The 57,671-nt window shown below is 37.0% G+C and carries 57 protein-coding genes, 1 riboswitch and 3 other annotated features (1 of these 61 running past the window's edge); of the genes, 42 read left to right on the top strand and 15 right to left on the bottom strand.

Annotated features, from left to right (window positions below; genetic code table 11):
• From FG383_RS10885 to FG383_RS10855, 8 genes are all read left to right on the top strand, one after another.
• Positions 1-276 carry the 3' portion of a Dps family protein gene (locus FG383_RS10885; RefSeq protein ID WP_142607432.1) on the top strand. It extends 183 nt beyond the left edge of the window, so 276 of the gene's 459 nt are visible here — the last part of the coding sequence; its start codon lies beyond the left edge, outside the window; the stop codon is at positions 274-276.
• A gap of 58 nt (positions 277-334) precedes the next feature.
• Positions 335-514, top strand: a complete 180-nt coding sequence (locus FG383_RS10880; RefSeq protein WP_142607431.1) for a putative motility protein — start codon at positions 335-337, stop codon at positions 512-514.
• Positions 515-592: 78 nt separating this feature from the next.
• Positions 593-934 carry a transposase gene (locus FG383_RS10875; protein WP_142607430.1) on the top strand — a complete coding sequence of 114 codons (342 nt, stop codon included), beginning with the start codon at positions 593-595 and terminating at the stop codon, positions 932-934.
• Positions 918-1,079 (top strand): hypothetical protein, encoded by a 162-nt coding sequence (locus tag FG383_RS20905; RefSeq protein ID WP_185907911.1) that lies wholly within the window; start codon positions 918-920, stop codon positions 1,077-1,079. The genes FG383_RS10875 and FG383_RS20905 overlap by 17 nt, the downstream gene beginning before the upstream one ends.
• A gap of 89 nt (positions 1,080-1,168) precedes the next feature.
• Complete coding sequence (locus FG383_RS10870; RefSeq protein WP_246096966.1) at positions 1,169-1,819, top strand: CPBP family intramembrane glutamic endopeptidase; 651 nt, start codon at positions 1,169-1,171, stop codon at positions 1,817-1,819.
• Positions 1,820-1,869: 50 nt separating this feature from the next.
• Entirely contained in the window at positions 1,870-2,343 is a 474-nt protein-coding gene (locus FG383_RS10865) for an NUDIX domain-containing protein (protein ID WP_142607429.1), read from the top strand.
• Complete coding sequence (locus FG383_RS10860; protein WP_142607428.1) at positions 2,321-3,109, top strand: alpha/beta hydrolase family protein; 789 nt, start codon at positions 2,321-2,323, stop codon at positions 3,107-3,109. The genes FG383_RS10865 and FG383_RS10860 overlap by 23 nt, the downstream gene beginning before the upstream one ends.
• 2 nt (positions 3,110-3,111) lie before the next feature.
• Positions 3,112-3,561: a hypothetical protein gene (locus tag FG383_RS10855; RefSeq protein ID WP_425467640.1), complete on the top strand. Its 450-nt coding sequence runs from the start codon at positions 3,112-3,114 to the stop codon at positions 3,559-3,561.
• Between the two features lie 47 nt (positions 3,562-3,608).
• Here the strand turns inward: FG383_RS10855 and pckA are convergent, their stop codons facing one another.
• Positions 3,609-5,195 (bottom strand): phosphoenolpyruvate carboxykinase (ATP), encoded by a 1,587-nt coding sequence (gene pckA / locus FG383_RS10850; protein ID WP_142607427.1) that lies wholly within the window; start codon positions 5,193-5,195, stop codon positions 3,609-3,611.
• Between the two features lie 341 nt (positions 5,196-5,536).
• Positions 5,537-5,650: riboswitch (SAM riboswitch) on the top strand.
• Positions 5,651-5,849: 199 nt separating this feature from the next.
• On the opposite strand from pckA, the gene metK reads away from it, so the two are divergent.
• Both metK and FG383_RS10840 read left to right on the top strand, forming a co-directional pair.
• Positions 5,850-7,046 (top strand): methionine adenosyltransferase, encoded by a 1,197-nt coding sequence (gene metK / locus FG383_RS10845; protein ID WP_142607426.1) that lies wholly within the window; start codon positions 5,850-5,852, stop codon positions 7,044-7,046.
• A 634-nt stretch (positions 7,047-7,680) separates the two neighbouring features.
• On the top strand, positions 7,681-8,838 hold the full coding sequence (locus tag FG383_RS10840) for a glycerate kinase (RefSeq protein WP_342782138.1): 1,158 nt from the start codon (positions 7,681-7,683) through the stop codon (positions 8,836-8,838).
• Between the two features lie 226 nt (positions 8,839-9,064).
• Here FG383_RS10840 and FG383_RS10835 read toward each other — a convergent pair whose 3' ends face one another.
• The gene (locus tag FG383_RS10835; protein WP_142607425.1) at positions 9,065-9,577 is read right to left on the bottom strand and encodes a gamma carbonic anhydrase; all 513 of its coding nucleotides are present in this window, start codon (positions 9,575-9,577) and stop codon (positions 9,065-9,067) included.
• Between the two features lie 88 nt (positions 9,578-9,665).
• On the opposite strand from FG383_RS10835, the gene FG383_RS10830 reads away from it, so the two are divergent.
• The 3 genes from FG383_RS10830 (at position 9,666) to FG383_RS10820 (ending at position 12,600) form a co-directional block, all read left to right on the top strand.
• The gene (locus FG383_RS10830; RefSeq protein WP_142607424.1) at positions 9,666-10,457 is read left to right on the top strand and encodes an alpha/beta hydrolase; all 792 of its coding nucleotides are present in this window, start codon (positions 9,666-9,668) and stop codon (positions 10,455-10,457) included.
• A gap of 54 nt (positions 10,458-10,511) precedes the next feature.
• Positions 10,512-11,195 carry a phosphoribosylaminoimidazolesuccinocarboxamide synthase gene (locus FG383_RS10825; protein WP_142607423.1) on the top strand — a complete coding sequence of 228 codons (684 nt, stop codon included), beginning with the start codon at positions 10,512-10,514 and terminating at the stop codon, positions 11,193-11,195.
• Positions 11,196-11,286: 91 nt separating this feature from the next.
• Complete coding sequence (locus FG383_RS10820; RefSeq protein ID WP_142607422.1) at positions 11,287-12,600, top strand: NAD-dependent malic enzyme; 1,314 nt, start codon at positions 11,287-11,289, stop codon at positions 12,598-12,600.
• A 16-nt stretch (positions 12,601-12,616) separates the two neighbouring features.
• On the opposite strand, the gene FG383_RS10815 is transcribed toward FG383_RS10820, so the two are convergent.
• From FG383_RS10815 to mnmL, 4 genes are all read right to left on the bottom strand, one after another.
• A complete protein-coding gene (locus FG383_RS10815; protein ID WP_142607421.1) occupies positions 12,617-13,159 on the bottom strand; it encodes an isoprenylcysteine carboxyl methyltransferase family protein in 543 nt (180 codons plus the stop codon).
• Position 13,160: 1 nt separating this feature from the next.
• Positions 13,161-14,243, bottom strand: coding sequence for a type III polyketide synthase (locus tag FG383_RS10810; RefSeq protein WP_142607420.1), 1,083 nt, complete (start codon positions 14,241-14,243; stop codon positions 13,161-13,163).
• A gap of 68 nt (positions 14,244-14,311) precedes the next feature.
• The gene (mnmM, locus tag FG383_RS10805) at positions 14,312-14,881 is read right to left on the bottom strand and encodes a tRNA 5-(aminomethyl)-2-thiouridylate-methyltransferase MnmM (protein WP_142607419.1); all 570 of its coding nucleotides are present in this window, start codon (positions 14,879-14,881) and stop codon (positions 14,312-14,314) included.
• Entirely contained in the window at positions 14,878-15,837 is a 960-nt protein-coding gene (gene mnmL / locus FG383_RS10800; protein WP_142607418.1) for a tRNA modification radical SAM protein MnmL/YtqA, read from the bottom strand. Before mnmL ends, mnmM begins: the two co-directional genes overlap by 4 nt.
• Before the next feature lie 122 nt (positions 15,838-15,959).
• Here mnmL and FG383_RS10795 point away from each other — a divergent pair, with 122 nt between their 5' ends.
• The 7 genes from FG383_RS10795 (at position 15,960) to leuS (ending at position 25,390) form a co-directional block, all read left to right on the top strand.
• Positions 15,960-17,129: an MDR family MFS transporter gene (locus FG383_RS10795; protein WP_142607417.1), complete on the top strand. Its 1,170-nt coding sequence runs from the start codon at positions 15,960-15,962 to the stop codon at positions 17,127-17,129.
• 95 nt (positions 17,130-17,224) lie between these two features.
• Positions 17,225-18,568: a sigma-54 interaction domain-containing protein gene (locus FG383_RS10790; RefSeq protein WP_142607416.1), complete on the top strand. Its 1,344-nt coding sequence runs from the start codon at positions 17,225-17,227 to the stop codon at positions 18,566-18,568.
• 442 nt (positions 18,569-19,010) lie between these two features.
• Positions 19,011-20,339 (top strand): GntP family permease, encoded by a 1,329-nt coding sequence (locus FG383_RS10785; protein WP_142607415.1) that lies wholly within the window; start codon positions 19,011-19,013, stop codon positions 20,337-20,339.
• Positions 20,340-20,378: 39 nt separating this feature from the next.
• A complete protein-coding gene (locus FG383_RS10780) occupies positions 20,379-21,179 on the top strand; it encodes a 3-hydroxybutyrate dehydrogenase (RefSeq protein WP_142607414.1) in 801 nt (266 codons plus the stop codon).
• A gap of 143 nt (positions 21,180-21,322) precedes the next feature.
• The gene (locus FG383_RS10775; protein WP_142607413.1) at positions 21,323-22,012 is read left to right on the top strand and encodes a CoA transferase subunit A; all 690 of its coding nucleotides are present in this window, start codon (positions 21,323-21,325) and stop codon (positions 22,010-22,012) included.
• Positions 22,013-22,025: 13 nt separating this feature from the next.
• Positions 22,026-22,679: a 3-oxoacid CoA-transferase subunit B gene (locus tag FG383_RS10770; RefSeq protein ID WP_142607412.1), complete on the top strand. Its 654-nt coding sequence runs from the start codon at positions 22,026-22,028 to the stop codon at positions 22,677-22,679.
• 47 nt (positions 22,680-22,726) lie between these two features.
• Positions 22,727-22,936 (top strand) — a binding site (T-box leader).
• 42 nt (positions 22,937-22,978) lie between these two features.
• Positions 22,979-25,390 (top strand): leucine--tRNA ligase, encoded by a 2,412-nt coding sequence (leuS, locus tag FG383_RS10765; RefSeq protein WP_142607411.1) that lies wholly within the window; start codon positions 22,979-22,981, stop codon positions 25,388-25,390.
• Positions 25,391-25,606: 216 nt separating this feature from the next.
• Here leuS and FG383_RS10760 read toward each other — a convergent pair whose 3' ends face one another.
• Entirely contained in the window at positions 25,607-26,188 is a 582-nt protein-coding gene (locus FG383_RS10760; RefSeq protein ID WP_142607410.1) for an anthranilate synthase component II, read from the bottom strand.
• Complete coding sequence (trpE, locus tag FG383_RS10755) at positions 26,185-27,573, bottom strand: anthranilate synthase component I (protein ID WP_142607409.1); 1,389 nt, start codon at positions 27,571-27,573, stop codon at positions 26,185-26,187. Before trpE ends, FG383_RS10760 begins: the two co-directional genes overlap by 4 nt.
• 52 nt (positions 27,574-27,625) lie before the next feature.
• Positions 27,626-27,853 (bottom strand) — a binding site (T-box leader).
• Positions 27,854-28,031: 178 nt separating this feature from the next.
• Between trpE and FG383_RS10750 the strand changes: the two genes are divergently transcribed.
• Genes FG383_RS10750 through FG383_RS10740 form a run of 3 tightly spaced genes read left to right on the top strand, consistent with a single transcriptional unit; the run spans position 28,032 to position 29,424 of the window.
• Entirely contained in the window at positions 28,032-28,508 is a 477-nt protein-coding gene (locus FG383_RS10750) for a DUF2975 domain-containing protein (RefSeq protein WP_142607408.1), read from the top strand.
• A 10-nt stretch (positions 28,509-28,518) separates the two neighbouring features.
• A complete protein-coding gene (locus tag FG383_RS10745) occupies positions 28,519-28,734 on the top strand; it encodes a helix-turn-helix domain-containing protein (RefSeq protein WP_142607407.1) in 216 nt (71 codons plus the stop codon).
• A gap of 60 nt (positions 28,735-28,794) precedes the next feature.
• Positions 28,795-29,424: a hypothetical protein gene (locus FG383_RS10740; RefSeq protein ID WP_342782137.1), complete on the top strand. Its 630-nt coding sequence runs from the start codon at positions 28,795-28,797 to the stop codon at positions 29,422-29,424.
• Positions 29,425-29,610: 186 nt separating this feature from the next.
• Here the strand turns inward: FG383_RS10740 and FG383_RS10735 are convergent, their stop codons facing one another.
• On the bottom strand, positions 29,611-30,870 hold the full coding sequence (locus FG383_RS10735) for a BaiN/RdsA family NAD(P)/FAD-dependent oxidoreductase (protein WP_142607406.1): 1,260 nt from the start codon (positions 30,868-30,870) through the stop codon (positions 29,611-29,613).
• Between the two features lie 234 nt (positions 30,871-31,104).
• On the opposite strand from FG383_RS10735, the gene FG383_RS10730 reads away from it, so the two are divergent.
• Both FG383_RS10730 and FG383_RS10725 read left to right on the top strand, forming a co-directional pair.
• The gene (locus FG383_RS10730; protein WP_142607405.1) at positions 31,105-32,721 is read left to right on the top strand and encodes a putative polysaccharide biosynthesis protein; all 1,617 of its coding nucleotides are present in this window, start codon (positions 31,105-31,107) and stop codon (positions 32,719-32,721) included.
• A 9-nt stretch (positions 32,722-32,730) separates the two neighbouring features.
• Positions 32,731-33,453 (top strand): pseudouridine synthase, encoded by a 723-nt coding sequence (locus tag FG383_RS10725; RefSeq protein WP_142607404.1) that lies wholly within the window; start codon positions 32,731-32,733, stop codon positions 33,451-33,453.
• 37 nt (positions 33,454-33,490) lie between these two features.
• Here FG383_RS10725 and FG383_RS10720 read toward each other — a convergent pair whose 3' ends face one another.
• On the bottom strand, positions 33,491-33,712 hold the full coding sequence (locus FG383_RS10720; RefSeq protein ID WP_142538837.1) for a DeoR family transcriptional regulator: 222 nt from the start codon (positions 33,710-33,712) through the stop codon (positions 33,491-33,493).
• A gap of 301 nt (positions 33,713-34,013) precedes the next feature.
• On the opposite strand from FG383_RS10720, the gene pepV reads away from it, so the two are divergent.
• The 14 genes from pepV (at position 34,014) to FG383_RS10645 (ending at position 49,036) form a co-directional block, all read left to right on the top strand.
• Entirely contained in the window at positions 34,014-35,423 is a 1,410-nt protein-coding gene (gene pepV, locus FG383_RS10715; protein WP_142607403.1) for a dipeptidase PepV, read from the top strand.
• Positions 35,423-36,274, top strand: a complete 852-nt coding sequence (gene dat, locus FG383_RS10710; RefSeq protein WP_142607402.1) for a D-amino-acid transaminase — start codon at positions 35,423-35,425, stop codon at positions 36,272-36,274. The genes pepV and dat overlap by 1 nt, the downstream gene beginning before the upstream one ends.
• Positions 36,271-36,813 (top strand): RNA 2',3'-cyclic phosphodiesterase, encoded by a 543-nt coding sequence (thpR, locus tag FG383_RS10705; RefSeq protein ID WP_142607401.1) that lies wholly within the window; start codon positions 36,271-36,273, stop codon positions 36,811-36,813. Before dat ends, thpR begins: the two co-directional genes overlap by 4 nt.
• Before the next feature lies 1 nt (position 36,814).
• On the top strand, positions 36,815-37,798 hold the full coding sequence (locus FG383_RS10700; protein ID WP_142607400.1) for a nuclease-related domain-containing protein: 984 nt from the start codon (positions 36,815-36,817) through the stop codon (positions 37,796-37,798).
• Entirely contained in the window at positions 37,791-38,729 is a 939-nt protein-coding gene (locus FG383_RS10695; RefSeq protein WP_142607399.1) for a diacylglycerol/lipid kinase family protein, read from the top strand. Before FG383_RS10700 ends, FG383_RS10695 begins: the two co-directional genes overlap by 8 nt.
• Positions 38,730-38,733: 4 nt before the next feature.
• On the top strand, positions 38,734-39,375 hold the full coding sequence (gene trmB / locus FG383_RS10690; RefSeq protein WP_142607398.1) for a tRNA (guanosine(46)-N7)-methyltransferase TrmB: 642 nt from the start codon (positions 38,734-38,736) through the stop codon (positions 39,373-39,375).
• Positions 39,376-39,391: 16 nt separating this feature from the next.
• Positions 39,392-40,243, top strand: coding sequence for a YtnP family quorum-quenching lactonase (locus tag FG383_RS10685; RefSeq protein WP_142607397.1), 852 nt, complete (start codon positions 39,392-39,394; stop codon positions 40,241-40,243).
• A gap of 573 nt (positions 40,244-40,816) precedes the next feature.
• A complete protein-coding gene (locus tag FG383_RS10680; protein WP_142607396.1) occupies positions 40,817-41,257 on the top strand; it encodes a cell wall hydrolase in 441 nt (146 codons plus the stop codon).
• Between the two features lie 946 nt (positions 41,258-42,203).
• Entirely contained in the window at positions 42,204-43,391 is a 1,188-nt protein-coding gene (locus tag FG383_RS10670; protein ID WP_246096962.1) for a M20 family metallopeptidase, read from the top strand.
• Positions 43,392-43,419: 28 nt separating this feature from the next.
• Positions 43,420-44,970: an ABC transporter substrate-binding protein gene (locus FG383_RS10665; protein WP_142607395.1), complete on the top strand. Its 1,551-nt coding sequence runs from the start codon at positions 43,420-43,422 to the stop codon at positions 44,968-44,970.
• A 199-nt stretch (positions 44,971-45,169) separates the two neighbouring features.
• The gene (locus FG383_RS10660) at positions 45,170-46,069 is read left to right on the top strand and encodes an ABC transporter permease (RefSeq protein WP_425467642.1); all 900 of its coding nucleotides are present in this window, start codon (positions 45,170-45,172) and stop codon (positions 46,067-46,069) included.
• An 81-nt stretch (positions 46,070-46,150) separates the two neighbouring features.
• A complete protein-coding gene (locus FG383_RS10655; protein WP_425467641.1) occupies positions 46,151-47,020 on the top strand; it encodes an ABC transporter permease in 870 nt (289 codons plus the stop codon).
• 17 nt (positions 47,021-47,037) lie between these two features.
• Positions 47,038-48,042 (top strand): ABC transporter ATP-binding protein, encoded by a 1,005-nt coding sequence (locus tag FG383_RS10650; RefSeq protein WP_142607392.1) that lies wholly within the window; start codon positions 47,038-47,040, stop codon positions 48,040-48,042.
• Positions 48,020-49,036 carry an ABC transporter ATP-binding protein gene (locus FG383_RS10645; RefSeq protein ID WP_142607391.1) on the top strand — a complete coding sequence of 339 codons (1,017 nt, stop codon included), beginning with the start codon at positions 48,020-48,022 and terminating at the stop codon, positions 49,034-49,036. Before FG383_RS10650 ends, FG383_RS10645 begins: the two co-directional genes overlap by 23 nt.
• Positions 49,037-49,052: 16 nt before the next feature.
• Here FG383_RS10645 and FG383_RS10640 read toward each other — a convergent pair whose 3' ends face one another.
• Positions 49,053-49,943, bottom strand: coding sequence for a LysR family transcriptional regulator (locus tag FG383_RS10640; RefSeq protein WP_142607390.1), 891 nt, complete (start codon positions 49,941-49,943; stop codon positions 49,053-49,055).
• Positions 49,944-50,302: 359 nt separating this feature from the next.
• Here FG383_RS10640 and FG383_RS10635 point away from each other — a divergent pair, with 359 nt between their 5' ends.
• The gene (locus FG383_RS10635; protein WP_142607389.1) at positions 50,303-50,587 is read left to right on the top strand and encodes a hypothetical protein; all 285 of its coding nucleotides are present in this window, start codon (positions 50,303-50,305) and stop codon (positions 50,585-50,587) included.
• A 243-nt stretch (positions 50,588-50,830) separates the two neighbouring features.
• On the opposite strand, the gene FG383_RS10630 is transcribed toward FG383_RS10635, so the two are convergent.
• On the bottom strand, positions 50,831-51,571 hold the full coding sequence (locus tag FG383_RS10630; RefSeq protein WP_142607388.1) for a metal-binding protein ZinT: 741 nt from the start codon (positions 51,569-51,571) through the stop codon (positions 50,831-50,833).
• Positions 51,572-52,077: 506 nt separating this feature from the next.
• Between FG383_RS10630 and FG383_RS10625 the strand changes: the two genes are divergently transcribed.
• Positions 52,078-53,295 (top strand): transglycosylase SLT domain-containing protein, encoded by a 1,218-nt coding sequence (locus FG383_RS10625; protein WP_142607387.1) that lies wholly within the window; start codon positions 52,078-52,080, stop codon positions 53,293-53,295.
• Positions 53,296-53,435: 140 nt separating this feature from the next.
• Here FG383_RS10625 and FG383_RS10620 read toward each other — a convergent pair whose 3' ends face one another.
• The 3 genes from FG383_RS10620 to FG383_RS10610 all read right to left on the bottom strand — a co-directional run bounded on the left by FG383_RS10620 (position 53,436) and on the right by FG383_RS10610 (position 56,319).
• Positions 53,436-53,894 (bottom strand): NUDIX hydrolase, encoded by a 459-nt coding sequence (locus FG383_RS10620; RefSeq protein WP_142607386.1) that lies wholly within the window; start codon positions 53,892-53,894, stop codon positions 53,436-53,438.
• Positions 53,887-55,113: an MFS transporter gene (locus FG383_RS10615; RefSeq protein ID WP_142607385.1), complete on the bottom strand. Its 1,227-nt coding sequence runs from the start codon at positions 55,111-55,113 to the stop codon at positions 53,887-53,889. Before FG383_RS10615 ends, FG383_RS10620 begins: the two co-directional genes overlap by 8 nt.
• Before the next feature lie 65 nt (positions 55,114-55,178).
• Positions 55,179-55,455, bottom strand: a binding site (T-box leader).
• A 234-nt stretch (positions 55,456-55,689) separates the two neighbouring features.
• Positions 55,690-56,319 carry a homoserine/threonine efflux transporter gene (locus tag FG383_RS10610; RefSeq protein WP_142607384.1) on the bottom strand — a complete coding sequence of 210 codons (630 nt, stop codon included), beginning with the start codon at positions 56,317-56,319 and terminating at the stop codon, positions 55,690-55,692.
• Positions 56,320-56,457: 138 nt separating this feature from the next.
• Between FG383_RS10610 and FG383_RS10605 the strand changes: the two genes are divergently transcribed.
• Complete coding sequence (locus tag FG383_RS10605) at positions 56,458-57,285, top strand: TrmB family transcriptional regulator (RefSeq protein ID WP_142607383.1); 828 nt, start codon at positions 56,458-56,460, stop codon at positions 57,283-57,285.
• Positions 57,286-57,671 lie beyond the last annotated feature (386 nt).

Raw genomic sequence — 57,671 nt, 5'->3', positions numbered from 1 at the left:
ACTTTAGGTGAGGCACCTGTTGCAACGTTAAAAGAGCATTTAGAGCTTTCCGATATTAAAGAAGCGAAAAATAAAGAAAGCGCGGATGAAATGGTACAAGCAGTCGTAAAAGACTTTGATAAGATAATGAAATCACTCAAAAAAGGAATGGAAGAAGCCGCGAAAGAAGAAGATGATATGACCGAAGATATCCTCAATGCTATTTATCAAAAAACAGAAAAACATCAATGGATGCTGAATGCATTTTTAGGGGACACGAACGAAACTAAGAAATAAAACCTATGCAAAGTATATCTCGGTTATCCGATAATAAGGGTATGAAGGAGGGATTTTGATGGATATTAACTCCATAATGTCTTCACAACTTATGCAACTACAGCAAACAGTCCAAATGAGCGTTTTACAAAATGCCATGAATATGGATACCGTAGCTGCCGTGCAGATGCTTGAAGATATGCCTCAAACTGCTGCTCCTCATCCTTATAAAGGATCAGTAGTAGATATTCAAGCGTAAGAGAAAAGCATGTACCAATTATTTTTGGTGCATGTTTTTTTAGTTTGCACACATACTACTTGAAAAGGATGTGTGTAGATGACTTTAAGCAAAGTGTATATTTCAGTCAAAAGCCAAAAGCTATATTTGTACCCTGACGAGTCTCCTTGGGAATTCGAAGTTGTAGTAAACCGTGAAATTATCCCTGTTTTTCAAAAGCTTTTCGATCAATTAGATAGTGTAGAAATCAGCAACTTTTGGAGGGCGCATATACCGATAAGGAAATATCATTTCGATAAAGAAAATGATCAATACGACAAAAGAATGAAAAAGCTATATGCGCTCATTCATGAATTTGGAGATGAAGAATCCAAAAACTTTGTTGAACAGCTTCCCTATTTTAATCCAAGAAGGAGAGAGACAATTGAGCAAAACTATTAAACGAAAAGGAAACGAAAATTCTACAAATTATCGTAATGTAAGTTCACTGTTAAACCAAAACCCCCAAATAAAAGCGAAGCAGAACATTGCTCAAAACAGGGAAGAAGGAAACGAGCATTATATACGGGATGAGACAAAAGAATGATCCTCCTGAAGACTTAGCGCAGTTGCTAAGTCTTTTTTCATACATATATGCTACGATAGAATGTAAATAGAGACACAGTAGGAGGATGTATGATAAAACAAATTTTATTACTAATAGCGCCAACTATTTTAATATTTATCGGGCTTTCTTTCATGCAAAATGTTTTAATAACTTTTATTCTTTTTTATGGATGGCTACTGTTTATACCGTTAATTATCCGCTTTTGGAAAAGGAAGAATAGAACACACATAAAGTCACCTTTGACAAAGAAATCCATTATGGTAGGAGTTATAAGTGGGGTGATTTGTTTGGTTTCTATTTATAGCTTCGTTCTTTTTTTCCAATCATCCGTTTTGGATATCCCACAGTTACGTCAGCTACTGAAAGAATGGGATTTTAACGGGGCGAAGGTGATATTGCTCGTATTAGTTTTAGCTTTTATTAATCCTATTTTAGAGGAACTTTACTGGAGAGAATTTATGTATAGTAGGTTATTTATAAAAATAGGGAATGTTTTGGCTGTTATGATAACCGCTATTTTTTACAGTTTGTATCATTTGATTGTAGTGATGGAGATTTTCAGTTTTCCTTTTAACGTGCTGTCCGTTATTCCTGTTTTTTTAGCGGGTATTATGTGGGGAATTTTTCGTATCAAACTAAATTCGATTGTAGCGCCAATTATTAGTCATTGTTTAGCGGATATTGGGATTATGCTTGTATATTGGAATATTATTCTTTAAATTCATCCTATGATAGAATTTTTATAAGTGAAAAAAGGGAGGGATAGAGCATGATTACTTTCCAAGACCTGAATGGTATACGAGTAGAACTATCCTTTGAAAAAGGATTATTTCCGATAAAGGCAATGCATGTGTTAGTTATAGCAAAATATAAAGGAAAATGGTTATTAACGAAGCATCCTATACGTGGCATTGAATTTCCAGGGGGAAAAGTAGAAGACAATGAAACGTTAGAAGAAGCAGCGATACGTGAAGTTTTAGAGGAAACGAATGTAGAGATAACCGATATGGAGTGGTTTGCCGAATATATAGTGTATGAAGAAAATCCATTTTGTAAGGCGGTTTTTATCGCGAATGTTGGGTATATACATGACAAGAGCACTACATTTGAAACAGAAGGTGCTCGGTGGTTATCGACGAATGAATTGCAAAACTACGAAAATTTAAGCTTTCATATGCAAGATCAAGGTATGCAAGCAATGTTAAAGAAGGTGAATACATATGAAGGAAAATGGAACAATTGAAAGGATGCAAGTATATCCTTCGCCTAATCCAAATATAGCATTAACTGAAATCACTTATTGGTCTTGTGGTTTACGGGTGAAAGGAATGCTCGCAACACCGAAAAAAGAAGGAATATATGAAGGGATATTGTATTTGCGAGGTGGTATGCAGAGTATTGGGATGGTAAGACCTGCTCGTATTGCCCAAATTGCGTCGGAAGGATTTACTGTTTTTGCCCCTTACTATCGCGGAAATCGTGGAGGGGAAGGGAGAGACGAATTTGCAGGAGAAGATAGACTAGATGCTGTTTATGCAGTTGATATTTTAAAGCAATTTTGTATCTCGACAAGAATTCATCTTTTTGCTTTCTCTCGTGGCGGTATTATGGCATTATGGACGGCTATTTTACGAAAAGATATTGCTTCGATTGTGACATGGGCCGGAGTGTCGGATATATATTTAACATATGAAGAACGCTTGGATATGCGACGAATGATGAAACGCGTAATAGGTGGTACTCCGACGAATAAAACAGAAGCATATGAAGAACGGAACGTCTTACCCAAAATTGCTGAAATAAACGCCCCTACCTTGATCATTCATGGGAAGTTGGACGTTAATGTTTCCTTTGTGCATGCAGAAATGTTAGAAAAAGAATTACTAGGGAACAATAAAATAGTGGAAACATGGTATTATCCTGAATTTACACATTTTTTTCCTAGTCTTGTAAATCGACAAGTAGTAAAAGATGCGTGTAGGTGGATGAAGATGCAGAGGGGAGTTTGAAATTGGGAAATGTGATTGTCACAACGGAGTCAATGAGTATAGATGGGAAATCATCTTTCGCTTCTGATACAAGCTTTTGGACGAATCTTTGGGATTTGTATACAAATGAGATTGATGATGTCATTATCCAAAGCTGGAAAGAGGAAGTGGAGGTAATTGGTGAACTGAAACCACGAGCGATTTCTACTATCAATGAAGGACTTATAAAAGTATTAACGGTTAATTTGAATGAGGAAAACCGTACCTTTTTTCGAAATAACTCCATTGATCCGAAAGGCGGATTAAAATGGTTCAAAATGTTTTTGAATAAGGCAGGGGACGAGCGATTAGAAATTGGTCATTATGGCTCGGAAATTATTTTATATAAAGTGGATGAAGAGGAAGCGGTAAAATTCAGATCCATATTCACTTCATCTGCTACATCGAGCTTTTATGATGAAAATGCAGATTAATCAAAAGAGGATGTCACCAAATGAATGGGACATCCTCTTTTATTATGTTATGCTAATGGTCCGCCTTTAAGCGAAATATCTTGGGAAACTGTCCCAAATTTTTGGAAGTTCTTGCGGAAAGCATGTGCTAGTTCAGTAGCTTTTGCATCATATGCTGCTTGATCTTCCCATGCATTACGTGGGATTAACACTTCTGCTGGTACTCCGTCAATTTGTGTAGGAATTTCAAGACCGAATACTGCATCTGTCGTCGTTTCTACATTTCTTAACTTCCCGTCAATTGCTGCACGAACCATCGTACGTGTATAAGCAAGTTTCATACGGCTACCAACACCGTATTCTCCACCAGTCCATCCAGTGTTCACAAGGAACACTTGTGCACCGTGTTCATCAATTTTCTTCCCAAGCATTTCTGCGTAAACAGTCGCATGCAATGGTAAGAAAGGTGAGCCGAAGCAAGTAGAAAATGCTGGTTGTGGTGATGTGATTCCACGCTCTGTTCCTGCAAGTTTTGATGTAAAACCACTTAAAAAGTGATACATTGCTTGTTCTTTCGTTAATTTACTAATTGGAGGCAATACGCCAAACGCATCAGCCGTTAAGAAAACAATTGTATTTGGATGACCGGCAACAGAAGGATCTACAATGTTTTCGATATTTTGAATTTGATACGCTGCACGTGTATTTTCTGTTAATGAATCATCTGCATAGTTCGCAACGCGCGTTTCTGGATCTACTACTACATTCTCTAAAACTGTACCGAATGTAATAGCGTCAAAGATTTGTGGTTCGTTTTCACGAGTTAAGTCGATACATTTAGCGTAACAGCCACCTTCAATATTAAATACGCCATTATCAGACCAACCGTGCTCATCATCACCGATTAATTTACGCCCTGCATCTGCAGAAAGTGTAGTTTTACCTGTTCCAGACAATCCGAAGAATAATGCAACATCGCCTGATTCGCCAACGTTAGCGGAGCAATGCATTGGTAAAATGTTTTGTTCTGGTAACAAATAGTTCATAATAGAGAAGATTGATTTTTTCATTTCTCCTGCGTATTCCGTACCACCGATTAAAACGACACGTTTTTCCATAGAAACGATGATAAACGTTTCTGATTTTGTTCCATCAATCATTGGATTTGCTTTGAAATTAGGTGCACTTACGATAGTGAAATCAGCTTGATGAGCTATCAATTCTTCTTCTGTAGGACGGATAAATAATTGGTGGGCAAATAAATTATGCCACGCAAATTCATTTACAACTTGAATGCCAAGGCGGGATTCTTTATCTGCTCCAGCAAATCCTTTAAATACAAATATTTCTTCTTGTTCTTTTAAATAGTTCGTTACTTTTTTATATAGTGCGTCAAAAATTTCGGAAGAGATAGGTTGGTTTACTGAACCCCAATCGATTTTGTCTTTAGAGATAGGCTCTTCTACGATATATTTATCTTGTGGGGAACGGCCTGTGTATTTACCAGTCTCTGCTTTTACAGCACCTGTAGAAGTCAAAATAGCTTCCCCTCTAGATGTTGCTTTTTCCACAAGTTGCGGCACTGATAATTGTACGCTAATATTGTTTCCAGCTAGCAATTCGTTCAGTTCACTCACCGTATCGATTGAATTCATATTGTATTTACCATCCTTTTTTTCTTTTTACCCTCAATCATGGAGGATTTTTTTTACTTGATATGTGAATTAGTATAACACATTTAACTCAATAGTCTACACTATTTAAATGTTTATTTTACAAATTAAATTTTTTCAGCAGAGGTTCAAGCCCTAATGGAATATCGAGAAACTCCGGCTAAGATAGCCGCATCCATGCGATAACCGCTAACTGATTTGCATCACGCTGAACGAAGCTCCATCGACAATCTGATGCAATTGCTACAAGACGTAATTGATAAAACGGAATTTTTTATTGACTTTTGTATGTAGTTTCCGTATGATGTTAAATTGAACGGATACTCTTATCCCGAGCTGGTGGAGGGGTCAGGCCCTATGAAACCCGGCAACCTGTAATTTTTTTTTTACAAAGGTGCCCAACCTGAGACAAGGTGTGATTCCTTGATTGATAAGAGTGAAAGGTGCTTATGAAATTGATACCTTTCCTCATGTATAATTACGTGAGTGAGAGGTTTTTTATATAACATCGCCCTTTATCCTTGTGTGCCAAGTCCGAAACGGCTTCAAGTTAAACTATTTGAAATGGCTTGACATGGGAATGAGTACCGTATCAATTCTTGAGAGAAATCTCGCAGGATATAGGAGGAATATTCTATGACACAACGCCGATTATTTACGTCGGAATCAGTTACAGAAGGGCATCCAGACAAAATTTGTGATCAAATTTCGGATGCTATTTTAGATGCAATTTTAACGGAAGATCCAAATGCTCGTGTTGCTTGTGAAACAAGCGTGACGACAGGTCTTGTTTTAGTTGCAGGAGAAATTACGACGTCTACTTATGTAGATATCCCAAAAGTAGTACGTTCTACTATTAAAGAAATAGGTTATACTCGTGCAAAATACGGATTTGACTCGGAAACTTCTGCAGTATTGACTGCAATTGATGAGCAATCTGTTGATATTGCAATGGGTGTTGACCAAGCGTTGGAAGCTCGTGAAGGATCTATGACAGATTCAGACATCGAAGCAATTGGTGCAGGGGACCAAGGTCTAATGTTCGGTTATGCATGTAATGAAACACCTGAACTTATGCCACTTCCAATTAGTTTAGCGCATAAGCTGTCACGTCGTTTAGCAGAAGTGCGTAAAGACGAAACATTAAATTACTTACGCCCAGATGGTAAAACGCAAGTAACTGTGGAATATGATGAAAATAATAATCCAGTTCGTATTGACACGATTGTTATTTCGACACAACATCATCCAGAAGTTACATTAGAACAAATTCAAAAAGATTTAAAAGAAGTAGTGATCAAACCTATTGTTCCTGCTCATTTAATTGATGAAAATACAAAGTACTTTATCAACCCAACTGGACGTTTTGTTATTGGTGGACCTCAAGGGGATGCTGGTTTAACAGGACGTAAAATTATTGTTGATACGTACGGTGGATACGCTCGTCACGGAGGCGGTGCTTTCTCTGGTAAAGATCCAACGAAAGTAGACCGTTCTGCTGCATATGCTGCTCGCTATGTTGCAAAAAATATTGTCGCTGCAGGACTTGCAGACCGTTGTGAAGTTCAATTAGCATATGCAATTGGTGTAGCACAACCTGTATCAATCGCGGTTGATACATTTGGAACTGGTAAAATAGAAGAGGCACAATTGGTATCACATATTCGTGACCTATTCGACCTACGCCCAGCAGGTATTATCAAAATGCTAGATCTTCGTCGCCCAATCTACAAACCAACTGCAGCTTATGGTCATTTCGGTCGTACAGACATCGATGCACCATGGGAAAAAACCGATAAAGCAGAAGCTTTAAAAGAAAAAGCAGGATTATAATTAAAAACGCCGCCACCTTTTGTAAAAAGTGGCGGCGTTTTTGTTTTGCTTAGGAAACTAAAAAATTTAGACATGTAGATAATTTTTCAGGTAGCACAATGTATGGCATTCTTTATATTGTAGGTGCTATAGGGATAATGAGACTTAAACAATGTCCGCTAAGATTTTCGCTTCAGTCGGACGCTTTGCGCCGGGTGAGCGATGAGCCACCCCCGCTGCTTAGGCGTACGCCTGAGATGTCTCATTAGCCCACTCATCGGGCAGGAGTCGCCGGCTGCAGCGAAAATCAACGGAGATCGCTTACTTATTCAGTATCAACTCGCTAAAAATAAAATTTCCTCCGTTTTTCGACTGTGTGAATCCAATAAATGGTTTAGGGCAATCGATTAGTCATGGAAAGCAATCAATTCTATTCCGAAAGCAACCAAACCAGCACGAGAGCAACCAATTTGCCGATGAAAGCAACCAATTCTGATATTACGCAATCTAATATTTGTCGGAAGCTTGGAAAAAAATAAATTTATAGAGCTAGTTTTTGTTATGAAAAACAAGTATATTATTAATTCTTTGTTACTTAGACTATTACCATTGTCAGTTTATTCACTTATAATCAATGTAGGTGAAGGAGGTGCTAATGATGAAAGTTTTGATTGCAATTGATTCATTTAAAGGAAGTATTTCTTCTGTAGAAGGCAGCGAAGCTATTTCTTTAGGTATAAAAGATATTTATCCTGAAGCGGAGATCGTAACACTTCCTTTAGCAGATGGTGGAGAAGGAACAGTGGAGGCATTGGTACAGGCAACGGGTGGAAAACTAGTCAAAAAAGTAGTACTAGGTCCTTTAAAAGAAAAAGTAGAGGCTATGTACGGAATTTTGGGCGACGGTAAAACAGCGGTTATTGAAGTAGCGGAAGCTTGTGGTTTACCTCTAGTTCCTTCCAATCAACGTAATCCGTTCTTGACAACTACATATGGTGTTGGAGAACTCATTTCCGATGCTATAGAAAAAGGATGCCGTGAGTTTGTTATTGGGCTTGGTGGAAGCGCTACAAATGACGCTGGGGTTGGCATGCTTCAAGCATTAGGTTTTCGATTTTTAAATTTACACGATGAAGAGGTTGGATTAGGTGCGGAGTCATTACTTAGTATTCGGAAAATAGATCTAAGTCATGTGCATGCGAAATTGAAGGAATGCTCTTTCAAAGTTGCATGTGATGTAAACAATCCTCTTTACGGGCCGGATGGTGCTGCATTTATTTTCGGACCTCAAAAAGGTGCTACGCCTGATATGGTTAAACAACTTGATAAAGGGCTGGAACATTTTGCTGAAATAGTGCTCGATGAACTGGGTACCGACATTCATAATATTGAGGGAGCAGGAGCTGCCGGGGGATTGGGAGCTGCTTTTTCAGGTTTCTTACATGCCGATCTTCAGTCTGGAATCGAACTAGTGTTAAAGATTATTGAAATGGAAAAGAACATGCAAGGTGTCGATTTTGTTGTTACAGGTGAGGGGAAGTTAGACGGACAAACATCTATGGGAAAAGCGCCACTTGGAGTAGCACATCTTGCCCAAAAATATGAAATTCCTGTCGTTGCACTCGCGGGCGGCGTTACGGAAGAAACAGCGGCATTAAACGAACTTGGTATCACTTCGTATTTTTCCATTATGAATGCGCCGATGACGCTGGAAGAAGCTATGGATTCAAAGGTGACGTACAACAATTTACGATCAACAACAAATCAATTATTCCGGTTGCTTCAAGCTGTTCGAACAGGCGTAAAAAAGTAACTGAAAGCTTACCTCAAGAAGATCTTTTGAAAATAAAAGTGAAATAACCGGTACTTCTTAACTTCGGAGTAACCGGTAATTTTTTAGTTAAAATGACTTAAGTATGAAATCTGCGTTTTGTCTGTTGGCCCCATAGTGGGGGGCTTATAGACAATGCATATTTGATTTGTATTAATGGTTTTAAGTTAGTTCTCTATCTATTTACAATTATAAGTGGAAGCTTTTTTTATTTCTGCAAGGATTTATAATACTCTCCTTTTTCCACATACTCTCGAATAATCCGTTCTACATCTTCTTTATCTGCATCAGTTAATTCTCGAACAACTTTTGCTGGACTTCCCATAGCAAGTGAATTAGGGGGAATTTTCTTTCCTGGAGGTACAAGACTTCCTGCCCCAATAAATGCACCTTCTCCTATTTCGGCACCGTCTAATATGATGGAGCCCATACCGACTAATGCACCTTTACGAACCGTACAACCATGTAGTGTTACTTGATGACCAATCGTTACTTCGTCTTCAATGATGAGTGGGTTATTAGGACTTTGATGAAGGCAACTTAAATCTTGAATACTTACTTTACGTCCAATAATCGTAGGAGCAACGTCCCCTCTAATTACCGTATTGAACCAAATTGTAGACTCCGGTCCGATTGTCACATCACCTGTTATTGTGACATAATCAGCTATAAAAGCAGTTTCATCAATCGATGGAATTTTGTCTTTATATGGATAAATCAATATATACACGCCCCTTATAAAAATAGAATATAATTAATCGTATCAAACAAACAAGAATAAGGGAATAGATTAGAAAGGTGTGCTGTTCATGTGGAAATGGGAAGCAGAAGAAAAACCAAAAGCAGTAATTGTCATCGTGCATAGTGCATATGAACACCATCGAAGATATGCTTGGTTGATAGAAAAATTGAGAAGTTCCAATTGCCATATCGTTATGGGAGATCTACCTGGTCATGGTGAGCTAAAAAAAGGGAATAGACCGCATGATGAATCATTCGATTTGTATAAAGACTATATAAAACAAGCACATCAAGTAGCAAAAACATATGATCTACCGATATTTCTATTAGGACATGGTTTAGGTGCCACCTTGTTAGTAAAAGTTTTACGCAAATTAGATATGGAATATGCAGGAATTATTTTAACATCTCCATGGCTCCAATTAAAAAAAATGCCGTCTAAATGGACAAATGCATTAGCTAAACTATCTGTCCCTCAAAAGATTAATCATGACATACACTTAAATGAATTAACGAGAAATTATGAGGTGTTCCGCCAATTTGCAGAGGATCCAACCTATCGTACGACTGTTACAAACGATTGGTATAAAGAAATGCAAGCATTAATGAAATCGGTCGTGCAGTCTGTTGAGTCTATTGTGAATGCCCCGGTTTTATTAATGACGGGAGAGCGTGATATTATTACAGATACAAAAATAACCGCGAACTGGTTTAGAAGACAAGAGCTTTCTGAATACCAATTTAAGGAATGGAAAAATTGTTTTCATGATTTATATCAAGAACCTGAACGAGAAGAAATTTTTGCTTATTCCGATTCTTTCATAAATAATGTCTTAAGATCCATCGGGTATATTGTTTGATCGGCTACTTTAGGTGTAAAATGAAGCATACATAATTGAAGGAGGAAATGGTAGATGAATCTGACGTATCAAGGAAAAACAAAAGATGTATATAAATTAGATAATGGGGATGTCCTATTAAAGTTTAAAGATGATGTGACTGGAGAGAATGGTGTTTTTGATCCAGGTGCAAATACAGTAGGACTTACAATAGAAGGTGCTGGACAAGCAGGCCTTCGTATGACAACGTATTTCTTTCAAAAGTTAATGGAAAAAGAAATACCAACGCATTTTATTGATTCTAATATCGATGAATCTACAATGACTGTAAAAGAAGCGAAAGTTTTTGGTAAAGGACTTGAAGTCATTTGTCGCTTCAAAGCTGTCGGAAGCTTTCTACGTAGATATGGTGCATATTGTGAAGAAGGACAACCTCTAGATGCATTTGTGGAAGTAACGATTAAAGACGACGATCGTCAAGACCCACCAATTTCTAAACAAGCGCTTTCGATGCTTTCTCTTCTGTCGGAAGAGGAATATGAGACATTGCAAACTTTAACGAAACAAATTTCTCAATTCGTGAAAGAAGATTTAGCAACAAAAGGGTTGGAATTATACGATATTAAACTTGAATTCGGTCGAGATGCAAAAACAAATGAAATTATTCTAATCGACGAGATCTCTGGTGGGAATATGCGTGTATACAAAAACGGTCAATATATTGAACCATTAGCATTAGAGAGACTTTTATTCGCTTAATTAAGAAAGAAATCCTTCATTCCTTATGATTGAGGGATTTCTTTATGTTATAATCGATTGGTAGAAATAGAGAGTTTAAAGGAGAAATTACATGCAAAACCAACATATTATTCGAAATATTATTGTGGAAACTCCATCAAAGCCAGGTAATTTTGCGAAAGTTGCGACTGCGATTGGACTAGGTGAAGGAGATATTGGCGATATTACAACGTTAAAAAGTGGTGCATTGATAACGGTCCGTGATATTACTATTACTTGTAAATCTATCGAGCAATTAGATAAAGTGATTGCGAATATTGAAGCGATAGGAAACGGTGTGAAAGTTCATGCGGTAACAGATGATGTCTTGAATGCGCATGAAGGTGGAAAAATTGCGATGAAGAGTAGATTAGATGTACGCTCCCTTGGAGATTTACAACGAATCTATACGCCTGGTGTAGCAAGTGTATGTATGGAAATTCTCCATCATCCAGAAAAAGCTAATTACTTCACATCGATTGGTAACTCCGTTGCGATTGTAACAGACGGTACAGCAATATTAGGTTTAGGAAATATCGGTCCAGTTGCTGGAATGCCAGTAATGGAAGGAAAAGCTGTATTACTAGATCAATTCGTCGGATTAAGTGGAATTCCGATATTATTAAACACTAGTGATCCAGACGAAATAGTAGAAACGATCAAACATATACATAAAGGATTTGGAGCTATCTTGTTAGAAGATATTGGCTCACCACATTGCTTTGAAATAGAAGAAAGACTGAAAGAAGAGCTACCTATTCCGGTTATGCATGATGATCAGCACGGAACGGCAGTAGTTGCATTGGCAGCTATACTATCTGCATGCAAGGCTACGAATGTAGATGTGAAAAAAGCAAAAATCGGTCAAATTGGTCTTGGTGCGGCAGGTCTTGCGATATGCCGTATGTTAATGGCTTATGGCGTAGAAGACGTTTATGGACTCGATCGCCAAGAAGAAGCGCAAGATCGTTTGATCAACTATGGTGGAAAAACAATTGGATCTCTAGAAGAAATGATGGAAACATGTGATATTATTGTTGCGACAACTGGTGTATCTGGGTTGATCAAACCTGAAATGGTTCGACAAGGACAAATTATTTTAGCTCTTTCCAATCCAAACCCAGAAATACTTCCATCCGAAGCAATTGCAGCAGGAGCGGCTTTTGCAGCAGATGGACGTTCTGTAAACAACGTAATCGGTTTCCCAGGCATATTCAAAGGGGCATTAGATGCTGGAGCATCTGCTATTACATATCCAATGCTAATAGCGGCAGCACAAGCAATTGTCAGTCATACGAAACCTGGCGAGTTAATACCAAACCCACTAGATCCAACTGTACATCATCTAGTAGCAAGAGCAGTGGAAGAAGCTGCAAATCAACAATAAACAAAGAAGATTTCGGTTAAGATGCCGAAATCTTCTTTTTAAATTCCTCCGTATAATCGGTTGCTTCCATCAATGCTTTTTCCTCGAGTGGAATACGAACTGAAAGCATCGCTAGATTTAATAGAGTAAAGCAAATCGCTGTAAAGTAGGCTTGGAACATTAAAGGTAGTAGGGCGATTTCAATACAAACGACCACATAGTTCGGATGTTTTATATATAAATAAGGACCTGTTTTTACAACATGGGCACCAGGTAAGATCATAATCTTCGTATTCCAAAATGTCCCTAAAGAAGTTAAACACCAAATACGAAGTGCCTGAACAAATAAAAAGATCACTAAAAATAGTGGAAACAGAGGCGAAATACGCGGTTCGAAAAATAGTACTTCTGCGATCAAACAAACAAAAAAACTAACATGAAGTGCAACCATATAAGGATAATGAGATGCACCTACTTCATAGGCACCACGTGCGAGCATCTTTTTTTCATTTCGTTTCGCGATAAAAACTTCCGTAATTCTTTGCGCGATAACTAGGAATATAAGGATGAAAAATAACATGTTAATCCCCCCAATTTAGTAAAACTGCTTCTCCGCAAAATCCAGGTCCTAGTGCTACGAGTAAACCAACATCTGCTTTATTATTTTCCTGTAACATGAATTGCTCCAGTACATAAAGGACAGTAGGCGAAGACATATTTCCGTGGTTTCTTAATACTTCCCGAGAAATCGACGTTTTACCTTCTGGTAAGTTGAGCGTATTTTCGTATGCTTCCAGTACTTTTTTGCCTCCGGGATGCGCAACAAAATGGTCAAGCTTTTCTTTTGTCATTTGTTGTTCCGTTAAAAATTCATCGATGAAAGGACCTAACCAGCTAGTAATAATAGAAGGTATGCTTTTCGAGAATACAACATGCAATCCACTGTTTTTAATATCCCATCCCATCACATCTTCGGAGTCTGGCATCCATTTAGATGCTGTACTCATAATGTGAGGAACAGGTCTTTTTGTTGGAACGTTTGCTTCATCCCCACATACTAAAACACAAGCCGCCCCGTCAGCGAAAAGAGAAGCTCCAATTAAATTACTTTTCGAAAAATCATTTGGTTGGAATGTAAGGCTACAAAGCTCTACACAAACAACGAGTACTTTTTCCTTAGGATGTGCTTTACAATAGTCAAATGCTCTACTAACTCCAGCCGCGCCTCCAGCACAACCTAGCCCCCATAACGGGATTCGTTTCATACGATCGGAAAAAGGGAGATGGTTCATTACACGAGCGTCGATACTTGGCGTCGAGATTCCGGTCGTACTGACGAATATGATTGCATCGATTTCTTCTGGATCAATCGTATTTTGTAAAAAAGTCGTGTTTTGAAGGCATGTTTGAATTACTTCTACGCTATATTTCGTAGCTAGCTCTATATAAATAGTATTACGTTCTTCAAATGTATGGTCTGTTTGATGCCATTCTAAAGGCACGCAAAACTGACGAGTTTCGATATCGCCATTTTCAAACACTTTTAATAATCGATCAAGCTGGGCGATTTTATCTTTGAATAGTTCTTTCGTTAGTTGTTCAATATTTGTTTGGTTTAATGTATAGGGAGGTTTATATGTACTGATGGATGCAATTTTAGGCATGGAGATTCTCCTTTTTACAGGTAGTCTCTCCATGTATTCTCTGAATATGCAAAGAAGTGGTTGAAGAGTTAATTGGTCTTCATTTTTTCGATTGCAATAATAAAAGGTGGATCATTTTGTTGATTGACGAATTGATAGGATAGCACATGAGCGTACGACTGGGGTAATTGTTGTACGAACGATAGTAATACGTCTTTTTCTTCTTTACCACCTTCATGTCCGTGATAAACTACTAAAACGATTAACCCTCCAACTTTTAGTAAATGCAAGAGAGATTCAATTGCTTGAACAGTAGAAGTTCCTCTTGTCACGATTTCATGATTACTACCTGGCAAATAACCTAAATTAAATATGGCTGCGGATACTTCTGCATGCACATACTTCGCTACATTTTCATGCCCATCATGAATTAATGAAACTTGTCCGATCAAATTCGCTTGCTCCAGCTTTTCTGCTGTTGCTTGAATAGCTTCTTTTTGCACATCGAAGGCATACACATGCCCATTTTCTCCTACTAAATCTGCAAGAAATAATGTATCGTGTCCATTTCCAGCCGTTGCGTCTACTACTGAATCACCTTTTTCAATGACACTTGCTAGTAATTCCTTGGTAAATGGTAAAACCCTTTTTAAAATCATGTTAAAACACCAGTCTTTTCATATAATTTTCCTTGATAACTATTTCGTTTTGAGAGTTCCGCATCAATCCCATTTAATACATCCCATTTATTGACACTCCACATTGGGCCAATCATTAAATCAATTGGTCCATCACCTGTAATACGTTGGACAACCATTTCGGGCGGAAGTACTTCTAATTGGTCGGCAACTAGCTGAATATACGCATCTCGTTCCATAAATTCTAGTTTCCCTTTTTCGTATTGTTTCACCATAGGAGTTCCTTTTAATAAATGAAGTAAATGGATTTTAATCCCTTGTACATCAAGTTTGGCAACTTCGCGGGCAGTTTCCATCATCATATCTCGGTCTTCTAAAGGGAGACCGTTAATAATATGTGTGCAAATTCGAATGCCATGTTTACGTAATTTGTTTACACCTTCTATATAAGTAGGGTAATCATGTGCACGATTTACTAAATTTGCCGTTCTTTCATGCACCGTTTGAAGTCCTAGCTCTATCCATAAATAAGTCCTTTCGTTTAACTCGGCTAAATACTCGACTACATCATCAGGTAAGCAGTCGGGTCTAGTTGCAATGGAAATGCCAACGACACCTTCTAGTGCTATAGCTGCTTCAAATTTTTCTTTCAGTATTGGAAGAGGGGCGTGTGTATTTGTATACGCTTGAAAATAGGCGATGTATTTTCCTGTTTTCCACTTTTCGTGCATTTTGGATTTTATTTTTTCAAATTGTACTGGAATTGGATCCACTTTATCTCCCGCGAAATCACCACTACCAGCAACGCTGCAAAATGTGCAGCCACCAAAAGCGACTGTACCGTCTCTATTCGGACAGTCAAAGCCAGCGTCTAGCGCGATTTTGAAAATTTTCTGTTCAAATCTGTCTCGCAAATATCGATTCCATGTATAGTACCTTTTTCCATCTGATGGAAAAGGGAAATTGTTTTCATTCATGCGAATTCACTCCTTAACATGCCTATTTTATCATGTCTGGAAGAAGTTTGTTGTATCCATCTTGAAGTACTCTATAAAAAAGCATACAATAGTTTAACGTACGAGGAAATGAGGTGTTTTGTATGCCAAAAGCTGTATGGCTTTTAATCATCGGAATGTTTATCAATACGATGGGAAATTCCTTCTTATGGCCTTTACATACCATTTATATGCATGATTATTTGGGGCAGTCACTTTCGATGGCTGGATTTGTACTGATGATTAATGCTGGGACAGGTGTTATTGGTAACTTACTGGGGGGGTATTTGTTCGATCGTATTGGCGGGTATAAATCGATTATGCTAGGAATTATTTTGTCCCTAATAGCTTTAGGGTTATTAACAATATGGCATGGATGGCCTGAATATATATGGTTTGTTGCGATTTTAGGATTTAGTGGGGGAATTATTTTCCCTAGTATGTATGCGATGGTCGGCAGTGTTTGGCCAGAAGGTGGAAGAAAGGCGTTTAATGCGATTTATTTGGCACAAAATGTTGGAGTTGCCATTGGTCCTGCGATTGCAGGAGTAGTAGCGGATAATAATATTAATCACATATTTATGGCGAATCTACTGACTTATATTTTATTTTTAGTTATTGTATGGATTTTTTATCGGAAATTAGTTGTTACAACGAATAGACATAGCTCGGTGTTGAATGAGAAAAAGAAAATAAAACAAAAAGCACCTTTTTATGCCATGATGATTGTAACGGTTGGGTATATGTTGACGTGGATCGTATACGTGCAGTGGACATCGACTATTTCAACTCATCTGTTGGATCTAGGCATATCATTAAAGCAATATAGTCTACTATGGACGATCAATGGTGCACTTATTATTGCGGCTCAACCGCTGATCAAACCGATTATTAGTCGATTAGAACATAAAATAAAAGCGCAGCTTATCATTGGGATTGTTATTTTCATGGGATCTTTTGTAGTAGTTGCTTTTGCTGAGAGTTATACGATGTTTATCACGGCAATGGTCATCCTGACGATTGGTGAAATGTTCGTTTGGCCAGCGGTGCCAACGCTTGCTGATAAGTTAGCTCCAAAAGGGAGAGAAGGATTTTATCAAGGCATTGTGAATAGCATGGCGACTATTGGACGAATGATCGGACCGTTTATAGGTGGTTTACTGGTAGAAGCTTACGGGACACCGATGATGATATTAATACTTACGAGTTTTATGATTTTTGCGATTGTAACGAGTTTGCTATATGATTTACCACTTAAAAAACGCACCGTTTGATGAAAATCAAACGGTTTTTTTCTGAAATGAAATTGATTAATATGCCAATCTTTGAGAATATGAAAGAGAAGCTGTTTCAAAAGGGGGGAATGGGTATGGGAACTTTTTTGAAAAACTTATCTACATCCGTGCTTGCGGAAATACTAGAAAATGCGTTCCAATGGTTTGTAGTTGTGGACGAGCATTCGAATATTCTTTACATTAATGAAGAATATTGCCACTTCTTAGAAGTAAAAAGGGATGATGCGATTGGAAAGCCAGTTGCTGAAATTATTGAAAATACAAAAATGCATGAAGTTATTAAGTCGGGGATAGCGGATATTGCCTCGCCTCACTATATTAAAGGGACATATATGCTTGCGAATAGAGTACCACTTGTTGTCGAAGGAAAAATTGTTGGTGCTTTTGGAAGCGTTATATTTAGAGACATGTCTGATTGGAAAAAGCTAAGTTCTCATGTTCGAACAACGATGGAACGTATTCAATTGAATATGGAAGATAATAGTTATAAGGAGTACCATCTTGGGGATATTAAAGGAACTTCATCAGCAGTGCGAAAGATAAAAGAAACAATCGAAATAATTGCTCCGAGTGATATACCCGTTTTAATAGAAGGGGAAAGTGGGACTGGAAAAGAAATTTTTGCACACAGTATACATCAGCTTTCTGAACGTTCAAATGAGCCGTTTGTTAAAGTAAATTGTGCAGAAGTTCCACCTGAAATGCTGGAGGAAGAATTATTTGGAAAGCTTGACTTGGCAACTGGGAAATTTAGTAGAGGTAGATATAAGCAAGCTGATAAAGGGACACTATTCATAGATGAAATTAGTGCGCTCCCTCTGACGCTACAGGCGAAGCTTCTACGTACTTTGCAAGATGGAGCGGTTTTTACTATGCAAGCAGAGAAAGAGGAACAAGTAAATGTTCGAATACTAGCATCTTCGAATATATCTTTAGCAAATCTTGTGGAAGAAAAGAAGTTTAGGGAAGATCTATTCTATCGAATCCAAGCTATAACCTTACGTATTCCCCCTCTTAGGGATCGTATGGAGGACTTAGATGAGCTGTTAAACTATTTCTTGCAAAAGTTTGTTGTGCGGGCTGGCCGCCGGAAAATTGTATTAGCAACAAAAACGAGAGAGATACTTCAATCTTATCATTGGCCAGGGAATGTCCGTGAATTGCAAAATGTGTTGCAAGCAGCGGTATATTTAGCTGAAAATGACGTCATCGTACCTTCTGCACTACCAATACAAGTAAAGAAACGAAATGCTTTGTCGTTTCCAACGAATGGAAAGCTGGAGGATATTTTAATTGAAGTAGAAAAACGCGTCATTCAAGATTTACTTGAAAATCAATCCAATAAAGCGCTAATTGCAAAACAACTAGGGATAAGTAGATCTACCCTTTATGAAAAAATTAAAAAATATAACTTTTGACCTAAATCCGATTTTTTGGACATCAATCCAGAAATTCGGATTTTATATTCTGAACTAATCCTTCAAATAATTTATTTCAGTACGATATTAATCCGAAAAATCGGATTAATAACAAGTATAGCGTTAATAATATTGTCATAAATGCTGTTGATTGAAAATTTAGATTATGTTTTAATGGCATATGAAAGCGCTTTTATTTACCTGGGTATTCCAAAATAATCTTAGAAAAGAAATCTATTCTTCTGCAGAGAATTAGATTATAGGATGATTAAATACTCAAAAACTTGTTTTGTAACTAAAATTTATTAAAGAGGATGATTTCTGACTTATTTATATTTATAACGAGACTCTGTTTTTATATTTCTATCACTTTGATAAAATATTTCCACCAAAAGACAGCTTGCTATTCTAAAACGACTTTAAATAATAGGGGGATTTATAAATGGAAGTATTAAGTATGATTGGACTTATTGGGGGCTTAGTTCTTCTTATTATCTTAACTATGAAGGGCGTAAATATTTTAATGGCTGGTCCAATATCGGCATTGTTAGTTGCATTGACGAGCGGAATGCCATTATTTGCACAATTGGCAGATGAAGGGGAAGCCAATTTTGTAACTAGTTATATGACTGGATTTACTGGGTTTATTATGTCTTGGTATTTAATGTTCTTACTTGGTGCCGTATTCGGTAAAGTAATGGAGGATAGTGGCGCAGCAGATTCCGTGTCCAAATGGATTGTCGATAGATTAGGAATGAAATATGCTGTACTTGCTATTGTTATCGCCTGTGCAATACTTACATATGGAGGCGTAAGTTTGTTCGTTGTTGCGTTCTCTGTATATCCAATGGCAATTTCATTGTTTAAGCAAGCGGATTTACCTCGTCGTTTTATTCCAGCAACGTTAGCATTAGGTTCCGTAACATTTACAATGACATCTGCAGGATCTCCTGAAATCCAAAACTGGATTCCAATTGAGTTTTTAGGAACGAATGCTTATGCAGGTTGGGAAGTAAGTATTATCGTAGCAGCGTTTATGGCGATTTTTGGATATTGGTGGTTGAGCCGTATTATTAAGAAGGCGGTAAATAAGGGAGAAAGATTTGTAGACCGTGAATCCGATCCAACATTCGATACAAAAAGAAATTTACCTAATCCATTCTTAGCTATGATTCCTTTAGTAGTTGTATTAATTATCTCATTTATTTTCCATGATAAACTAGCACAATCTGCATTAATAATCGCGTTACTTGGTGGAGTAATTGCAACTTATATCGTTGGAAGAAAGTATTCAAAAAATTTCTGGGAAGCATTTTCAGCTGGTACTGTCGGTGCTCTTATTGCAATCGGTAATACTGCTGCGGTTGTTGGTTTTGGGGGGGTTGCAAAGAATGTACCTGCATTTACAACCGCCGTGGAAGCTATGACGAACATTCCAGGTTCGCCTTTAATAGGGGCTGCTATTGCGGTATCCGTAATTGCCGGTATGACTGGTTCTTCATCTGGTGGTCAATCAATCGCTTTACCATTATTAGCACCACATTATATGGATATGGGTGTAAACACAGAAGCGTTGCACAGAGTAGTCGCTATTTCATCTGGTGCACTGGATTCATTGCCACATAATGGATATGTAGTCACTACTATTCAATCAATCTGTGGAGAAAAACATAGTGCCGCATATTGGTCTGTAGGAGCGACAACTGTAGTAGTGCCATTACTAGGTGTTGTATTAGCAATTATTCTTTTCTCTTTAGGATTAGGAATCTAATAGCCGCTCCAGGGCGTCTATTTTTTAGGAGGAGCTAACATGGTTAAAGAAAAGGTGCTTCTTATTACAGGAGCAGCACAAGGAATAGGACTTGAAATAGCACGCGAATTTTATGAAGCAGGTGCGAAGGTAGTTTTAACAGATATCAATGAAGAAAAGGTAAAGGAAGCTGCATTATCGCTTGGTGAAGATGTTCTTAGTATTAGATGTGATGTCACAAATGAAGAAGACATTAAACACTCTATTAATAGAACGATAGAAGAGTTTGGTCGTATTGATATTTTAATCAATAATGCCGGAATGCAGCATGTTGCGATGCTAGAAGAGTTCCCAACAGAGCGATTTGAACTATTGGTGAAAATTATGCTTACAGCTCCATTTGTAGCGATTAAGCATGTTCTCCCACATATGCGTAAGGAAGGCTTTGGTAGAATTATTAATATGGCTTCTATTAATGGTTTAGTTGGTTTTGCTGGTAAAGCAGCCTATAACTCAGCTAAACATGGCGTAATTGGACTTACAAAAGTTGCAGCTCTTGAGACAGCTACAGATGGGATTACAGTGAATGCTGTTTGCCCAGGATATGCGGACACACTGCTTGTTCGAAACCAATTTAGCGATTTAGCGAAAGTATGTAATGTTCCGGTTGAATCTGTTTTAGAAGAAGTGCTATACCCTTTAGTTCCACAGAAACGATTGTTAGATGTAAAAGAAATTGCAGATTTGACTTTGTTTTTAGCTAGTGATGCTGCAAAAGGAATGACGGGGCAAGCAGTTATTTTGGACGGTGGTTACACGGAGTCAATAAATTTTCATCACTTATATAAACGCCCGATTTAATAATCGGGGCGTTTTATTAATATTCTTGAATATGTCTAAAGAATCTAGCTTGGGAACAGATCTAAGAAAATAGATTGCTAATTTATCGGATATTTGAGAATATTAGATGGTAGTATCTTTACATAAGAAAGGGGAATGGCATCATGAAACCAATTTACAGTTCAGCAAGTGAAGCTGTAGCAAATATTGAAGATGGAATGACGTTAATGGTAGGGGGCTTTGGCCTTGTTGGAATACCAGAACAGCTCATTTTAGCTTTAGTTGAAAAAGGGGTAAAAGATTTAACGGTTATTTCGAATAACTGTGGAGTAGATGAGTGGGGTCTTGGACTTCTATTAAAAAATAAACAAATTAAAAAAATGATTGGTTCATATGTAGGGGAAAATAAAGAATTTGAACGTCAAGTGCTTTCTGGAGAAATAGAAGTAGAGCTGACACCTCAAGGGACGTTAGCAGAAAAAATTCGTGCAGGTGGAGCAGGGATTCCAGCATTCTTTACGCCAGCGGGTGTTGGTACAGTTGTTGCGGAAGGAAAAGAAGTACGCATTTACGATGGCAAAGAGTATGTACTAGAAGAATCGCTACGTGCAGATTTTTCACTAATTCGTGCAGCTCAAGCTGATAAATTTGGTAACTTAATATATAACAAAACGGCACAAAACTTCAATCCAATGATGGCGGCTGCAGGGAAGATTACGATTGCAGAAGTAGAAGAGATTGTAGAAACAGGCGACTTAGATCCAGCACAAATACATACACCAAGTATTTATGTACAAGGACTATTCCAAGCGGCACAAGAAAAAAGAATCGAACGTCTAACGACACGTTCATAAGGGGGATACTAAGTTGAATACACGTGAGAAAATTGCGAGAAGAGCAGAACAAGAAATAGAACATGGCAACTACGTCAATTTAGGGATCGGGATTCCAACATTAGTTGCGAATTTTATCTCACCAGATAAGACGGTCGTTTTACAATCGGAAAATGGATTACTTGGCATCGGACCATACCCAACGGAACAAGAAGTAGATCCAGATCTTATAAACGCTGGGAAAGAAACGGTAACGACAATTCCTGGGTCTTCCTTTTTCACTAGTGCAGAGTCCTTTGCAATGATTCGCGGTGGACATGTGGATGTAGCGATTTTAGGGGCAATGGAAGTTTCGGAAACAGGTGATTTAGCGAACTGGATGATTCCAGGAAAAATGATTAAAGGCATGGGTGGTGCGATGGATTTAGTACATGGAGCTAAAAAAATCATCGTTATTATGGACCATTGTGCAAAAGACGGTTCTGCAAAGATTAAAAAAGAATGCGAATTACCGTTAACAGGTAAAGCAGTTGTGAATAAAATAATAACAGAACGGGCAATGATAGAAGTAACATCAGACGGTCTTGAGTTGAAAGAGGTATTTGAAGGGTATACGATTCAAGATATTATTGATGCAACTGAAGCGCCCCTTATCATCAAGGATGTAAAAGAAAACGTAACAATATAAGTACAGCTTGTATTTTAGGACGAAATCCATTAGAATAAATTCTAATAGAAGTGACTGTGAAAAGGATTAGTAAATAATCGACGTTTCTAAAGAGAGCTGACGGTTGGTGAAAGTTAGCGGAACGAATTATTGAACTCGCCTTTGAGTCTGTGTAGGTGAACTTAAGTAGCCTATACCGTTTTCCGCGTTAAGGAGTCAAGTTGAGTGGATTTCCACTAATTTGGGTGGTACCGCGTGAGTATACTCTCGTCCCTTAGTTTTTTAAGGGGCGAGTTTTTTTATTGGAGGAGGAAATCTAAATGAGTTTTAATCATGAATCAATCGAAAAAAAATGGCAACAGTATTGGAAGGAAAACAAGACGTATAAAATGGTGGATGATCCTTCGAAACCAAAATTTTATGCACTAGATATGTTCCCATATCCTTCAGGAGTTGGACTTCATGTAGGTCATCCACTTGGTTATATTGCGACGGACATTTTAAGTGCATTTAAACGTAAACAAGGCTATAACGTGCTTCATCCAATGGGATGGGATGCTTTTGGACTTCCTGCAGAGCAATACGCGATTGATACGGGTAACGATCCTGCAGAATTTACTGCGAAGAATATTGCTACATTTAAACGTCAAATGAATGATCTTGGTTTTTCTTATGATTGGGATAGAGAAGTGAATACGACTGATCCATCTTATTACAAATGGACACAATGGATTTTCATTCAGCTTTACAAAAAAGGATTGGCTTATGTAGACGAAGTGCCTGTAAACTGGTGTCCTGCATTAGGTACAGTTCTTGCAAATGAAGAAGTAATCGATGGACTATCAGAGCGTGGGGGACATCCGGTAGAACGCCGTCCGATGCGTCAATGGGTTCTTCGTATTACTGCTTATGCAGATAGACTATTGGAAGACTTGGATGAACTGGATTGGCCGGAAAGCTTAAAAGAAATGCAACGTAACTGGATTGGACGTTCGGAAGGTGCAGAGCTTACGTTTGAAATAGATGGTACGAACGAATCGTTCCGTGCATTTACGACACGTCCAGATACTATTTTCGGTGCAACGTATGCGGTGTTAGCTCCAGAGCACAAACTGGTTGAAAAAATTACAACAACTGAGCAATCAGAAGCGGTGCAAGCTTATCAAGATCAAGTAAAGCTAAAAAGTGATTTAGAGCGTACAGATCTAGCGAAACATAAAACAGGGGTATTCACTGGTGCTTATGCAATCAATCCTGTTAGTGGCGAGAAAATGCCGATTTGGATTGCAGATTATGTTTTAGCAACATACGGAACAGGTGCTATTATGGCAGTTCCAGCGCATGATGAGCGCGATTATGAGTTTGCAAAACAATTTGACTTGCCGATTGTAGAAGTAGTTTCTGGCGGAAGTATCGAAGAAGAAGCTTACACAGAAGATGGAACACTAGTGAACTCAGACTTCTTAAATGGTTTGAACAAACAACAAGCGATTGCTAAAGCAATTGAATGGTTTGAAGCGAACGGTAAAGGTGAGAAGAAAATTACGTATCGTTTACGCGATTGGTTATTCAGCCGCCAACGTTATTGGGGAGAGCCAATTCCAGTTATCCATTGGGAAGATGGTACTTCAACAACTGTAGACGAGTCTGAGTTGCCTCTAATGTTACCTGTAACAACGGATATTAAGCCAAGTGGAACTGGAGAATCGCCACTTGCTAATATAACAGAATGGGTAAATGTAGTAGATCCTGTAACCGGGAAAAAAGGGCGTCGTGAAACAAATACAATGCCACAATGGGCAGGTAGCTGCTGGTACTACTTACGCTATATCGATCCAAACAATGATGAAGCACTTATCGATCCCGAACTAGCAGAACGCTGGTTACCAGTCGATATTTATGTTGGTGGAGCAGAGCATGCAGTATTGCATTTATTGTACGCACGTTTCTGGCATAAATTCTTGTACGATATTGGAGTTGTTGCGACGAAAGAGCCATTCCAAAAACTATTTAACCAAGGAATGATCCTAGGTGAAAATAACGAGAAAATGTCTAAGTCAAAAGGAAACGTAGTAAATCCAGATGATATCGTGAAAACACATGGTGCCGATTCACTTCGTCTATACGAAATGTTCATGGGACCACTGGATTCTTCAAAGGCATGGTCAACGAATGGACTGGACGGTTCAAGAAGATTCTTAGACCGAATTTGGCGTTTGTTTGTAGATGAGAATGGTAAACTAAGCGAAAAAGTAAGTGATAGTTCTTCTGGAAATATGGAGAAAGTGTATCACCAAACTGTCAAAAAAGTAACAGAAGACTATGAATCCATGCATTATAATACGGCTATTTCACAAATGATGGTATTTATCAATGAAGGATATAAAGCAGAACATATTTCGAAAGAATATGTTGAAGGATTTGTTAAACTAATTTCTCCAATCGTTCCACATATTGCAGAAGAGCTTTGGAGCATTTTAGGGCATGAGGATACAATGACGTATGAAGCATGGCCTACATTTGACGAATCGAAATTAGTAGACAATGAAGTGGAAATTCCTGTTCAAATTAAAGGAAAAGTACGTGCAAAACTTCTTGTTGCAAAAGATGCTACAAAAGAAGAACTAGAAGCATCAGCGTTAGCTTCCGAGCAAGTTCAACAATGGCTAGAAGGGCAAGAAGTGAAGAAAATTATTGCAATTCCAGGTAAAATGGTGAATATCGTTATCTAACAATCAGAAAAGCTGCTTATTCCTCTCGAGGGATAAGCAGCTTTTTTAACTTTTTTTGGCTATTCCAACTAAAGGCTTCATTTTTCCAACTAAATTCTCTGAAATTCCAACTAAACCTTCAAAAATTCCAACTAAACTCCCGAAAATTCCAACTAACCCTACTCTCAACCTTTTTCCAACGATAAAAGCCCCTAGAAAGACTAGGAGCTTGCGACTTTATATCTTTACATGCAGTGTTTCTATAAATGACCTCATTAACTGGTCGCCTTGCACTGTACCAATCGATTCCGGATGAAATTGAAGTCCGTATAACGGGTACTCTCGATGCTTAATCGCCATAATTTCGTTGTCATCTCCGGCTCTTGCAAGCACTTCCAGTTTTTCATCTAATGTGTGTTCATCAATGACAAGCGAATGATAACGCATGACGGAAATTGGCTCGGTGAAAGCTTCAAAAATGGATGACCGAGTATGTTCGACTTCCGAAATCTTCCCGTGCATGATTGTCTTTGCTTGCACAATATTTGCTCCAAACGCAGCCCCAATCGATTGATGACCAAGGCAAATTCCAAGAATCGGATATTTTTGATGCAGTTTTTGAATGACTTCGATTGAAATACCTGCTTCAGTTGGGGTACCAGGACCAGGTGAAATAATAATTGCTTCTGGATTTAAAAGCTCAATTTCTTCAATCGTGATAGCGTCATTCCTTATAACTTGCACATCTTTCCCAAGACTACTTACTTGCTGAAATAAGTTATACGTAAAGGAATCATAATTATCGATCAATAAAATCATCGTTGTACCTCCAAAAGTGCTTTAGCTTTATTGATCGTTTCATCAAATTCACTCGTCGGCACAGAATCATGGACGATACCGGCACCAGCTTGAACATAGGCTTTATTATCCTTCACAACCATCGTACGAATAGCTAGCGCCAAATCCATATTACCAGTGACAGAAATATAACCGACCGCTCCAGCATATACTCCGCGTTTCATCGTTTCTAGCTCATTAATAATTTGCATCGCACGAATTTTCGGTGCGCCAGATACAGTTCCAGCAGGTAAACAAGCGGTTAATACGTCCAGTATATGCAAATCTTCCTTAAGTCGGCCAGTTACTTCCGAGACGATATGCATGACATATTTATAGTATTCAATCGTCATATACTTTTCAATTTGCACGGAACCAATTTCGGAGATTCTTCCAATATCATTACGCCCAAGGTCCACAAGCATACGGTGCTCGGCAATTTCTTTTTCATCGTTTAGTAAATCTTTTGCAATTTGGATATCCTCTTCGGTAGTTTTTCCCCTTGGCTTTGTCCCGGCAATGGGATTTGTTGTGACAATTCCATTATTTACTTTTACTAAGCTTTCCGGCGAAGTCCCGAGTATTGTATAGCTTCCAAAGTCCATATAAAACATATACGGAGAAGGGTTTGCTGTACGAAGTTGTCGATACAGCGAAAAAGGATTCCCTTTAAAGGGGGATGTAAATCGCTGCGATAAAACAACTTGAAAAATATCGCCTTTAACAATATGTTCTTTTGCTTTTTCTACCATTTGAACAAATAGGTCTTCTTCCATCATCGGTTTAAATGCTAGTTTTGTAACAGCATCCATTTGATGTGTCGTACTTACTTGTAGATCTGAATATATTTCTTCGATCGCATTTAGCATTTCTTGCTGCGAGCGACCATTTTTAAATAAATCGATAGCAGCTATTGTAACGGTCTGCTTTACATGATCATACACAATAAACGTGTCATAAAACATCAGATGGAGATCGGGCATTTCTAATTCATCTGGCAACAGTTCACCAATTTTCTCGTGATAAAATGCCGTTTCATACCCCAAATAACCAATTGCTCCGCCGAAAAACGAAAAGGGGTACTTTTCTGTATGAATAGGTATCAACTTTTTCAGCTTTTCAATAACAGATGTTGACCCTTTCTCCGTTTCCCCATGGCTATACGATAATGTATAGTTAGATTGGTCCCCGATTAGTTCAGCAATGGGATTTAATGCGATAAACGAATAGCGTCCGCTTTCTTCATGCTTTGCGGATGATTCAAATAGCATTTTCTTTTTTCCATTTAACGAATGATAAATGGAAATAGGTGTCATCATGTCTCCTTGGATCTCTTTCATCTCATAACTTCTCGTCTCAACTGTCATAGCTCATCTCTCCTTCTCTCTGCTCAACTGAACACAAAAAGGCCCTCCATCTAAAAAGGACGGAGAGCCGCGGTGCCACCTTCATTGATTACTTTTGTAATCCTCTTAATCACAACCAAATAGTTGTGCGTCTTATAACGTAGACATACGCCAAAACCTACTATTACTTTCAGCATTGGAGCTCAGAAGTCCATTCACTCTATGTCCGCTACTGACTTGCACCAACCGTCAGCTCTCTAAAGCATTCTATAAAGCTACTATTCTTCTTCATTGCTTGTTAAAGACCATTGTAATATAAAAAAATTCAAAATTCAATTTTTATTTTGGTGAAGAGAAATTTAAATGACAATAAGCTTATAAAGCAATAAATATGTTTTAGTAATCAATAAAAATATATTGTAAAACGATAAATAATATGTTAAATTCAAAATGACAATAATTTAGTGAGGTGCTTTTTTATGAAACGAGGATCAACTCTCTTTTTAAAGATAGCTGTGATTCTTATTGGAATGCCAGTTCTTGCATTGGGCATATTTGGGATGTATTGGTTGCCTAAAAATCTAGTAAATCCAGATTATGCCTATATAATCTATCCCATATTAATAGGTATGTATGTATCCGTGATTCCGTTTTTCGTTGCATTGTATCACGCTTTTAAACTTTTAAGTTATATTGATAAGAACCAAGCATTCTCTGAGTTGTCTGTTAAAGCTCTAAAGAAAATTAAATTCTGTGCATTGACGACTAGTGGTTTGTATGTGGTAATTCTCCCATTTGTCTTTCTAGTAGCAGAGCTAGATGATGCACCGGGTGTTGTCATAGTCGGAATGGTACCTGTTTTTGCTTCAATGGTAATAGCAGTGTTTGCTGCAGTTCTTCAAAAGCTTTTAAAAGAGGCGATTGATATAAAATCGGAAAATGACTTAATAGTCTGAGGTGAAAAGGATGGCAATAATAATCAATATCGATGTGATGTTGGCTAAAAGGAAAATGAGTGTTACAGAACTTTCGGAGAGAGTTGGAATAACGATGGCAAATCTTTCAATACTGAAAAATGGAAAGGCAAAAGCCATTAGGTTATCCACATTAGAAGCTATATGTAAGTCATTAGATTGCCAACCGGGAGATATTCTAGAATATAAAAATGACAAAGGAGATTAAGGAAGATAGAGTAGGGGGAGATGAGCAGCTAGTAAGAGGAAAAGGACAGGAGTAGCAATGATGGATAAGAAACAAAAAACGGTTTATGTTTTATTAACCGATACAGGTACATTATTAAATAGAACAATCAAATATTTTACAAATGCACCTTACAATCATGTTTCAATCGTTTTTGACGAAAAACTCGATGAAATCTATAGTTTTGGGCGAAAATATCCGAGAAATCCGTTGATTGCTGGTTTTATAAAGGAAGATATTTATTTCGGTACCTATCGATATTTTTATAACACAAGATGCGTATTATCAAAAATTGATGTTTCATTAAAGGAGTATAATCGCATCAGAGATGTTATCCAAAGCTTTAATAATAATAAAGATATATATTCGTATAATTTGCTAGGACTCGTTGGTGTTGCTGTCCGCTGTCCGATTAACCAGAGGAATAAATACTTTTGCTCTCAATTTATTGCGGAGGTTTTTGAGAAAAGTGGCCTGGATTTATGGAATCTTCCTCCGACGCTTGTTACACCACATGATTTTTTCATACATCCGCGTTTCGAGTTAGTTTACGAAGGAAGACTGTATGATTATCCATTATTGGATCATGTGATGCTGTCCTTACCAACGACCGATATTGAATATCCGTTTATGCCCCCTTTTGAGCTTATAAAAAAGAAACTACCGCTATAATTTATTTTAATATACCATTTTGTTACATGGAGTTTTCAAAGCTGATCACCTTAGGGGTGCGTATTTGTTAATAAGAACATAATAAAAAGGACCTAAAAAAATTAGGTCCTTTTTATTTATGATTGACATATCAATTATATTGTTTAATACAGGCAAATAAAAACGATACCGAGTTCCCGAAAACGATCATCCACTAAAACCAGCAGCGCTCATTCCTGCAATTTTACCAGTTACAAGGGCAGACGTAATATTATAACCACCGGTATACCCATGAATATCCAAAATTTCTCCGCAGAAATAGAGTCCGGCTTTTTTCTTAGAAGCCATTGTTTTCGGTTCAATTTCTTTAATGGACACACCTCCACCAGTTACAAATGCTTTGTCCAATGGTTGCGTACCATAAACATTCACTGTAAATTGTTTCAATTGATGAGCAAGATCTCTTATTTTATCGTGGGCTAGATTTTGACCATCTTCACTTTCCTGGATACTAGCACGCTGCAGCAAGAATAAAAGCCACCTTTCTGGCACAATACCTTTCCAAACATTCTTCACCGCTTTTTTCGGATCTTCTTTGATGGCAGAGAGTAAGGATTGGAATGTTTGCTCTTCATTTTGATCAGGTAAACTATCAATGCGGATTTGAACAAGCTGTCCGCCGTTTTTCTTTTGTTCTTTCACAACGAATTGACTACAGCGTAATATGGCTGGACCACTTAGGCCGAAATGGGTAAAGAGCATGTCCATTTGGTGGGTAATAATTGGTTTTCCATTTTTCTTAAGTACAGAAACTGCAACATCTCTTAGTGCAAGACCTTGAAGTTCCTTTGATTTAATAAAAGGCTCGTTTGATAATAAAGGAACTTCTGTTGGATAGAGATCCGTAACCGTATGTCCCGCTTTTTCGGCCCAAGGATAGCCATCACCTGTAGAACCAGTTTGTGGAACTGCTTTTCCACCAACTGCTACAACAACGCTACTTGCAACAATTTCTTCGCCGTCAGCTAGGCGAACACCAATTATTTTTTCATCATTCATTAAAAGCTTTGCAACTGGAGAATTTAGTTTAATTTCGACATTTAATCTTTTTAATTCATCAAGTAATGCATTCACAACATCCATTGCCTTATTCGAGACAGGGAACATTCTTCCGTGATCTTCTTCTTTTAAGGCAACCCCGAGGTTTTCAAAAAACGCAATAATATCTTCATTATTAAAAACAGAGAATGGACTGAACAAAAAGCGTCCGTTTCCAGGGATATTTTTCACAATTTCTTCTTGAGGAAGTCGATTCGTTACGTTACAACGTCCACCACCAGATATAGCAAGTTTCTTCCCAAGCTTCGAACCTTTTTCAATAAGTAACACTTTTTTCTTTTCTGCTCCAGCAGCGGCAGCAGCCATTAATCCCGATGGACCCCCACCGATTACAATTACGTCATACATAAATAGTTCACACTTTCACTTTTTTCTTTATTATACACGATTGTGGTTTTCATGAGACAGATGTAAACTGTAGTGTAGACAATTTAACTTCATCCAGCAATAAATAACTGCTGAATGACGTTAAACCTCCGGCGGATGCCACAGATTTTTAGAGGGATTTCTCGACCGTGCTCGAGAAAAATCTGGGCGCAAAAAAATACGCCAAGGCGAATTTGATAGGATTGGGCGGGTTTTATGGCTTCGAATTTATTAAAAGGGACAATGATTTTGACGGTTGGTCTCTTATTATCAAGAATTTTAGGTGTATTATATGTTATTCCTTTTTACCAAATCATTGGCGAAGATTATGTGGCACTATATCAATACGCATATGTGCCATATTCCATTATGCTTGCGATAGCTGTTTCTGGGGTGCCCATTGCCGTTTCTAAGTTTGTTTCGAAATATAATGCGCTAGGGGATTATGCGACTGGTCGAAAATTAGTGAAATCCAGTATGCTACTGATGATGGGTACTGGAGTTTTAGGTTTTATCGTTTTATTTGTAATGTCGGAACCAATCGCACATCTCATTATTAAAGATGATGAGGCACTTTTTACTGTAGAAGATGTAGCTACCGTCATTAAATATGTCAGTTTTGCGGTTATAGTAGTACCTGTTATGAGTTTAATCCGAGGGTTTTTCCAAGGATATCAACATATGACTCCTACAGCAGTTTCTCAGTTATTTGAGCAAATTGTACGTATTCTGTTTGTACTAGCAGGCGGATTTATGGTCGTTTATATTTTCAAAGGTACTGAAAAAACCGCGATTTCTTTTGCGGTGTTTGCTGCGTTTTTAGGGGCGATTGCAAGTTTAATCGTTTTATATTGGTATTGGAAAAAATTAAAGCCAGAGTTTAATGTATTGCTCAATTCGAGTGGTAAAATGACTTCGGATGTTTCACTTACAAATATCTATAAAGAGATGTTGATTTACACGGTTCCATTTGCTTTAGTTGGTGTTATCAATCCATTATTCCAATTTATCGATATGATTACATTTAACCGAGCAATGTTGAAGATAGGTATTAATGGGGAAATTTCCAATACGTTACTTGGAATGCTCAACTTTTCCGCACATAAATTAGTGATGATCCCTGTAATGCTAGCAACAGGATTTTCCATGACGTTAATTCCGGTAATTACAAGTTATTACGCGAAGCAAGATTTTGGACAAGTAAGAAAATCACTAGACCAAACTTTTCAAATATTATTATTCTTAACTGTGCCAGCTGCAATGGGTATTTCCATTTTAGCGAATGAATTTTACCTTATGTTTTACCAGCAAAGTGAAACAGGAACAGCAGTGCTTGCACATTATGCCCCAGTTGCTATATTATTTGCGCTTTATCCCGTAACAACAGCCATTTTACAAGGAATAGATCGACAAAAACTTATTATCCTGAATTTGTTACTTGGTATATTAACGAAACTCGTATTAAATACACCTTTGATAAAAGCATTTGAAACGGATGGTGCTATTTTGGCGACAGCCTTAGGATATGTTGTGGCAATTGGATTAAATATGTTTGCCATTCGAAAAACATTGCATTACAAATCGACGATGGTTTTAAGAAGAATTATATTAATCGTGATGGTGAATGTAGTGATGTTAAGTCTAGTATTCCTATCCAAATGGGGAATTGAGAAAATGTTCATGATCGATCATAAGATGGAAGCGTTAGTAGTTATATTCGTTTGTGCTTCCATAGGAGCGGCATTTTATGGATATGTAACATTGCGACTTGGTCTTGCGCAAAAGCTCTTTGGAGAAAGACTGACAAAGTATACGAAAAAAATTGGTTTTTAGGAGAACGATATGCGATTAGATAAATTTTTAGCTCATACGGGTTTTGGGACAAGAAGAGAAGTTAAAATGTTAATCAAATCAAAGGCAATTCAAGTAAATGGAGTCACCGTAAAGGACAGTTCGATGCATGTCAATGAGCATGATGACCGAGTATCCGTGTACGGGGAAGTGGTAGAATATAAACAGTTCGTTTATTTAATGTTAAATAAACCAGCAGGGGTAGTTTCTGCAACGGAAGATACAAGAGATAAGACTGTTATTGATTTATTGGACGATGATGTAAGACATTTCGAGCCTTATCCAGTTGGACGACTGGATAAGGATACGGTAGGATTACTGTTACTTACAAATGATGGTGCTTTAACGCATCGTCTATTATCGCCAAACAAAGATGTCCCAAAAGTATATTTTGCCAAAGTGCAAGGGATTGTAAACGAGTCAGATGTAGAGGCTTTTAAAAATGGCATTACATTAGATGATGGTTATCATACAAAACCCGGAATACTGCATATTTTAACTAGTGGGCCCATTTCAGAGATTGAATTAACGATTACAGAAGGTAAATTTCATCAAGTGAAAAGAATGTTTGAAGGGGTAGGAAAAAAGGTAGTTTACTTAAAAAGACTCTCAATGGGTACGCTTAAGCTAGATCATTCACTTGCAGAAGGTGCATATAGGGAATTAACAGGAGAAGAATTAGAGCAATTACAGCAAAAGAATGACCTCGCTTAAATATTGAGCATGGTCATTCTTTTCATATTGTTCGTATCTAAGATGTCAATTTAACGCGTTTGTTCGTCGTGGTCCATTTGCCTCTTGTTGGACTAATAACTAAGTCATTGAAAGCAAGCACATTCAAATCTCGCTGAATCGTGCGAGGAGTGATACCAAATTCATCGACCAAGTCTTGTGTTGTAACAGTTCCGTTATCTCGGATGAACATGTACATGTCTTTAATTCGATTGAGCATCCGATCAGTAGTAGGTTTCATAAGTCAACCACTCCTTCATCATCATATCTCTTGGCTAGACTAGCGGACGACATGGGTGAAAAGCAACTAAATAATTGCAATTTACAGCCCCTTTACTATATTGGTGGTCAGTCGTATTATCTGACAATTTAATTATAGTAGATATTCTCTCTAATTTCTATCAAAATCAATTAATTTACAAATGTTTTACATGGAAATCTGAAAGTACAGGCTTTTTACGCAGCTATAATTATTTTCAAAGACGTTCGATCAAAATAAGTGTAAAATAGCTATATATATGAATAGCGGAGGAGATTTTCTTATGAACTGGTTAAAACTAGCAGAAGAAAAGAAAGAAGAACTAATTGCAGAATTAAAACAGCTTATTCAAATCCCAAGTGTCCTACAAAAAGAACTGGCAACAGACGAAATGCCTTTTGGTCCAAAACCTTTAGAAGCTTTACAACATATGCTGGAAGAAGGAGAAAAAGCCGGATTTACAACAAAAAATATAGATAATATGGCTGGTCATATTGAAATGGGAGATGGAGAAGAAATTCTCGGTATTCTTTGTCATGTAGATGTCGTACCAGAAGGAACAGGTTGGACATATCCTCCTTTTGAAGGGGTTGTTGCAGATGATCGTATATATGGTCGGGGAGCAATTGACGACAAAGGACCAACAATAGCTGCATGGATGGCGATGAAATTAGTAAAAGCGTCTGGCATTGAACTTTCTAAAAAAGTGCGCATGATTATTGGAACGGACGAAGAAAGTGGATTCCGTTGTGTGGATCGCTATTTTCAAAAAGAACAAATGCCGACAATTGGATTTGCACCAGATGCAGATTTCCCGATCATTAATGCAGAAAAAGGAATTGCGAATTTAATATTTACACAAACAGGTTCATCTGAGACAGAAACGATCCAGTTTTTCCAAGCAGGAAAGCGTACAAATATGGTGCCAGATGAGGCATTTGCATTCGTTTTTGGAGGGCTTATCACGATTAAAGAAAAATTCGATGCGTTTGCAAGTAGTCATGGGATTACAGGTGAAGTTGCACCACAAGGCTCTATGGTAAAAGTATTAGTACACGGAAAATCTGCACATGCGATGGAACCGGATGAAGGGGTAAATGCAGCCATTTTACTGGCGAAATTCTTACAAACGATCAATTTAACAGCCCATTCAAAAGCTTTTGTAGACTTTTTGGTGGAAGGTTTTGGAGCAGATAGCAGAGGACATGCCCTTGCGCTTAACTTTACCGACGACGTCTCAGGAGATACAACACTTAATCCTGGTGTTATCCATTATGCACCAGAACAAGGATCATGTACGCAAGTAAGTATGCGCTATTCTGTAACGTATCCTTTTGAAGAAAAACTTGCTGCTTGCCGAGAAGTGCTACAACAAATGGGCATTACATTAGATTTAGGTACGAATTCTACTCCACATTATGTCGATGAAAATGATGAGCTGATCAAAACATTGCAAAAGGTATACGAAAGAAATACTGGAGAAGAAGCAAAACTTCTATCTATTGGTGGAGGGACATACGCCCGCGTACTTGATAAAGGAGTTGCATTCGGTATGCTTTTCCCAGGCAGAAAAGATGTAGCACACCAAGTAGATGAATATGTAGATATAGAAGATTTGATAAAAGCAACAGCAATTTACGCAGATGCAATTGTAGAACTAGCAAGTAAAACTTCAGAAGCAGGTGGACAATAATGGCTAAAATATTATGGAATAACGAAATCATAAATGAAGAAGAAGTGAAAATTGGATACGAAGACCGTGGTTATCAATTTGGGGATGGTATTTATGAAGTGATCAAAATTTATAATAGCAACGTATTTACGGCAGAGGAACATATTGATCGTTTATATGCAAGTGCAGATAAAATACAGTTAGTCATTCCGTACACAAAAGATGTTATGCATAAAATGATTCATGATTTAATCGAGACAAACGAAGTAGAAAATGGTCAAATTTATTTACAAGTAACAAGGGGTACAAGTCCAAGACAACATAACTTCCCAACACCTGAAGTGGAATCTGTCCTAACAGCCTATACAAAAGAAACATCTCGACCACTAACACAACTGGAAAACGGAGTAAAAGCTTGTTTTGTAGAAGATATTCGCTGGCTTCGTTGTGATATTAAGTCCTTAAACTTACTTGGGAATGTTCTTGCAAAACAAGAGGCAATTAGTAAAGACTGCTACGAAGCAATCCAGCATCGCGGAGAAATTATTACAGAAGGCTCTTCTTCTAATGTGTATGGTATTAAAGATGGCGTCTTATATACGCATCCTGTAAATAATTTAATATTGAACGGCATTACAAGAAAAGTAATTTTGGATTGCTGTGCAGAAGTAGGTTTAGAAGTAGTCGAAGAGGCGTTCACAAAAGAACAAGCACTAGCAATGGACGAAATGATTATGTCTTCTACAAGTACAGAAGTAATGCCAATCATTTCAATTGATGGTCAACACATTGGAAATGGTAAACGTGGGGAATGGACTGTAAAACTACAACAAGCATTTGAACAAAAAATCCCATCGTCCATAGGATTATGAAACAGCATTATTTTATCGGTATAAAAGTTCCCGATCCTATTGCAAAAGGTATCGTAAAAGAGCGTGAAAATACAAATGTACATGAAACACATAAGATACTACCAGCTGCACAAGATTTGCATATCACGCTCTTTTACTTAGGGCATGTGGAGCAAACTATTCTAACATCCATTATGCAATGTTTACGAGACATTCAGTGGGAAACGTTTGAACTAACGACAAGTGGCTTATCCCATTTTGGAAATGAACAAACACCTCGAGTAGTCTATACAGCGCTAGAAAATAGTAATCCTTTATATTTCTTACAACATGAAATTGTACAGCAATTATCTAAAGTGATGGAGATAACGAACACAAAAGATTTCCACGCTCATATTACTATCGCTAAAAAATGGGCAGCAGCGAATGACTTGCATACAAAGGATTTTCAATTACCAAAGATGAGTTTCGACGTTTCTCATTTCTCCGTTTTCCAAATAAACAATGATCAAATCCCTCGCTATGAGGCAATTGATTCCATACAGTGTAGGAGGCTGTAAAATGGCTCAATTAGTGAAATTACAAGATTATGTCTCCCGCTACGAAAAAGATTTAGCGAGATACCCAACTCAATTCGTTCGATTGAAAAAGCAACAATGGGAACGAACGAAAGAAGCGTTTGAAAAAGGGGCTTTCAATAATACTTGGGAAGAAACGGAAGAGGAAGTAATAGAAGAACCGGAGAAAAAATCTATTTTTTCCAAGCTATTTAATCGCAATAAAGAGGAAAGTGCGGTAGAAGAAACATGGGAGAATAGCGAAATAGAGGACATCGATAATATTCCGGATGAGCCTATACCACTTTTTTTTGAACCCAAAATTGTTTATGAGCCGCAAACGAAAGAAGAGTTAAAAAGAATGTATTTAGATCAGCTTTTCCATTTTCAATTAAAATGGGCCAGTTCTACTTTACGCGAAAAATCGTATGTGGATCCCAAATTTATGCGTGATACGTTGTTGAGAACGTTTATGCAAAGCTTGCCGGACAATTATTTTTTGTTTTATTATCCGATTTTAAAGCTAAAAAAAGCACCGATTGAGTTAGATATTATGCTTGTTTTGCCAACTGAAATCGTTTGTATTGTCATGCTAGAAGCACAAAACTTAGATGCATTCATCGGAAGTGGTGACCGGTTTTGGCTTAAAAAAAGTGGAAAAGAAGAGAAAAAAGTATTAAGTCCGATGATTAATATCAATCGTATGGAATCCATCTTATTGCAAGTTTTTAAAAAGGAAGAAATAGATTTACCGATTAGAAAAGTGATTCTTTCAAGAAATGGATATATCGACTATCCTGGTTCTTCTTATAATGTACAGTTTATCGATAGCAGGACATATGCAGAGTGGTTATTATCCTTAAAAAACTCTCTTTCCCCTATGAAACATATGCAATTTAAAGCCGCACAAGCAATTTTGGATTTAGTGCAAACTACTTCTTATTCGAGATCTTCTTGGGATCTAGATAGCGAGGAGAACGATGAATAACGTAGTTTTTATCGTAAACGAGCATGCAGGTAATGGACGTGGAAAAAAGATTTGGAAGAAATGGAAAGAAGCAATTACTTTTCAATATACGTATATGATAACGGAACGAAGTGGACATGCTATAGAAATTGCTAGAAATCATGCAATATCAACTGATGACGACTTGTTGATCGTCGCTGTTGGGGGTGATGGTACGATCCACGAAATAATCGTTGGAATTACAGGATATAATCATGTTCATGTTGGTGTTATTTCTGCGGGTAGTGGAAATGATTTCGGCCGAACATTTTCTGTTTTTCAAACGGTAGAGCAATTAGATTGTTATGTACATAGCACTTATGCATCTGTAAAAATGGATTTAGCTTTGTTAGATACTGGTCAACATCAGTATGAGGTTGTCAATAATGCGGGTTTTGGATTTGACGCGAAAGTAGCTTATTCCGTCAATCATTCCAAATGGAAAAAGCGATTAAATACATTTGGCTTAGGAAAGTTAACATACATTTTGTACCTGATCAAAGAATTATTTACTTTTAAGCGATTTTCTTTCACTTTACATAAAGATGAAGAAGTGGTAACGTATGACGATGTTTGGTTCATCGTTGTATGCAATCAGCCATACTTTGGTGGAGGAATGAAAATATCCCCTTCGTCCAAACCAGATGACCAACTAATTGAAATGACAGTCGTATACAATTTAGCCAGATGGAAATTATTATTTATATTTGGTACAGTGTTTTTTGGAAAACATACAAAGTATAAAGAGGTCATACAATTTCAAGCAAAAAATTATACAATAACTATGCATGACGAGGTTTATGGACATGTAGACGGGGAATTTTCTTGTATAACAGATGAAAATCACGCGTATTCATTTTCCGTCATACCAAAAGCTTGGAACTTAGCAAAACACACAGAAAAAGGAGTTTAACGTAATGAGGTTAAGACATAAACCATGGGCAGAGGAATTTATAAATAGCCACCCTGAAATAGTAATACCAAACCCAGAAGCATTAAAAGGAAATTGGGACAAGGAGTTTAAAAATGATCATCCTCTCCATATTGAAGTCGGAACAGGAAAAGGTCAATTTATCACTGGGATGGCAAAGCAAAATCCACATATTAATTATATTGGCATTGAGTTATATGATAGTGTGATAGTTTCGGCACTTGAGAATGCAATAGCTGCAGGATCGCCGCCAAATTTACGTCTATTAAAAGTGAATGGAGCAGATTTGGCAAAGTATTTTGAGAAAAACGATGTAGACCGCGTCTATTTGAATTTCTCTGATCCATGGCCAAAAATTAGACATGCGAAAAGAAGATTAACACATGAAGGATTTTTGGAACTGTATGAATCAATTCTAGTCGATAATGCCGAAATCCATTTTAAAACAGATAACCGTGGATTATTTGAGTATTCTTTAATTAGTATGTCGGCTTATGGTATGTTAATAAAAGATGTTTCGCTCGATTTGCACGTAAATATGCCGGAAGATAATATTATGACGGAATATGAAGAGAAGTTTTCTGCAAAAGGACAGCCGATTTATCGAGTAGAAGCAAAATTCGTATAAAAGGGGACTTGGGAGAATGGATACGTTTCAATTTCACGACATGTCTTTAACTTGGTTAAAAGGTGGAACCACACACATGGACGGGGGTGCCATGTTTGGGGTTGTACCAAAAGCCTTATGGGAAAAGAAATATCCAGTCAACGAAAAGAATCAAATCGAATTACCATCCGATCCACTATTCATCCAGTACAACGGACAAAAAATTTTACTAGAAGCTGGACTGGGTTACGGTAAGTTTACGGACAAGCAACTACGAAACTATGGGATAACCGACCAATCTCAAGTGGAAGACAATTTAGCGGAACTTGGTGTACTCCCGGAAGAAATCGATCTGGTAATCATGACACATTTACATTTTGATCATGCTTGTGGATTAACGAAATGGGTAGATGGCCAGCTTATTTCTAGTTTTCCAAATGCTAAAATTTATGTATCGGACGTTGAATGGGATGAAATGAGAAACCCAAATATGCGTTCACAAAATACATATTGGAAAGAAAATTGGGAGCCAATAGAAAATCAAGTAGTGACGTTTTCAGGTTCCATAGAAGTAGTGGACGGGATTGAAATGATACACACTGGTGGTCATAGCGATGGACATAGTATTGTTTTGTTTAAGCAAAACGATGAGACCATTATTCATATGGCGGACCTAATGCCAACAAATGCACATCAAAATCCACTATGGGTATTGGCTTACGATGATTACCCGATGACTTCTATTTTTGAGAAAGAAAAGTGGGTAAACGCAGCATTGCAATCTAATTATTGGTTCAGCTTTTATCATGATGCTTTTTACCGATTAGTGAAATGGTCGGAAGATGGAAAAGAAATAGTGGATAAAGTAGAGAGAACCAACGTCTTTTGAATATAGTTTGATAGAAACGGCTTATGGATTGCATAATCATAAGCCGTTTTTTGTTATTAAATGTTACAACTGAAATGCTGCATTAAATAACAAACCATTATCCTATAGAGTTTGATAATAAAAGATTTTGAGAGGAGAAAAAATGTATATTCCTGCAAATTTTAGGGATAATGCGCAACACTCATTAACGTCACCCTTCAAATAAACTTATTATTTTAAGACTTGGTTGCTCTCCGAATAGAATTGATTGCTTTCAATGACCCCTTTGTTGCCCTAAGCCATTTTCTGGATGCACACAGTGGAAAAACCGCATAATATTTGGGTTTAGCGAGTTAGTACTGATTAGTAAGCAATTTCCTTTGATAGTAGTTAGGTCTATTATTTACTTTGTTATATGCCTCTGGAGCAGTTGCAATGAAATTTGGACTCCAGTCTGCTCCACCACGAACACTTGCTACTCTGCGTATTATTATTGCGGGAATATTGTTAGAAAATACGAAGTAAAAAAACGGTATTTTATAAGAAATGACAACAATTGAGTTTTTTTTCATACAATACATACGGGGTGAAAAAATGCCAAGAGTAAAATACAAAAGTTCAGATATTGACTTAATGGCAAGGATGATGAGGGCAGAAGCAGAAGCTGAAGGACAACAAGGAATGTTGTATGTTGGAAATGTAATTGTTAATCGTGTTCAAGCCGATTGTACAGACTTCAGAGATTTAAGATCAATTCCAGATGTCATTTATCATGTTCAAGGAGGCAATTATTCTTTTGAAGCTGTTCAGAAAGGTAATTTATTTTATGAAAGAGCAAGAGGTGTAGAAAAAAAATTAGCCAAGAAGGCTTTGGATTATTGGCGAGACCACCCAGCAAAATATGCGCTTTGGTATTTTAATCCATATGGTCCATGTCCTCCAACATGGTACGATCAGCCTTTTACTGGTCAATATAAACAACATTGTTTTTATGAACCCTTACCTGGAACATGTGATAGTGTTTATAGGGGTTAGATTGTATAAGAGATATTAGGATTGAGGGAGTTTGGTTGTAATTTTGCCTCTTTGACCATAGCGCTTATATAGAAGGTGATTTAATCAATCATATGGTTATTGGTGGATACCTCCCACCGTGGAAAAGTAAAGAATTACTTTCATTAACTTAGAAAAATATAACCGATTTAAGCACCAATTTTTTTCAGGCAAACAAGCATGTAATCGATGGAGGAAAGGTTGCTACCAAGTTATCACCCTTATTTGGGGCACATTTACTACACACTGAGGTAGAGATAATAAATGTAAACTATACTAGTAAGGATAGCAGAATAAGCAAAATCTCATCAAAAGAAATTAGCTACATTTTGTGAGTGGTGACTTGGAGGAGCCGTGTGCGTAAATAGCACAAGCACGTTTCTGTGAGGGGGGAGGAACACAATCTACCGCAAGGTAGAGAGGTTCCCTTCTACTCGACTAGTTGAAGAGCGATAAGAAAAGAAGAATGCGTAGTCCTATTTGGATTACGCTTTTTTCTTTCTTTTTTTGTCCCTTTAAGTGGCATTAAAATAGGGCACACCTTTCACGTAGTCGAAGGTACTGAGCAATTTTCGCAAATCTTTGACATCGTTTCCCATCATGAAAACAGAAGATGTAGGTACTTTCCTCAATCATTTCAGTCCAATCTTTAAAACACCTGATTAGTAATAATCATTAAAATTATCAAATAATTATGGTAAACTATTATTTTGCATACATAAAAAGGTTTTCGCTAAACAGGTAAAGGACAGCTATAGAATTTTTTTATTACTGACTTAACTTTTTTAAATTTCCTTTTAATTCTATGTTTCATTAATATTAGACTAATAAATCGGAATACTTAATATTTTATTATTTATTGGTTTATGTTATTAATTGAAAACTAAGTAGAGTTGAGGTGTTGATTTTGCTGGATGAGAAAAGTGTATTGTTTAACGAAGTAGAAAGTTTAAGTGATGTTTTATTTAGTATTAGTGATTACATCCATGATAATCCTGAATTAGGTAATGAGGAATTTAAGGCAGTTCAGAAAATTACGGAGACATTAGGAAACTATGGTTTCACTATTGAAAAAGGGATTGCCGGATTAGAAACTGCCTTTATTGCCACCTATAAAAATGGATTGGGGGGTCCGGTAATTGGATTGCTTTGTGAATATGACGCATTAATGGATCTTGGCCATGGATGCGGTCATAACCTACAATCTGCCTCCGTATTAGGAGCAGCCATTGCTCTTTCGAGGCATTTGAGCCACAAGGATGTAACGATTCAAGTAATCGGCACTCCTGCCGAGGAAACAACAAGTGGCAAGATTCCGATGGCTAATGGAGGATATTTTGACCATCTTGATGTGGCATTAATGATGCACGGTGGTGACCGGACGACGGTTGATGGAAGATCACTAGCTGTAGATAACTTTGAATTTGAATTTATCGGAAAGGAATCACACGCTGCTGTAGCTCCTGAACAAGGAATTAGTGCATTAGATGGAGTTCTTATGACCTTTAATGGAATGGAATATTTACGCGAGCATGTTCGTACGGATGTTCGAATTCATGGCATCATCACGGATGGAGGGAAAGCTCCTAACATTGTACCCAAAAGAGCAACAGCCAAATTTTCCGTTCGTGCGAAGGATCGAAAATATTTAAATGAAGTTGTGGAACGAGTGTTTAACGTAGCTAAAGGTGCGGCATTAGCTACCGGAACTAAAGTAATCATTCATACTTTAAAGTCACTGGAGAATAAGTTGAATGTTCAAAGTTTAAATGATTTGCTCTTAGAAAATGCACATTTTTCAGGGGCAAAGAATATTACACCACCCCGTGAAAGAACTGGTTCTACTGATTTCAGTATTGTCACTCACCGCGTGCCTGGTGCATGTATACGTGTTTCTTTTGTACCCTATGGAACATCAAATCATACAGAAGAATGGGTGAAAGCCTCTAAAAGTAGTGATGGAAATGAAGCAATTTTAGTGGCTGCCAAGACATTAAGTGGAACTTGTCTAGATTTAGTTTATTCACCGGAATTGTTAGATAGGATTAAAGCTGAATTCATAGTTGCAAAACAAACATTAGAAAGCAGTTCAGAAGAACTTGTGTCAACTAATTAATTTACAACCAAAAACTAGGGGGATTTATATGAGGGGCAAATTTTCAACTTTATCGATTTATGCACTAGTTTCTATCCTGTTACTAGCTGGCTGCACCACTACATCGAAAGGTGCAACTACAGAAGTTACTAAGGAAGAAGATAAGACATTAATAATTTCCTTAGGGCCGGATCTTATGACATGGGATATTCATAACCATACAACTACAACTACAGAGGCAATTCACGTTAATGTATTTGATTACTTATTGATGAGAGACAAGGTAGGAGAAATTCAACCCCATTTAGCAAAAGAATGGAATAAAATCGATGATACGACTGTAGAGTTTAAACTCAACGAAGGCATCAAGTTTCATAATGGGGAAGATTTAACAGCTGAGGACGTTAAATTTACACTTGAAAGAGTTGCAAAGGATGATACTCTTCGAAGTCATGGTGATTATGACACGATAAAAGAAGTGAAAGTATTGGATGATCTAAAGTTTCAAATCATTACAACTGAACCTGATCCGATGCTTTTGAGCAGAATTTCAAGACAAGCGTCCGGAATTTTACCAAAGGATTATATTGAAGAAAATGGATGGGATCACTTTGAAAATAGTCCAGTTGGATCTGGGCCATTAAAATTTGTTGAGTGGAAAAGGGATAATCAGGTTGTATTAGAGGCTAATCCAGATTATTTTGGCAAGAAAGTAACAAATGTTGACCAGGTTATTTTCAGAGCTATTCCTGAGGACTCAACTAGGGTTGCTGAACTTTTGTCAGGAAACATTGATATTGTTGCAAATGTTCCTCCAAGTGATTGGGAGCGGGTAAAGAGTTCAGACAACAGTCAAATTGTTAATGGCCCCTCTAACCGAAATTATATGATTTTTCTTCGAACACAGGAAGGTTGGCCAACTTCGGATGTGAAAGTTCGAGAAGCGATGGATTATGCTATTGATGATCAAGCAATCGTGGATAGTTTGTTAAATGGTGGTGGAACTCCGTCACTTTCACGTGTGAACCCAGGAGACATAGGCGCACAAGAGGAGTTATATGGAAAGTATAACTACGATGTTACAAAAGCAAAGCAACTACTTGCAGAAGCAGGATATGAAGATGGGCTGACTATAGAATTATCTGGTCCAACTGGAAGGTATATTCAAGACCGTGAAGTTATGCAACTGATTGCTGGGATGCTAGAAGAAGCAGGGATCAAAACAGAAATGAATCTGATGAAGTGGGAACCATTCGTTGAGTTAAGAGAACAACAAAAGTTTAAAGATGGCTACTTAATAGCACTAGGTTCTTCGTTTTTCGATGCTGGTCAGTCACTAAATTACTACGGCACGGATCGTGCTAGTTCGATTAACGGTTATAGTAATCCAGAAGTTGACCAGTTATTAAGCGATGCTGAAACGTTAATGGATGAAAGCGCTCGCATTGAAATGTATCAACGCGTTCAAGATATTGCAAATGATGAAAAGCCAATTTTACCTTTATTTCAAATTGACCAATATTTTGGTGTTTCTAAATCTATAGAATATGAAACAAGAATGGATGAGCTTATTTACATTCCAGATATAATAAATAAGTAGTCTCATTTTAAGAAACACTACGCTTATTGCCCCTTCCTTTTTCATCGAAAATAGAGAGGGGGAATTTCCATAAAAACGTCACGGGATTGGTTTTGAAGTAGCTTAGCAGCAATGACGTGAAAGGGAAGATTGTTATCAGAGATATAATATTAAGTCGTTCAACTAAAGGGAGAGAATAGCCGTGTGGAAATATTTATTTATGAGATTACTTCAAATTCCTCCAGTTCTTTTTATCGTTACAATCATGATTTTTGTTCTTGTTTATATAGCTGGAGACCCTGTTGCCACAATGTTGCCAGCAGATGCATCTCCAGAGGAGATAGCTCAGTTTCGCCATGCATTGGGATTTGATCAGCCATTTTATGTGCAATTTGGAAATTATATCTTAGATTTGATTCGGGGTGACTTTGGAGAATCCTATCAATACGGGACTTCGGCATTAGGACTTGTGTTAGAAAGGCTACCCGCAACGCTTGAGTTAGCTACAGCATCGATGGTTATTGCGATTCTAATTGCTATTCCATTGGGGATAATATCTGCAGTGAAACCTAATACTGTCATTGACTTTTTTGCAACAAGCTTTTCTGTATTAGGTAAAGCTATTCCAAATTTTTGGTTAGGAATTATGTTGATTTTAGTTTTTTCTGTCACTCTAAAAGTATTGCCGGTTTCAGGAACAGGAAGCTATGCTCATATTGTGTTGCCTGCCATTACTTTAGGTACGGCAATGTCCGCAGAAATCACGCGACTTGTTCGTTCTAGTATGTTAGAAATCCTTCATCAGGATTATATTCGAACAGCACGTAGCAAAGGCTTAAAATATTCGGCCGTTGTGATTAAACATGCTTTTAAAAATTCATTGGTACCTGTAATTACGATTACCTTCCTTCAAGCCGCAGCTTTAGTTGGCGGATCGTTAATTACGGAAATGATATTTGCTTGGCCAGGACTTGGGCAATTGATCATCCAAGCGGTCTATGCAAAGGATCTTCCAATAATTCAAGCTGCAGTCTTTGTCACAGCAAGCATGATTATATTCATCAATATACTGACGGATATCATGTACCGTGTACTAGATCCAAGGATAAAGTTTATTTAACGAGGAGGTAAATCGATGGAATTGAATAATCAGGCTGAGCTATCTCCTTATCCGGTTGAGAGCAGTAGACAAAAAGAAAACATGAGTAAAAAGTTGCTAGTACTATTAAAAAAGTTATTAACTAGCAAAACGGGAGTTGTAGGTCTCCTTATCGTGTTAACTGTATGTTTAATGGCGTTGTTAGCACCGATCATCGCACCATACGATCCAAATAAAATTGATACCGCAAATATGTTAAAGCCGCCATTTTGGCTTATTAATGGGGACTTAAGTCATATTCTTGGTACAGACAATCTTGGACGTGATATTTTAAGCAGACTTATTTATGGTTCGAGAATATCTATTATTGTAGGTATACTATCTGTTGTTGTCGGAGGGTTAATAGGCGTTATATTTGGTCTTATTGCAGGTTATTATGGTGGAATTGTTGATAGTCTTATTATGAGATTGGTAGATTCTTTTTTGGCGATTCCGACTACCTTATTTTGTATCGTCTTTTTAACGGTATTAAATCCTGGATTGTTCACTTTGATCTTTGTCATTGGTGTAACGAATTGGGTTATGTATGCAAGTTTGGTTAGAAGTGAAACATTAAGTATCAAAGAAAGAGAATATGTAAAAGCGGCGAAGACAATTGGAGTTTCAAATTTTAATATTATTTTCCGACATATTTTACCTAATGTTTTTTCATCAATTATCGTCATTTCGACATTAAGTATCGCTGGAACTATTATTACAGAATCTTCCTTAAGTTTTTTAGGATTAGGTATTCAACCTCCTGCCATTTCATGGGGTATTATGCTGAGTGAAGGAAGGGAACATCTCGCAACTAGTTGGTGGTTATCGACTTTTCCTGGTGTAGCAATTTCGATTACAGTCCTTGGAATTATTTTTTTAGGAGAATGGTTACGGGATGTACTAGATCCTAGATCACGAGGAACTAAATCTTAGTGAATGGAGGAATGGAAATGACAAAGATGCTTGAAGTAGTCAATTTAAAAACTCATTTTTACACAGATAAAGAAATTATTCCTTCAGTAGATGGCGTTTCATTCACTATCGATAAAGGACAAACAACTGCAATTGTTGGTGAATCAGGCTGCGGTAAAAGTGTCACTTCTTACTCAATTATGAGATTAGTAGATTCACCTGGAAAGATTGTAGATGGTGAAGTTATTTTTGAAGGAAAAGATTTAACAAAGATTTCAGAAAAAGAGATGAGATCGATACGAGGTAATGACATTTCGATGATCTTTCAAGAGCCACTAAGTTCTCTTAATCCAGTGGTTAAAATTGGGAAGCAATTGAATGAAACACTTATTCTTCATCAAAAACTAACAAAAAAAATGGCTAAACAACGAAGTATAGAGATGTTAAATAAAGTAGGATTACCGCGGGCAGATAAGATATATGAATCGTATCCCCATGAGCTAAGTGGTGGGATGAGGCAACGTGTGATGATTGCTATGGCATTGGCATGTAGTCCAAAATTATTAATCGCTGACGAACCGACGACTGCTTTAGATGTAACTATTCAAGCTCAAATCTTAAAATTAATGAAAGGACTCAGGGATGATTTTGATACATCCATTTTATTAATTACACATGATTTGGGTGTAGTAGCAGAAATAGCGGATAAAGTGATTGTTATGTACTCAGGTCAAGTAGTAGAGGAAGCAGATGTATTTAGTCTTTTTGCAAACCCAAGGCATCCATATACAAAGGGATTATTAAATAGTACTCCCCATTTGGATGATGAAAAGGATGATTTAGAACCAATTAAAGGCAACGTACCTTCTCCAGCGAATCGACCTACTGGTTGTTCCTTTCATCCAAGATGTCCATACGTGAAGGCAATCTGCCGCCAAGAGAGTCCGAATCTAACAAGCTTGGGAGATTCCAATAAGGTCAGATGCTGGCTTTATGAAGAAAACCAGGAGGAGTTGTTTTATGCTGAAAACATTGGAAGATAGTATTCGTTTAAACGGCGAAACTGGAAAGAAACTGTTGATCTTAGAAGGTGTCAAAAAGCATTTTGAAGTGGGAGGACATCTTCTTAAAAAGAATAAAGAATATTTGAAGGCGGTCGATGGCATCGATCTAACCGTAAATAAAGGAGAAACTCTAGGGATTGTTGGAGAGTCAGGGTGTGGGAAATCAACGTTAGGCAATTTGATAATGGGTTTATTAAAACCTACAGAAGGAAAGATTGTTTTTGATGGAATAGAAATATCCTCATTAAAAGAAAAAGAATTGAAGAAGAAACGAACAGATTTTCAAATGATTTTTCAAGATCCTTTCTCATCATTGAACCCGAGGATGAGATTATTTGATATCATAGCCGAACCATTAATTACTCATATGAAACTCCATAAAAATGAATTGGAACGAAAAGTGTTTGAATTAATGGATGATGTAGGTTTGGATCCTTCATACTCCAACCGATTTCCTCACGAGTTTAGTGGTGGGCAAAGACAAAGAATTGGGATTGCAAGAGCTCTTGCTCTAAAGCCTAAACTTATAGTATGTGATGAACCAGTTTCTGCATTAGATGTATCTATTCAAGCTCAAATATTAAATTTGTTATCCTCTATTCAAAAAAAATATCATTTAACTTATATTTTTATCGCGCACGGGTTGCCAGCTGTTAAACATTTTAGTGATCGTATTGGTGTTATGTACTTAGGAGATCTTGTTGAGTTAACAACGAAAGAGCAGTTATTTAAAAGGCCGATGCATCCTTATACTGCTGGACTATTATCTTCTGTCCCTATTTCCAGCCCTACATTAAGAAATAATCGTAAAAATGTTGGTATCGAGGGAGATATCCCGAGTCCAGTTAATCCACCATCTGGCTGTAAGTTTCACACGAGATGTCCAATTGCAACCCAAAAATGTAAAGACGTCCTACCAGAATTTACTGAAAAAGAAAGTGGTCATTTTGTTGCCTGCCATTTTCCGTACTAGATTTATAGAGAAAAGCCTATAATAAGGCTTTTTTCATATGTTCAACAAAGCTTTTAACCGGTGATAGCTCAAGGGAAGACTCTCGGTACATTAGCCATGTCTTCCGGATTATTAACTCATCATTTTCGGCTCTTAAATCATATGTATAGAATGAATCATGTGAAGTAAGAGCTGATTTAGGGATGATCGCATATCCTAAATTATTCGCAACCATCTCTTTGCATGTTTCTACCTTATCAATCTCCATGCTAATCATTGGAGGTGATGTAAAGTTCTCTTGCCACCAATTTTCAATTAGTTTGGATAAAGGGTTTGAAGGCTTTTGCGTTTTTCTAATAAGATTATTCGGCTGATAGGATATCATTGGTGTAGAAGGCAACTCTTTCAGCTGGATAGGTCTATTAGAAATAATGGAAATTGGATCTTCATGTAAAAGTATCTTATCTTCATACCAATCATAGTTTCCTGTTACAATCCCAATTTGAATAACATTTTCTTTTAATAACTGGACAATCTCTGAACTCCAACCGGAATTTATCTTAACTTGCACTTTAGGAGTCAACTCCAGGAATTTTTTTATGATAGGGGGTAGACTGTACAACGCAAAATTACTAGAAACACCTATTCTAAGTCGTCCCTGGGTATTGTTTTTGATTAAACTCATATAATCCTTCATTTTACTTATCTCAAGTAGCATATTTTTTGAGAATTCAACTAAGTAATCCCCTTCGGGTGTAAACCTCATTTTGTTACCTTCTCGTTTCAGAACTTTAATATCATACTCCTGCTCAATTTGCTGCAGCCGATAGGTAAGAGCAGGTTGAGACATAAATAACCGATTCGCTGCCTTCGTAATATTTTGTTCCTCATGTATAATCACTAACAATAAGCAATCTTGTTCTTTCATAATTGGAATCTCCTCTTTGTGAGACGTTTGACTAGGTTAAGTATAACTATACTTGAATTATACACGCTTAAAAAGAGTCCCTCTGTTAGAATTAAATATACACTATTCAGTCTATTATGTATTTTATTATTTTGATAAAATGAAACTATGAGGAATTACGGGATGGTTCTAAATCAATTTAAAGAGAACCTTGTGGTACCTTTCACTAATACTTTCCTGCAAGAGCTAGTAACTTTATTTTTGTGGTTTTCCACTCTTTTCTTATTTCATCCATGTAATTATTAAAGGAGTAAACGATTAGTATAGTTCAACAAAGGTTTTCTAAATGGTGAAATATGTTTATAAGAGAGGGGTCTAAAATGATAGTAACCATGTTTATAATATTAGCACTTGCAATTGTTTGTTTATCTATATACCTAACTACAAGGAATAAGAAAAGTAGAATAATAGCTGGAATTGTTTTGATATTATCGGTTTTAACGTATCCGATATCTTTACCTTTATTACACGAAACTAAGTTACTTCAAGGATTAGAGGCAACAGCAACATTAATGCTTTTTTATTTTATAATATTGTTAGGTGGAATTACAACAATCATTGCAGGTCTTTTCACAAAAACGAAATTAAGTGAAAGTAATTGTTAAAATCTTATTCAAGCGAGATGTAGAAGTTGAAGAGGACCATCTTGGTGCACTAACCGGGCATTTTACTAAACAAGCATATGCTGCTCACGTTAGAACGGGGATATTTGTAAGTGATCATCTTCTGTTTAATAACTATTCGAGAGTATAAAAGATTGCTTTTTTCTTAAGCTTTCTTTTATACTCTCGTACCAATAGTGAAAACTAATATAAAAGGTTGGTCATGTAAATAACAGTATTATCCTATTAATGTGCATTCATTTCTTCTGCAATTTCGACTCCACTTAAAATAGAAAAATAATATGTTGGCCAATTGTCTAGTTCATTTAATAGAGTGTCCTGATCTTCATCTCCAAAATAAATATGGTAATGTTCTGCTTTTGTTGGATAAATACTATGGTCGCTAAATTGAACATACTTTGGAACACCATCTACTTCTCCAACTAAATCAAATAAATAACGAACGCCTTTATTACCGGATTCATAAGTCAAAATTTCGTATCCATGATATTTATATTCTGCTGATTTTCCTTCTCCATTTTTATAAAATGTCATCATATTATCTTTTATATTGATTCTTTCAATGTCAGTTTCATATCCAACTTTATAATATTCTTTGTACTCTTCAAAAGTTTTATCTTTCTTTGTCTCTACTTTTTTCAGCAAAACTTCATCTAAAGTTCCATCTAATAAATATGGATAGACTGATTGCCAATCTCCTTCCCAGTCTGATAATTCTCTATCTTCCACTTCGTCATCTTCAAATATCCCTGAATAGATTTCTTTCTCTTTTTCATCATTGTGATCATGGTCATGATGATGGGTATGATTGGTACTTTCTGCAGATTCAGAATTGGAATCAGAAGAAGTAAGTTCAGAAGCAGAAGAAGCATTTTCGACTGTTAGATCTCCTTTTTCTTGACAACCTGTAAGAATTAATACTAATAAGAAAAACACAGGTATTGATTTGATAAGTTCCTTTTTCATAAATAAAATCTCTCCTTTTTATATAGTCACAAATAGTAACGATTACCATTTGTGACTTTTACAATTTACTATGAGTTATATCTTCTGTCAACATAAATCGTAATTATTACTATTTAAATTCTTGTGATTTGCTGAAAAATTTTATGTATAGGGGTTTTAGTTGAAGAGCATGGGGTTATTGAGGTAACGCACTTTCTTCTTCAATTCTAGGGATAGTTTAGAAGGAATTTAAACAAGTGATAGCGAAACCTTTGAATGGGAAATGTTTCATCAATAGAAATTATAATTTATTGGAGCTGAATCATTTGAAGATTGATCATTTACTTGTAAATGTTGATAGTTTTGTCCAAGAAGATAAAAATTTTATAAAGCAAGTTCACTCTTTAGGCCTTCCATATGAACCAAAATGGGGGAAGGGTACTTAAGAGCCCCTCAACTATATGAAACATGAATCTATTATGGTAAAATATACTATATAAATAAAAAGATTGAATGGAGAATGAATAATGAAATCTATCAAAATGGGAGTAGGATTCTTAACTTGTTTACTGTTCCTAGGTTGGTCTTCTGAAGAAGCTTTCGCTGACTCAACATGTTCATCCTATGGTGAAATAAAGCCAAACGAAAATCCTACTTTTCAGCATATGAACTGCTTACTTACCAATGCGGCATTAGAAGCGAACATTCCTCCCGAAGTGGTGAAAGCTGTTGCTTCAAGAGAAAATGGGGCTTGGAAACAATTTGATGAAAATGGCCAACCTATCATTTCAAAAGATAATGGGATTGGTCTTATGCAAATTACCAATCAATCAGGCTATGATCAAGAGAGATTAAAATACGATATTAACTACAATATTCAAGCAGGTGTCGAAATCCTTACGAGTATGTATAAGCGTACAGACTTGCCTAAAATAAAAGAGGTAGGACAAGAAGTAATCGAAAATTGGTATTTCCCTATTATGGCTTATAACGGTACAAAGCCCGTGAATAGTCCTCTTTATCAGTCTAGTGGATTGAACAATAGAGAGGCTTACCAAGAAAAGGTTTTTGCGCAAATTGAAAAAGATAGTTACTTAAACGGCATGAAATTAGGACTGCTTCCTTTCCAGACAGCTGATTTTAAATATGACTCTAACAGCAGTGAAAATATTAAATTCAGCAAGATGGAATATACGGTAACAGATAAGTTACATCCCACTGCCTATCGATTTAAAAAAGGAGACAAAGTATCGATAACAGCGGACATGGTAAATTTAAGGTCACAACCTAGTACTTCTTCTGTAGCAAAAGCTGTAACAAAAAATACTGCTTTGATTATTGATGGAAATTTCCAATATGACCACTCCTCAACAAGCTTAAACCAATTTGTATGGTACCCAGTTAAAACGGAGGATCAAAAACTAGCAGGTTATATTTCTTCTGCTTACATTACGAAAAAGGTAGGAGGACCCACTGTAAAAGTTATGTGGGGAAAAACAGAACTAAAATTAGGGCAAATAGGTAAAGTTACTATTCTATCTAATACAAACTTAGTCAAAATGGAGAGCGATGGTTCACTGACTACCGTCCGTCCTTTGAAAAAAGGCGAGGAATATCGAGTGTATAGCTATAAGAGTGATCATGGCGGTTTATATGGGGTAGGTAATGGAAGTTATGTTCAGAAATCCACGAAAATAAAATACGAAACACCATCTAAAAGCAAGTTAGCATTACTAGCACAATAACTAAAGCACCAGTAGTTTATCCAACTTCAGACGTTGTGAAAACTAGCAAAATCCATGTTATCTTCTAAGGGCCAATAACGCCAAAGCAATTGGAGCATTTTTTAAACCTTACTACCTATGAATGCGTAGTAAGGTTTTATTTAACTTATAGCAAGGGTGTACATTTGACCATCTTGATATTTCAATGAGTAGTGGTCTTCTTTCTTTAAAAGAACGGGTAAGTATTGAGAAACCATTTCTGCAATTCCCAGATTCTGTGGATTTAGAATCCAATCAATGGATTTCCAATCTAAAATACCTTCTCTTGTTTTTTGGGGTGTTTCATATTTTAAATGATTAGCTACTTCATACAAATAAATATATATTCCATCTAGTTCGCCATTAGAAGTTTCCCAACTTACAGTACCTTTGGAAAAGTGATGTTCTACACTTATCCCTGTTTCCTCAAACACTTCCCGTAATGCACCTTCATCAGGTGTTTCCCCTTTTTCAATTTTTCCACCTACTCCATTCCAAACACCCATAATCGGCGACTTTTCTCGGTTGAGCATTAATATATAATTTTTGTTTTTCACAAAACACACAGTATACTTAAACATTATTTGAATCAGCACCTTTTTGAAAATATTCCTTCCGTTTTCCACCTGCCATAGCTTTCCATGCCATCAACCCTAATATGAAGAAGGAAAATGAACCTATTAACCCCACAGGACGGATTGAAGTTAATTCAGAAGCTAAACCTATTAAAACCGTTAAAGCAACAATGAAACCTGCTTCCATAACACTAAAGAAGCTTCCGAACCTTCCCATCATCCTCACAGGAACATGATTTTGGTAGAAAGTTAAATACCCTGTATTTGCAAACGTTACAGCAAACCCAATTAAAAATACGCCAGGAGCTGCACTGTAAAAGCCATTCGAACTATAAAGCACTATATAACCTATTGAGGTAAAAATGGTACCAAAACCTATTAACAGATTGACTGCAAGCTGTTTGGAAAATACTGAATTAATAATTGATCCTATTATAATTCCAGCTCCAAAGACACTTAATAAAAACCCATAATTGGTGTCGGATATGGAAAGTACTTCTTTAGCAAATGCCGCCTCGAGAGAATCTATTGCAGTCATGAATATAGTAGTACTGCTAAACAATAAATATATCTTTGTGACATAGGTATAGTTCTTACTGAAACTAAAAATAACCCGAAAATCATTTTTTATCATATCCCAAGTAAATCTTTGCTCCTCCGTCTCTTCCAGTCTTCCATCAACATTAGGTAGCATCATAATAATAAGTGCCGAAAAAAATAAAGCCACAGCATTCACTTGGATGGCAGTATGAGGAGTACCCATCCAAAATAAAATCCCAGCAATAGCAGGACCTATTAGGGAACCACAAGAGTTGATAAAACTACGAAGTGCATTAAAGCGTTGCCGATCTTCTTCAGGTACTAGTCTAGTCATATAAACCATAGATGTAGGTTGAAAAATAGCACTTCCCATATTAATGATAAACGCTAGTATATACACATAAATAAGGGAAGGTAAAAATGGAATGAACGCAATACATAGCGCTCGGAAAACATCTAATCCCATCATAAGTCGCCGTGTATTTACTCGATCAATTAAACTACCTGCCCAAACATTCGTACATATAGTTGCAATTGGACCTAGTATATACAATATGGCAATTGCGAGTGGAGAACCTGTTTCATTCAATATAATTAAGTTTAATGCGATTAGGTAAACCCATCCCCCCACATTTGAAATGCCTATTCCTCCTAAAAGCATTAAGAGATATTTCCACCTGGTCATATGCACCACTCCTATTTTAGTTTTTGGTAAAACAAACTAAAAAAACTCACCCCCAAGATATTTATCTTGGGGGCGAGTATTATCGCGGTGCCACCCCAGTTCACCTCCACATTACTGCAGAAGTCTTATCGAGTACGGCTTTGTGACTACATCACCAGCGATACTCTATCTCGTTAACGGGAGAATACGTTGCAACATCATTGTTCCAAACAAACAAACAAACAAACAAATCCAGTGCACAGCTCCAAGTCTTGTTTCAACACATTTACTATCCCTCTTTTTCAGCTAACAGAGGTCTCTGTAGATAGTGCGCATGTTTACTCTTCTTTTCATAGCTTTTTCTATAGATTGTTGTATATCCTATATTATTTTGAACTAAAATTCAATACAAAAAAAGAAAATTACTAATTATTTCTATGACAGACATAGATTATTTGCATTTGTAGTTACATGGTTAACGGGTACTTTACTTTAATTAGAAGTAGAGCCTTTCTCTTTAAGTAACGTGGCAGTTTAGTGAAAGAAGAATTGAAAAAGAAAAAACCGTTCGATTTTCCGAACGGTTAGTAAATTAATTTAAAGTGCAGTTTTAATACCAAAACCTACTAAAATTAATCCAGTTGATTTTTGGAAACCCTTCTGAAATTTAGAATTTTTTAGCCATTTTTTAGCGAAATCCATGAGATACACAAGGAATAGAAACCAAATTACTGCGAGTAAGGTAAGGATTAATGCTAATACAATAAGTTGCTGATTTACATTTTCACTCAAATTAATAAACTGAGGCATTATTGTTATATAAACCAAAACAGTCTTGGGATTAAGAATATTGCTAAGTAACGCTTGTCTAAAGGAGTCTTGATTATGCCGATTTGAAGACTTTGTAGGTGTATTTGCTTGTACTTGAATTTCCTCTAAAGAAAAAACACTTTTAGTAAAAAAACTTTTTATACCTAAATAAATTAAGTATGCGGCTCCCAAATATTTTATTATACTAAACAGAATTACTGACTGTGCAATGACAACTGATAATCCAAGAATAGCAATAAGTGTCCAAAAAGAAAGTCCTGTTGCCATTCCGAGTACCGTATAACGTCCAGCTTTTGGTCCGTATCTTAGAGTGTTTTTCACAAGAAGCATAGTATCTGCCCCTGGTATGATCACCATCATTGCAGCTATTGAAATATATGTAAGTAAGCTTTCCATACTAATTCCCCCGTCCTTGTTTTAAGTAGTAGCTACTCAAGTAACTACTTAATTATAACGGACGCTCTTTGGAAAAAGCAACGGATTTTGTTATAATATTAGTTACAAAGGTAGCGACTACTATTATGTGGAGGATTTATGAAAGAAAACATTTTAGAAACATTAAAAAATCTAAATTTTACCGAATATGAAGCGAAAGCATATCTTGCCTTATTGCAAGAATCGCCATTAACTGGCTATGCAGTAGCAAAAAATTCAGGTGTCCCACGTTCAAGAATATATGAAGTTCTGGACAGTCTCGCCATGCGAGGAGATATTCTGGTTAGTCCTGGAAGCACGCCACAGTATTCCCCTGTTCCTGCAAAGGAGCTAATTAAAAACCGCCGAATGAAAGCAGAAGAGAATTTTGAACTGGCAGAAAAATCATTAGCGGAGTTTGAACGTTCTGCAAATGACCGTGAAAATATTTGGAATATCACGGGCAGCAATGAAATACTTGATAAAGTAAAAGCTTGTATATTATCTGCTGAAAAGAGAATTCTCTTAGAAGTTTGGAAAGAGGAATTTGAAGAATTGGAGTCTGAATTAAGACAGGCAGCAAAAAGAGGGGTCAACGTAACGATTATTGCTTATGGGGAAATCGTCTCTGATTTTGCTAATGTCTACCTCCATTATATGGGGCATGAAATTACAGAAGAGTATGGTGGACGATGGATTGTTATTAGTGGAGATGATTCAGAAGTATTAGCAGGTATTGTCTCGCTGGGGAAAGATAGCCGTGCAGCATGGACAATGCATGTAGGTTTAGTAATGCCAATTACAGAAGTCATCATTCATGATTTGTACCTCATGGAAATCATGGAGAAACATAGAGAACTTTTAGAGGAAAGTTTCGGGAAAAACCTCGTTGATTTGCGTCATAAGTTTTCTATCCATCCAGATTTTAAAAAACATTATGTGAGATAAATTTGTACTATTCTTGTTTGTTTTATACAACATAATAGGAACCAGCATTACTTCATAGCAAATAATGGTGTTCTTCTTCAGCAATCGGATGCGTTTCTTCAATAGGAAGAGACGCTTTTTTATGCTTTAGGAAATTATAAAAATCTAGACATGTAGATGTTTTTTTCAATTAAAATAAGATATGCCATTTTTTATGTCGAACGCGGTATAGGGATACTGCGTGGTAAAAGGTGTCCGCTGTGATTCTCGCTGCAGTCGAGCGCTTTCCGCCGGGTGAGCGATGAGCCATCCCCGTCGCTTAGGCGTCGTAGGGATGTCTCATTTGCTCACTCATCCGGCAGGAGTCGGCGACTGTAGCGAAAATCTATAGAAAAGACTAACTTATC

This window comes from Psychrobacillus soli, from assembly GCF_006861775.1.
Classification (GTDB): domain Bacteria; phylum Bacillota; class Bacilli; order Bacillales_A; family Planococcaceae; genus Psychrobacillus; species Psychrobacillus soli.
The sequence above is the reverse complement of the archived record's forward strand: the minus strand, read 5'-3'. Positions and strand labels throughout refer to the sequence as shown.

Bases quoted from the DNA above. Each gene is read 5' to 3' on its own strand.
- thpR (WP_142607401.1), top strand. From the start codon at position 36,271: ATGAAACAGCATTATTTTATCGGTATAAAAGTTCCCGATCCTATTGCA.
- FG383_RS10840 (WP_342782138.1), top strand. From the start codon at position 7,681: ATGATGAAAGTTTTGATTGCAATTGATTCATTTAAAGGAAGTATTTCT.
- FG383_RS10870 (WP_246096966.1), top strand. From the start codon at position 1,169: ATGATAAAACAAATTTTATTACTAATAGCGCCAACTATTTTAATATTT.
- metK (WP_142607426.1), top strand. From the start codon at position 5,850: ATGACACAACGCCGATTATTTACGTCGGAATCAGTTACAGAAGGGCAT.
- mnmL (WP_142607418.1), bottom strand. From the start codon at position 15,837: ATGAATGAAAACAATTTCCCTTTTCCATCAGATGGAAAAAGGTACTAT.
- FG383_RS10720 (WP_142538837.1), bottom strand. From the start codon at position 33,712: ATGAAACCTACTACTGATCGGATGCTCAATCGAATTAAAGACATGTAC.
- dat (WP_142607402.1), top strand. From the start codon at position 35,423: ATGGCTAAAATATTATGGAATAACGAAATCATAAATGAAGAAGAAGTG.
- FG383_RS10620 (WP_142607386.1), bottom strand. From the start codon at position 53,894: ATGTTTAAGTATACTGTGTGTTTTGTGAAAAACAAAAATTATATATTA.
- pckA (WP_142607427.1), bottom strand. From the start codon at position 5,195: ATGAATTCAATCGATACGGTGAGTGAACTGAACGAATTGCTAGCTGGA.
- FG383_RS10610 (WP_142607384.1), bottom strand. From the start codon at position 56,319: ATGGAAAGCTTACTTACATATATTTCAATAGCTGCAATGATGGTGATC.
- FG383_RS10830 (WP_142607424.1), top strand. From the start codon at position 9,666: ATGTGGAAATGGGAAGCAGAAGAAAAACCAAAAGCAGTAATTGTCATC.
- FG383_RS10695 (WP_142607399.1), top strand. From the start codon at position 37,791: ATGAATAACGTAGTTTTTATCGTAAACGAGCATGCAGGTAATGGACGT.
- FG383_RS10685 (WP_142607397.1), top strand. From the start codon at position 39,392: ATGGATACGTTTCAATTTCACGACATGTCTTTAACTTGGTTAAAAGGT.
- FG383_RS10865 (WP_142607429.1), top strand. From the start codon at position 1,870: ATGATTACTTTCCAAGACCTGAATGGTATACGAGTAGAACTATCCTTT.
- FG383_RS10795 (WP_142607417.1), top strand. From the start codon at position 15,960: ATGCCAAAAGCTGTATGGCTTTTAATCATCGGAATGTTTATCAATACG.
- mnmM (WP_142607419.1), bottom strand. From the start codon at position 14,881: ATGATTTTAAAAAGGGTTTTACCATTTACCAAGGAATTACTAGCAAGT.
- FG383_RS10860 (WP_142607428.1), top strand. From the start codon at position 2,321: ATGAAGGAAAATGGAACAATTGAAAGGATGCAAGTATATCCTTCGCCT.
- FG383_RS10615 (WP_142607385.1), bottom strand. From the start codon at position 55,113: ATGACCAGGTGGAAATATCTCTTAATGCTTTTAGGAGGAATAGGCATT.
- FG383_RS10655 (WP_425467641.1), top strand. From the start codon at position 46,151: ATGAGTAAAAAGTTGCTAGTACTATTAAAAAAGTTATTAACTAGCAAA.
- pepV (WP_142607403.1), top strand. From the start codon at position 34,014: ATGAACTGGTTAAAACTAGCAGAAGAAAAGAAAGAAGAACTAATTGCA.
- FG383_RS10815 (WP_142607421.1), bottom strand. From the start codon at position 13,159: ATGTTATTTTTCATCCTTATATTCCTAGTTATCGCGCAAAGAATTACG.
- FG383_RS10810 (WP_142607420.1), bottom strand. From the start codon at position 14,243: ATGCCTAAAATTGCATCCATCAGTACATATAAACCTCCCTATACATTA.
- trmB (WP_142607398.1), top strand. From the start codon at position 38,734: ATGAGGTTAAGACATAAACCATGGGCAGAGGAATTTATAAATAGCCAC.
- FG383_RS10680 (WP_142607396.1), top strand. From the start codon at position 40,817: ATGCCAAGAGTAAAATACAAAAGTTCAGATATTGACTTAATGGCAAGG.
- FG383_RS10740 (WP_342782137.1), top strand. From the start codon at position 28,795: ATGGATAAGAAACAAAAAACGGTTTATGTTTTATTAACCGATACAGGT.
- FG383_RS10775 (WP_142607413.1), top strand. From the start codon at position 21,323: ATGAAACCAATTTACAGTTCAGCAAGTGAAGCTGTAGCAAATATTGAA.
- FG383_RS10745 (WP_142607407.1), top strand. From the start codon at position 28,519: ATGGCAATAATAATCAATATCGATGTGATGTTGGCTAAAAGGAAAATG.
- trpE (WP_142607409.1), bottom strand. From the start codon at position 27,573: ATGACAGTTGAGACGAGAAGTTATGAGATGAAAGAGATCCAAGGAGAC.
- FG383_RS10780 (WP_142607414.1), top strand. From the start codon at position 20,379: ATGGTTAAAGAAAAGGTGCTTCTTATTACAGGAGCAGCACAAGGAATA.
- FG383_RS10660 (WP_425467642.1), top strand. From the start codon at position 45,170: ATGAGATTACTTCAAATTCCTCCAGTTCTTTTTATCGTTACAATCATG.
- FG383_RS10665 (WP_142607395.1), top strand. From the start codon at position 43,420: ATGAGGGGCAAATTTTCAACTTTATCGATTTATGCACTAGTTTCTATC.
- FG383_RS10650 (WP_142607392.1), top strand. From the start codon at position 47,038: ATGACAAAGATGCTTGAAGTAGTCAATTTAAAAACTCATTTTTACACA.
- FG383_RS10725 (WP_142607404.1), top strand. From the start codon at position 32,731: ATGCGATTAGATAAATTTTTAGCTCATACGGGTTTTGGGACAAGAAGA.
- FG383_RS10645 (WP_142607391.1), top strand. From the start codon at position 48,020: ATGCTGAAAACATTGGAAGATAGTATTCGTTTAAACGGCGAAACTGGA.
- FG383_RS10750 (WP_142607408.1), top strand. From the start codon at position 28,032: ATGAAACGAGGATCAACTCTCTTTTTAAAGATAGCTGTGATTCTTATT.
- FG383_RS10605 (WP_142607383.1), top strand. From the start codon at position 56,458: ATGAAAGAAAACATTTTAGAAACATTAAAAAATCTAAATTTTACCGAA.
- FG383_RS10625 (WP_142607387.1), top strand. From the start codon at position 52,078: ATGAAATCTATCAAAATGGGAGTAGGATTCTTAACTTGTTTACTGTTC.
- FG383_RS10875 (WP_142607430.1), top strand. From the start codon at position 593: ATGACTTTAAGCAAAGTGTATATTTCAGTCAAAAGCCAAAAGCTATAT.
- FG383_RS10640 (WP_142607390.1), bottom strand. From the start codon at position 49,943: ATGAAAGAACAAGATTGCTTATTGTTAGTGATTATACATGAGGAACAA.
- FG383_RS10635 (WP_142607389.1), top strand. From the start codon at position 50,303: ATGATAGTAACCATGTTTATAATATTAGCACTTGCAATTGTTTGTTTA.
- FG383_RS10735 (WP_142607406.1), bottom strand. From the start codon at position 30,870: ATGTATGACGTAATTGTAATCGGTGGGGGTCCATCGGGATTAATGGCT.
- FG383_RS10790 (WP_142607416.1), top strand. From the start codon at position 17,225: ATGGGAACTTTTTTGAAAAACTTATCTACATCCGTGCTTGCGGAAATA.
- FG383_RS10730 (WP_142607405.1), top strand. From the start codon at position 31,105: ATGGCTTCGAATTTATTAAAAGGGACAATGATTTTGACGGTTGGTCTC.
- FG383_RS10820 (WP_142607422.1), top strand. From the start codon at position 11,287: ATGCAAAACCAACATATTATTCGAAATATTATTGTGGAAACTCCATCA.
- FG383_RS10700 (WP_142607400.1), top strand. From the start codon at position 36,815: ATGGCTCAATTAGTGAAATTACAAGATTATGTCTCCCGCTACGAAAAA.
- FG383_RS10760 (WP_142607410.1), bottom strand. From the start codon at position 26,188: ATGATTTTATTGATCGATAATTATGATTCCTTTACGTATAACTTATTT.
- leuS (WP_142607411.1), top strand. From the start codon at position 22,979: ATGAGTTTTAATCATGAATCAATCGAAAAAAAATGGCAACAGTATTGG.
- FG383_RS10630 (WP_142607388.1), bottom strand. From the start codon at position 51,571: ATGAAAAAGGAACTTATCAAATCAATACCTGTGTTTTTCTTATTAGTA.
- FG383_RS10785 (WP_142607415.1), top strand. From the start codon at position 19,011: ATGGAAGTATTAAGTATGATTGGACTTATTGGGGGCTTAGTTCTTCTT.
- FG383_RS10880 (WP_142607431.1), top strand. From the start codon at position 335: ATGGATATTAACTCCATAATGTCTTCACAACTTATGCAACTACAGCAA.
- FG383_RS10825 (WP_142607423.1), top strand. From the start codon at position 10,512: ATGAATCTGACGTATCAAGGAAAAACAAAAGATGTATATAAATTAGAT.